Origin of the sequence: Streptomyces sp. NPDC032940 (genome assembly GCF_040636935.1) — a bacterium.
Classification (GTDB): domain Bacteria; phylum Actinomycetota; class Actinomycetes; order Streptomycetales; family Streptomycetaceae; genus Streptomyces.
Genome location: NZ_JBEZVJ010000026.1, coordinates 56,693 through 112,977, shown reverse-complemented (window position 1 = coordinate 112,977; position 56,285 = coordinate 56,693). Strand labels below are relative to the sequence as shown.

General features: G+C 72.4%; 53 protein-coding genes and 1 riboswitch (1 of these 54 cut by a window edge). Of the genes, 15 read left to right on the top strand and 38 right to left on the bottom strand.

Features of this window, described 5'->3' with window-relative positions; translation table 11 throughout:
* Positions 1-881 precede the first annotated feature (881 nt).
* Positions 882-2,111: an MBL fold metallo-hydrolase gene (locus AB0E77_RS26625; RefSeq protein ID WP_361574906.1), complete on the bottom strand. Its 1,230-nt coding sequence runs from the start codon at positions 2,109-2,111 to the stop codon at positions 882-884.
* 164 nt (positions 2,112-2,275) lie between these two features.
* Between AB0E77_RS26625 and AB0E77_RS26620 the strand changes: the two genes are divergently transcribed.
* Entirely contained in the window at positions 2,276-2,860 is a 585-nt protein-coding gene (locus tag AB0E77_RS26620; protein WP_361574903.1) for a carboxymuconolactone decarboxylase family protein, read from the top strand.
* Between the two features lie 59 nt (positions 2,861-2,919).
* A complete protein-coding gene (locus tag AB0E77_RS26615) occupies positions 2,920-3,540 on the top strand; it encodes a TetR/AcrR family transcriptional regulator (RefSeq protein WP_361574900.1) in 621 nt (206 codons plus the stop codon).
* An 8-nt stretch (positions 3,541-3,548) separates the two neighbouring features.
* On the opposite strand, the gene AB0E77_RS26610 is transcribed toward AB0E77_RS26615, so the two are convergent.
* Together AB0E77_RS26610 and AB0E77_RS26605 are read right to left on the bottom strand one after the other, a co-directional pair.
* A complete protein-coding gene (locus AB0E77_RS26610; protein ID WP_361574918.1) occupies positions 3,549-4,334 on the bottom strand; it encodes an SGNH/GDSL hydrolase family protein in 786 nt (261 codons plus the stop codon).
* Positions 4,335-4,551: 217 nt separating this feature from the next.
* Entirely contained in the window at positions 4,552-5,487 is a 936-nt protein-coding gene (locus AB0E77_RS26605) for a peptidoglycan DD-metalloendopeptidase family protein (protein WP_361574897.1), read from the bottom strand.
* Positions 5,488-5,491: 4 nt separating this feature from the next.
* A riboswitch (cyclic di-AMP (ydaO/yuaA leader) is annotated at positions 5,492-5,651 on the bottom strand.
* 436 nt (positions 5,652-6,087) lie between these two features.
* Here AB0E77_RS26605 and AB0E77_RS26600 point away from each other — a divergent pair.
* A complete protein-coding gene (locus AB0E77_RS26600) occupies positions 6,088-6,885 on the top strand; it encodes a tyrosine-protein phosphatase (protein WP_361574894.1) in 798 nt (265 codons plus the stop codon).
* A 25-nt stretch (positions 6,886-6,910) separates the two neighbouring features.
* On the opposite strand, the gene AB0E77_RS26595 is transcribed toward AB0E77_RS26600, so the two are convergent.
* From AB0E77_RS26595 to AB0E77_RS26500, 20 genes are all read right to left on the bottom strand, one after another.
* Positions 6,911-7,030, bottom strand: coding sequence for a DUF6126 family protein (locus AB0E77_RS26595; RefSeq protein ID WP_361574891.1), 120 nt, complete (start codon positions 7,028-7,030; stop codon positions 6,911-6,913).
* Positions 7,027-7,692: an XRE family transcriptional regulator gene (locus AB0E77_RS26590; RefSeq protein WP_361574888.1), complete on the bottom strand. Its 666-nt coding sequence runs from the start codon at positions 7,690-7,692 to the stop codon at positions 7,027-7,029. The genes AB0E77_RS26595 and AB0E77_RS26590 overlap by 4 nt, the downstream gene beginning before the upstream one ends.
* An 84-nt stretch (positions 7,693-7,776) precedes the next feature.
* Positions 7,777-9,162: an aspartate aminotransferase family protein gene (locus AB0E77_RS26585; RefSeq protein WP_361574885.1), complete on the bottom strand. Its 1,386-nt coding sequence runs from the start codon at positions 9,160-9,162 to the stop codon at positions 7,777-7,779.
* Positions 9,159-11,078, bottom strand: a complete 1,920-nt coding sequence (gene dxs, locus AB0E77_RS26580) for a 1-deoxy-D-xylulose-5-phosphate synthase (protein WP_361574882.1) — start codon at positions 11,076-11,078, stop codon at positions 9,159-9,161. The genes AB0E77_RS26585 and dxs overlap by 4 nt, the downstream gene beginning before the upstream one ends.
* A 27-nt stretch (positions 11,079-11,105) precedes the next feature.
* Positions 11,106-12,260, bottom strand: a complete 1,155-nt coding sequence (gene ispG / locus AB0E77_RS26575; RefSeq protein ID WP_361574879.1) for a flavodoxin-dependent (E)-4-hydroxy-3-methylbut-2-enyl-diphosphate synthase — start codon at positions 12,258-12,260, stop codon at positions 11,106-11,108.
* Between the two features lie 4 nt (positions 12,261-12,264).
* Positions 12,265-13,287 carry an adenosyl-hopene transferase HpnH gene (hpnH, locus tag AB0E77_RS26570; RefSeq protein WP_189231617.1) on the bottom strand — a complete coding sequence of 341 codons (1,023 nt, stop codon included), beginning with the start codon at positions 13,285-13,287 and terminating at the stop codon, positions 12,265-12,267.
* 6 nt (positions 13,288-13,293) lie between these two features.
* A complete protein-coding gene (locus tag AB0E77_RS26565) occupies positions 13,294-13,935 on the bottom strand; it encodes a 1-hydroxy-2-methyl-2-butenyl 4-diphosphate reductase (protein ID WP_361574876.1) in 642 nt (213 codons plus the stop codon).
* On the bottom strand, positions 13,935-15,977 hold the full coding sequence (gene shc / locus AB0E77_RS26560; protein ID WP_361574873.1) for a squalene--hopene cyclase: 2,043 nt from the start codon (positions 15,975-15,977) through the stop codon (positions 13,935-13,937). The genes AB0E77_RS26565 and shc overlap by 1 nt, the downstream gene beginning before the upstream one ends.
* A 118-nt stretch (positions 15,978-16,095) precedes the next feature.
* Positions 16,096-17,232: a polyprenyl synthetase family protein gene (locus tag AB0E77_RS26555; RefSeq protein WP_361574870.1), complete on the bottom strand. Its 1,137-nt coding sequence runs from the start codon at positions 17,230-17,232 to the stop codon at positions 16,096-16,098.
* Positions 17,229-18,662, bottom strand: coding sequence for a hydroxysqualene dehydroxylase HpnE (gene hpnE, locus AB0E77_RS26550; RefSeq protein ID WP_361574867.1), 1,434 nt, complete (start codon positions 18,660-18,662; stop codon positions 17,229-17,231). The genes AB0E77_RS26555 and hpnE overlap by 4 nt, the downstream gene beginning before the upstream one ends.
* Positions 18,659-18,826, bottom strand: a complete 168-nt coding sequence (locus AB0E77_RS26545) for a DUF6380 family protein (RefSeq protein WP_361574864.1) — start codon at positions 18,824-18,826, stop codon at positions 18,659-18,661. Before AB0E77_RS26545 ends, hpnE begins: the two co-directional genes overlap by 4 nt.
* Positions 18,823-19,773 (bottom strand): presqualene diphosphate synthase HpnD, encoded by a 951-nt coding sequence (hpnD, locus tag AB0E77_RS26540; protein WP_361574861.1) that lies wholly within the window; start codon positions 19,771-19,773, stop codon positions 18,823-18,825. Before hpnD ends, AB0E77_RS26545 begins: the two co-directional genes overlap by 4 nt.
* Positions 19,770-20,672, bottom strand: a complete 903-nt coding sequence (gene hpnC / locus AB0E77_RS26535; RefSeq protein ID WP_361574858.1) for a squalene synthase HpnC — start codon at positions 20,670-20,672, stop codon at positions 19,770-19,772. Before hpnC ends, hpnD begins: the two co-directional genes overlap by 4 nt.
* Positions 20,673-21,031: 359 nt before the next feature.
* A complete protein-coding gene (locus AB0E77_RS26530) occupies positions 21,032-21,811 on the bottom strand; it encodes an ABC transporter ATP-binding protein (RefSeq protein ID WP_361574855.1) in 780 nt (259 codons plus the stop codon).
* Positions 21,804-22,733: an ABC transporter permease gene (locus AB0E77_RS26525; protein WP_361574852.1), complete on the bottom strand. Its 930-nt coding sequence runs from the start codon at positions 22,731-22,733 to the stop codon at positions 21,804-21,806. Before AB0E77_RS26525 ends, AB0E77_RS26530 begins: the two co-directional genes overlap by 8 nt.
* A gap of 109 nt (positions 22,734-22,842) precedes the next feature.
* Positions 22,843-23,715, bottom strand: a complete 873-nt coding sequence (locus AB0E77_RS26520; RefSeq protein WP_361574849.1) for a glycosyltransferase — start codon at positions 23,713-23,715, stop codon at positions 22,843-22,845.
* A gap of 8 nt (positions 23,716-23,723) precedes the next feature.
* Positions 23,724-24,503, bottom strand: coding sequence for a CDP-alcohol phosphatidyltransferase family protein (locus AB0E77_RS26515; protein ID WP_361574846.1), 780 nt, complete (start codon positions 24,501-24,503; stop codon positions 23,724-23,726).
* Positions 24,481-25,545 (bottom strand): iron-containing alcohol dehydrogenase family protein, encoded by a 1,065-nt coding sequence (locus AB0E77_RS26510; protein ID WP_361574843.1) that lies wholly within the window; start codon positions 25,543-25,545, stop codon positions 24,481-24,483. The genes AB0E77_RS26515 and AB0E77_RS26510 overlap by 23 nt, the downstream gene beginning before the upstream one ends.
* Positions 25,533-26,285 carry a phosphocholine cytidylyltransferase family protein gene (locus tag AB0E77_RS26505; protein ID WP_361574840.1) on the bottom strand — a complete coding sequence of 251 codons (753 nt, stop codon included), beginning with the start codon at positions 26,283-26,285 and terminating at the stop codon, positions 25,533-25,535. Before AB0E77_RS26505 ends, AB0E77_RS26510 begins: the two co-directional genes overlap by 13 nt.
* Positions 26,282-28,108, bottom strand: a complete 1,827-nt coding sequence (locus AB0E77_RS26500; protein WP_361574837.1) for a DUF5941 domain-containing protein — start codon at positions 28,106-28,108, stop codon at positions 26,282-26,284. The genes AB0E77_RS26505 and AB0E77_RS26500 overlap by 4 nt, the downstream gene beginning before the upstream one ends.
* Before the next feature lie 451 nt (positions 28,109-28,559).
* Between AB0E77_RS26500 and AB0E77_RS26495 the strand changes: the two genes are divergently transcribed.
* The gene (locus tag AB0E77_RS26495) at positions 28,560-29,498 is read left to right on the top strand and encodes a cation diffusion facilitator family transporter (protein WP_361574835.1); all 939 of its coding nucleotides are present in this window, start codon (positions 28,560-28,562) and stop codon (positions 29,496-29,498) included.
* 178 nt (positions 29,499-29,676) lie between these two features.
* The gene (gene idi, locus AB0E77_RS26490; protein WP_361574832.1) at positions 29,677-30,270 is read left to right on the top strand and encodes an isopentenyl-diphosphate Delta-isomerase; all 594 of its coding nucleotides are present in this window, start codon (positions 29,677-29,679) and stop codon (positions 30,268-30,270) included.
* Positions 30,271-30,280: 10 nt separating this feature from the next.
* On the opposite strand, the gene AB0E77_RS26485 is transcribed toward idi, so the two are convergent.
* Positions 30,281-30,733: an ATP-binding protein gene (locus AB0E77_RS26485; protein WP_361574915.1), complete on the bottom strand. Its 453-nt coding sequence runs from the start codon at positions 30,731-30,733 to the stop codon at positions 30,281-30,283.
* A gap of 205 nt (positions 30,734-30,938) precedes the next feature.
* Between AB0E77_RS26485 and AB0E77_RS26480 the strand changes: the two genes are divergently transcribed.
* Positions 30,939-31,694: an enoyl-CoA hydratase/isomerase family protein gene (locus AB0E77_RS26480; RefSeq protein WP_361574829.1), complete on the top strand. Its 756-nt coding sequence runs from the start codon at positions 30,939-30,941 to the stop codon at positions 31,692-31,694.
* On the opposite strand, the gene AB0E77_RS26475 is transcribed toward AB0E77_RS26480, so the two are convergent.
* Together AB0E77_RS26475 and AB0E77_RS26470 are read right to left on the bottom strand one after the other, a co-directional pair.
* Positions 31,681-32,316, bottom strand: coding sequence for a DJ-1/PfpI family protein (locus AB0E77_RS26475; RefSeq protein ID WP_361574826.1), 636 nt, complete (start codon positions 32,314-32,316; stop codon positions 31,681-31,683). The genes AB0E77_RS26480 and AB0E77_RS26475 overlap by 14 nt on opposite strands.
* Positions 32,317-32,370: 54 nt before the next feature.
* Positions 32,371-33,330, bottom strand: coding sequence for a GlxA family transcriptional regulator (locus AB0E77_RS26470; RefSeq protein ID WP_361574823.1), 960 nt, complete (start codon positions 33,328-33,330; stop codon positions 32,371-32,373).
* A gap of 113 nt (positions 33,331-33,443) precedes the next feature.
* Between AB0E77_RS26470 and AB0E77_RS26465 the strand changes: the two genes are divergently transcribed.
* The 3 genes from AB0E77_RS26465 to AB0E77_RS26455 all read left to right on the top strand — a co-directional run bounded on the left by AB0E77_RS26465 (position 33,444) and on the right by AB0E77_RS26455 (position 37,019).
* Entirely contained in the window at positions 33,444-34,313 is an 870-nt protein-coding gene (locus AB0E77_RS26465) for a hypothetical protein (RefSeq protein ID WP_361574820.1), read from the top strand.
* Positions 34,314-34,408: 95 nt separating this feature from the next.
* Complete coding sequence (locus tag AB0E77_RS26460) at positions 34,409-34,534, top strand: LPFR motif small protein (RefSeq protein ID WP_361574817.1); 126 nt, start codon at positions 34,409-34,411, stop codon at positions 34,532-34,534.
* 118 nt (positions 34,535-34,652) lie between these two features.
* Positions 34,653-37,019, top strand: a complete 2,367-nt coding sequence (locus tag AB0E77_RS26455; RefSeq protein WP_361574814.1) for a Tex family protein — start codon at positions 34,653-34,655, stop codon at positions 37,017-37,019.
* Positions 37,020-37,101: 82 nt separating this feature from the next.
* On the opposite strand, the gene AB0E77_RS26450 is transcribed toward AB0E77_RS26455, so the two are convergent.
* The gene (locus AB0E77_RS26450; protein WP_361574811.1) at positions 37,102-38,748 is read right to left on the bottom strand and encodes an ABC-F family ATP-binding cassette domain-containing protein; all 1,647 of its coding nucleotides are present in this window, start codon (positions 38,746-38,748) and stop codon (positions 37,102-37,104) included.
* A gap of 36 nt (positions 38,749-38,784) precedes the next feature.
* Complete coding sequence (locus tag AB0E77_RS26445; protein WP_361574808.1) at positions 38,785-39,816, bottom strand: oxidoreductase; 1,032 nt, start codon at positions 39,814-39,816, stop codon at positions 38,785-38,787.
* Positions 39,817-39,893: 77 nt separating this feature from the next.
* On the opposite strand from AB0E77_RS26445, the gene AB0E77_RS26440 reads away from it, so the two are divergent.
* Positions 39,894-40,847 carry an FAD-dependent oxidoreductase gene (locus tag AB0E77_RS26440; RefSeq protein ID WP_361574805.1) on the top strand — a complete coding sequence of 318 codons (954 nt, stop codon included), beginning with the start codon at positions 39,894-39,896 and terminating at the stop codon, positions 40,845-40,847.
* 74 nt (positions 40,848-40,921) lie between these two features.
* Here the strand turns inward: AB0E77_RS26440 and AB0E77_RS26435 are convergent, their stop codons facing one another.
* Entirely contained in the window at positions 40,922-42,655 is a 1,734-nt protein-coding gene (locus tag AB0E77_RS26435) for a BCCT family transporter (protein ID WP_361574802.1), read from the bottom strand.
* A 242-nt stretch (positions 42,656-42,897) separates the two neighbouring features.
* Between AB0E77_RS26435 and AB0E77_RS26430 the strand changes: the two genes are divergently transcribed.
* Positions 42,898-44,391 (top strand): M1 family metallopeptidase, encoded by a 1,494-nt coding sequence (locus tag AB0E77_RS26430; protein WP_361574799.1) that lies wholly within the window; start codon positions 42,898-42,900, stop codon positions 44,389-44,391.
* Positions 44,392-44,415: 24 nt separating this feature from the next.
* Here the strand turns inward: AB0E77_RS26430 and AB0E77_RS26425 are convergent, their stop codons facing one another.
* The gene (locus AB0E77_RS26425; RefSeq protein WP_361574796.1) at positions 44,416-44,901 is read right to left on the bottom strand and encodes a macro domain-containing protein; all 486 of its coding nucleotides are present in this window, start codon (positions 44,899-44,901) and stop codon (positions 44,416-44,418) included.
* A gap of 42 nt (positions 44,902-44,943) precedes the next feature.
* Positions 44,944-46,410 carry an amino acid permease gene (locus AB0E77_RS26420; protein ID WP_361574793.1) on the bottom strand — a complete coding sequence of 489 codons (1,467 nt, stop codon included), beginning with the start codon at positions 46,408-46,410 and terminating at the stop codon, positions 44,944-44,946.
* Positions 46,411-46,641: 231 nt separating this feature from the next.
* Between AB0E77_RS26420 and AB0E77_RS26415 the strand changes: the two genes are divergently transcribed.
* Positions 46,642-47,364, top strand: coding sequence for a MerR family transcriptional regulator (locus AB0E77_RS26415; RefSeq protein ID WP_361574790.1), 723 nt, complete (start codon positions 46,642-46,644; stop codon positions 47,362-47,364).
* 39 nt (positions 47,365-47,403) lie between these two features.
* Here AB0E77_RS26415 and AB0E77_RS26410 read toward each other — a convergent pair whose 3' ends face one another.
* The 3 genes from AB0E77_RS26410 to AB0E77_RS26400 are packed head-to-tail and all read right to left on the bottom strand — an operon-like array spanning position 47,404 to position 52,035.
* On the bottom strand, positions 47,404-49,584 hold the full coding sequence (locus tag AB0E77_RS26410; RefSeq protein WP_361574787.1) for a 3-hydroxyacyl-CoA dehydrogenase NAD-binding domain-containing protein: 2,181 nt from the start codon (positions 49,582-49,584) through the stop codon (positions 47,404-47,406).
* Between the two features lie 43 nt (positions 49,585-49,627).
* Positions 49,628-50,842 (bottom strand): acetyl-CoA C-acetyltransferase, encoded by a 1,215-nt coding sequence (locus AB0E77_RS26405; RefSeq protein ID WP_361574784.1) that lies wholly within the window; start codon positions 50,840-50,842, stop codon positions 49,628-49,630.
* 11 nt (positions 50,843-50,853) lie between these two features.
* A complete protein-coding gene (locus AB0E77_RS26400) occupies positions 50,854-52,035 on the bottom strand; it encodes a CaiB/BaiF CoA-transferase family protein (RefSeq protein ID WP_361574781.1) in 1,182 nt (393 codons plus the stop codon).
* Between the two features lie 240 nt (positions 52,036-52,275).
* Between AB0E77_RS26400 and AB0E77_RS26395 the strand changes: the two genes are divergently transcribed.
* Entirely contained in the window at positions 52,276-53,454 is a 1,179-nt protein-coding gene (locus AB0E77_RS26395) for a saccharopine dehydrogenase NADP-binding domain-containing protein (RefSeq protein ID WP_361574778.1), read from the top strand.
* A 45-nt stretch (positions 53,455-53,499) separates the two neighbouring features.
* Here AB0E77_RS26395 and AB0E77_RS26390 read toward each other — a convergent pair whose 3' ends face one another.
* Complete coding sequence (locus AB0E77_RS26390; RefSeq protein WP_361574775.1) at positions 53,500-53,649, bottom strand: hypothetical protein; 150 nt, start codon at positions 53,647-53,649, stop codon at positions 53,500-53,502.
* Positions 53,650-53,713: 64 nt separating this feature from the next.
* The gene (locus AB0E77_RS26385) at positions 53,714-54,415 is read right to left on the bottom strand and encodes an endonuclease V (protein ID WP_361574772.1); all 702 of its coding nucleotides are present in this window, start codon (positions 54,413-54,415) and stop codon (positions 53,714-53,716) included.
* A 43-nt stretch (positions 54,416-54,458) separates the two neighbouring features.
* On the opposite strand from AB0E77_RS26385, the gene AB0E77_RS26380 reads away from it, so the two are divergent.
* Entirely contained in the window at positions 54,459-54,755 is a 297-nt protein-coding gene (locus AB0E77_RS26380) for a YciI family protein (protein ID WP_361574769.1), read from the top strand.
* A gap of 12 nt (positions 54,756-54,767) precedes the next feature.
* On the opposite strand, the gene AB0E77_RS26375 is transcribed toward AB0E77_RS26380, so the two are convergent.
* Complete coding sequence (locus AB0E77_RS26375; protein WP_361574766.1) at positions 54,768-55,097, bottom strand: plasmid stabilization protein; 330 nt, start codon at positions 55,095-55,097, stop codon at positions 54,768-54,770.
* Positions 55,098-55,333: 236 nt separating this feature from the next.
* Here AB0E77_RS26375 and AB0E77_RS26370 point away from each other — a divergent pair, with 236 nt between their 5' ends.
* Positions 55,334-55,750 carry an SsgA family sporulation/cell division regulator gene (locus AB0E77_RS26370; protein ID WP_361574763.1) on the top strand — a complete coding sequence of 139 codons (417 nt, stop codon included), beginning with the start codon at positions 55,334-55,336 and terminating at the stop codon, positions 55,748-55,750.
* Positions 55,751-55,800: 50 nt separating this feature from the next.
* Here the strand turns inward: AB0E77_RS26370 and AB0E77_RS26365 are convergent, their stop codons facing one another.
* Positions 55,801-56,285, bottom strand: the 3' portion of a protein-coding gene (locus AB0E77_RS26365) for a GPP34 family phosphoprotein (protein WP_361574760.1). Its footprint extends 190 nt past the window's final position; only the last 485 of its 675 coding nucleotides appear in the window; its start codon lies beyond the right edge, outside the window; its stop codon occupies positions 55,801-55,803.

Genomic DNA, 56,285 nt, shown 5'->3' with positions numbered 1-56,285 from the left:
ATGGCCGCCCCGGACCTGGATCGGGTCCCGGCCGCACTGCGCCGCGTCATCGAACCCTGCCTGGCCCGCGATCCCGCCCGGCGCCCGGACGCCGACACCCTCCTGGCCACCCTCGGCACACCACAACAGGCCACACCCCCCTGGCCCGAAGCCGTCCACGCCCTCACCCGACAGCAACGCACCGAACTGCACCGCTACACCGACGTCGACCCCACCACCGTCCTGCCCGGACCGCACGACCTCGACCCGACGAAGATCTTCACGACGGAGGCGACGAACGATTCCGGCCCGGGATCAGGACCAGCAGCGGGTGCACGTCCCTCGCGTACATGGCGTACGCGAGGAGCCGTGCTCGCCGTCGCGGCGATCGCGGTGGCCGGCGCCCTGTGGGGTGCGACCGCGCTGACCGGCCGGGGCGGCCCCGGTGACGCCGGAGCCACACACCGGGGGGCCGGCGCGTCAGCTGCCTCTTCGTCCGCGCCCCGCAACGCCTTCGCCGGCGCATCCCGAGGCGACTGCTTCCGCAACACCGGGACCATGCAGGAGATGGACTTCACGCCGGCCGGGTGCGGTGAGGGCGACGTCTTCGAGGTCCTGCGCGCCTTCGGCAACACCACCGACCGCAGCGTGTGCGACTACGTCGACCACGTGGAGTGGCGCTATGCCGCCCGCGATCCCGACGTGACGGTCTGCCTGGCGTACCGCCACAGCGACGGTGCCGCGTACAACGCGGACCGGGGCGACTGCGTCGACAGCGGCCCCGACGGGACGGCGTGGACCGTGGAGCAGTGCCGGCCCTCCGGGCTCGTGGTCGTCGGCCGTATCGAGGGGCGGAGCTCTTCCGCGGACTGCGAGCCGTTCCCCCACAACAAGAGGGACCACTACTTCACCGTGGAGGGGTCACCCGAGCTGAACGTCCGCTTGTGCCTGGCCATGATCGCGCCCGACGCCGCTTCCTGGGCCACGGCGTCGACGCCCCTCGAACGCCGCCACGGACGGGCGACCGGACCCGACACCGCCCGCCACCACGCCTGAGCCGGCAGCTCACCCGCCGGCTCGAAGGGCTCGCCCGGCCGTGGGAGGGCCAGCGCCTGGCCGGCCTCCTCGGCCGCGTCCTTGGTCCACTCCCCCGGCTCCGCCCAGGCGTGCGGCGCCAGGTTGAAGGTCCCCCAGTGGATCGGCAGCAGGGCGCCGCCGGGACGGCCGCCCTGGAGGTCGAGGTGGGCACGCAGGCCCTCCTCGGGGGTCATGTGGATGTCCGGCCAGAACTCGGCGTACGCCCCGATCTGGATCATCGTCGCGTCGAAGGGGCCGTGCGCGGCGCCGATGTCACGGAAGCCGTCGAAGTAGCCGGTGTCGCCGCTGTGGTAGACGCGGTGCTGCTCACCGGCGACGACCCAGGAGGCCCAGAGGGTGTGCTGGGTGTTGCGCAGCCCGCGTCCGCAGAAGTGGCGGGCCGGGGTGGCGGTCAGGGTGAGGCCTCCGACGCGCGTCGACTCGTGCCAGTCCAGCTCCCGCAGCCGGCCGGCGGACACTCCCCAGTGTTCGAGGTGGGCGCCGACCCCCAGGGGCACGGCGAACAGGGTGTCCGTGCCGGCCAGTGCCTTGATCGTGGGCATGTCCAGGTGGTCGTAGTGGTCGTGGGAGATGACGACGACGTCGACCGGGCCCAGGGCCGCCAGCGGCACCGGGACCGGGTGCAGCCGCCGGGGGCCGGCGAAGGGGAAGGGGGAGCAGCGCTCGCCCCAGACGGGGTCGAAGAGCACCCGCTGTCCGTCTATCTCGGCGAGCACGCTGGAGTGGCCCGTCCAGGTCAGCCGCAGCCCGGTGGCGGGCGGCCGGGCGAGGTCGGCGAGAGTGGTGGCGTGGACCGGGACCGTGCCGCGCGGGGCGCGGCCGCGCCGCGCCTCCCGGTCGAAGTAGATCTTGGCGAATTCGAGGGGAGACCCGGAGGGGCGGGTCCGGGCGGAGCCGCCGGGATTCTGGAAGACCCCGTCGCGGAAGTGCGGTGATCTGCGGATACGCGCCATGCGCTCACCGCTCGGGTCCGCGCCGAACGCGGCGGGCCGCGGCGCACGGGGCCCGGAGTGGGGGGAACGGGGAGCGGCCACGGTACCTCCTGGTGGAGTGGGTCAGGCTCTCATTGTCGTTCTGTCCGACGTCACCTCGAACGACGGATGTCACATCCGGGTTCCCGCCGTCCGTCGTACCCGTGAGGGCCCCCACCGGGGACCCGGAACGGAACGGCACACAGACGGACAGGAAGGTGGCCGCCATGGCCCGCGTATCCCTCACCCCGCCCCGGACTCTCTTCTTCCGCGCCATGGAGTGGTACTCCCGGCGCACCTACGGCAAGGTCCTCGATCCCGGCAGGGCGCTCGCCCACAATCCGCGGGTGCTCTGGGGCGATCTGCGGTTCGAGCAGTCCGTGGCCCGGTGGAACAAGCTGGACCCGGATCTGAAGGCGCTCGCGGTGATGGCCTCGGCGGCCTCGATCGGCTGCTCCTGGTGCATGGACTTCGGGTACTGGGAGAGCGCCCGGCGCGGCATGGACCGGCGCAAGCTCCACGACGTGCCGGTGTGGCGCGACAGCGATGTCTACACGCCGCTCGAGCGTGACGTCATGGAGTACGCCGAGGCGGTCACGGCGACCCCGCCGGCCGTCGGCGACGACCTCGCCGAGCGGCTGCGGACGCGGCTGGGCGAGCCGGCGTTCGTGGAGCTGACGGCCATGATCGCCGTGGAGAACCTGCGGTCCCGCGTCAACGCGGCGCTCGGCCTCACCAGCCAGGGGTTCAAGGACTCCTGCGATCTGCCCGCCGCGGGCCGCACGGGCGCGGCCACCGCATCGGCGGACTGAGCCGGCGGGCCGAAAGCGGCCGTCGTCGCACATGCGTGCGCCTGTATAGGGTGACGGGCGTGACGAGAGCCCGGTTGAGTGTGGCGGAGCGCCGTGAGGAGCTGCTGCGCGCCGCCATCGAGCAGATATCGGCGCGGGGCGTGGCCGCGTTGCGGATCGCCGACGTGGCCGCGGCGCTCGGTGTCAGCAGTGCGCTGGTGCTGTACCACTTCTCGACGAAGGAGAAGCTGGTCGCCGCCGCGTTCACCCACGCCGCCGAGGGCGATCTGGCCCGGCTGCGCAAGCTGCTCGGCCGCCGTACGTCGGCGCTGCGCCGGCTGCGTGCGGCGGTGCGGTGGTACGCCCCGACGGGCCAGGCCAAGGGGTGGCGGCTGTGGATCGAGGGCTGGGCGGCGTCGCTGCGCGAGCCCGCGCTGCGGGAGGTCACGCGTGAGCTGGACCGGCAGTGGAAGGCGGCCATCGCCGAGGTGATCGCGGAGGGTGCCGCCGCCGGGGAGTTCCCGTGCCCGGACCCCGACGGCGCCGCCCTGCGGCTGACGGCCCTGCTGGACGGGCTGGCCGTCCAGTTGACGTCGTACACGGGCGCGGTGTCCCGCGCCCGCGCGCTGCGCTGGGTGGACGAGGCTCTCGCCCGCGAACTGGGCTTGGACCGCGAGGCGTTGACCGCGCCGCGATCCTGAGGTGCCGCTCAGGCCACCGAGGCGATGCGCAGCTTGATGTCGTCCGGTGACAGCGTCCCCTTGGCGGTGACGTGGTCCCCGGAGGACTCGCCGCGCAGGCGCCGTCCGATCCAGGGCACCAGGTATTCGCGCGCCCACTGCACGTCGTCCCGCCGCACGTCGAGGGTGCCGCGCGGCGGCAGCGGCGGCCAGGGCTGGTCCGGGTCGGCCGGGATGCGCAGGCCGAGGACCTGGCCGGCGCGCAGGGCGACACGGGTGTGTCCCTCGGCCGACAGGTGCAGGCGGTCGGCGTCCCAGGCCCTGCGGTCCTGGACGCTGCGCAGCGACCACAGGTCGAGCACGGGGCAGCCGTAGCGGTCGGCGATGGCGCGGACATGGCCGTTGTAGGTGGCGATCTTGCCGCGCAGATGCTTGAGGACGGGCACCCCGCGGGTGTCGAAGCCGGTGGTCACCAGCACCGTCCCGGCGGCGGCGGTGAGCGCGGCCACCGCCCTCTCGAACCGTTCGGCCACCTCGTCGGGGTCGGTGCCGGGCCGGATGATGTCGTTGCCGCCGGCGCAGAACGAGACCAGGTCCGGCGCGAGTTCGACCGCCCTGGGGACCTGCTCCGCCACGATCTGGTCGAGCAGCCTGCCGCGTACGGCGAGGTTCGTGTACGTGAAGTCGCCCTCCGGGCGCCGGTCCGCGAGCAGTACGGCGAACCGGTCGGCCCAGCCGACGAACGCCCCGTCGGGGCCGGGGTCGCCGACGCCCTCGGTGAAGCTGTCCCCCACCGCCACGTACGACCCGATCACTGCTGTGCTGTCACTCTTCGAATCGTCTGCCACATCGGCCCATGATTCACCGTGGAATGTGACCTACGCGACCGTAGGAAGGGGTTGACGGTCGGTGAGAAAGGCCACGCCTAAAGTGTTCGCCAACTCAGGAATAAGCCGGTGCCGGTGGCGGGCGCGCCGAAGGCCGGACCCGGGGATCGGGGTCCGGCCTTCGGTGTGCGCGCTGTGCCGGCCGTCAGACGGAGACGCCGTGCGAGCGCAGGTAGGCGACCGGGTCCACGTCGGAGCCGTAGTCCGGCGTGGTGCGGATCTCGAAGTGCAGGTGCGGTCCGGTCACGTTGCCGGTGGCACCGGAGAGACCGATCTGCTGACCGGCGGTCACGGACTGGCCGGCGGAGACGGAGATCGAGGACAGGTGGGCGTACTGGGCGTAGTAGCCGTCGGCGAGCTTGATGACGACCTGGTTGCCGTACGCGCCGCCCCAGCCGGCGGAGACGACGGTGCCCGCGCCGACGGCCTTCAGGGAGGTGCCGGTCGGGACGACGAAGTCGGTGCCGGTGTGGTAGCCGCTGGACCACATGCTGCCGGACTGGTGGTACGGGGTGCCTACGCCGGCGCCGGCCACGGGGGCGGTGTAGCCGCTGGTGGTGCCCGTGGAGGCGCTCGTGCCGGAGGACTTGGACGCGGAGGTCTTCGCGGTGTCCGTGGACTTCTCGGCGGACTGGGCGGCGGGCTTCTCGGCCTTGGCCGGCTTCTCGGCCGGCTTCTCCGCGGAGGACGAGGGCTTGGCGGCACCGGTCGCGGCCTTGTGGCCGATCGACAGCTTGAGGCCCGGGTGGATCAGCGACGGGTCGGAGCCGACGGCCTCGCGGTTGTCCGCGTACAGCTTCTTCCAGCCGCCGTCGACGTGCTGCTCGTCGGCGATCTTGGACAGGTAGTCGCCGCTCTTGACGACGTAGGTGTGCGAGGCCGAGGCCTTGTCGGCCGGCTTGTGCGCGCCGGTCGCGGCGGCCTGGACGGACTGTCCGGCCACGGAGTGGGCGGGAGCGGCCTGGGCTGCGGCGGCGCCCATCAGCGGGAGCGCGAGTGCGGCGCCACCGGTTCCGGCGACGGCGATGGTGCGGGTGAGGCGCTGGGCCTTGGTACGGCGGTGCTTACCCTTCGCGGGCATGGCGAATTCCTCTCCGGCGCCTGCGAGGTGAGCTGTCGGGTGCGGGCTGGAGATGCCCGGCCGCGTCGTGGTGACGCGACTTGACCCCGAGCCGTTCCGGGAACCGGAACAGGCGTTGTACCTGTGGGTCCCCCGCTCCTGCCGTGTACGGGTGGTGGGTGGTTGCGGCTCCGGTCGGCGGCAGGATTAGGCGTCCGTCCGGATCGGTGGTGAACGTAAGCGACCGGAATGCGAACGGACAAGCGAGAGTTTTCCCGGAGAGGTGTTTCGCTTGATCCATTACGGGAAAAGGCCGTCACACTCCGTCGATTCCGTGAGCGCTCTTTTCACAAAGGGCCTTGACAGGCCCACGAATTACGTGAACATGACGAACAACGGACGGTCACGTCTATGACGCTGCTCACGGGAGACGCTCCAGCACCCCTTATTCACCGACGAGTTGGAGCGAAGTGAGCATTTCGGACGTAAGGCTCATTCGCGTCGCAATCGCCACCGCGGCCGCCCCGTGACCGACTCATCGCCGCAGGCAGGAGATGCCGTATCGTCGGCTGGGCGCCCGCCGGCGAGCAGCGCCGGCGGGGCGGAGTGGGAGGAGCCCCCGTGACGCAGCAGGTCCCGTCGACCGAACCCGAGCTGGCCGGTGTGCGCAACTTCCGTGACGTGGGCGGACTGCCGACCGTGGACGGGCGGCGCGTGCGCCACGGCGTGCTGTTCCGCAGCGGCCACCTCGCCCACGCCACCGGGGAGGACGCCGCGTTCCTCGCCTCGCTGAACCTGCACACGGTCTTCGACTTCCGCAACGCCGCCGACCAGCGCCTCGAGGGCCCGGACGTCGCACTGCCGGGCGTGCGCAATGTGAACCTGCCGCTGAGCGACCCGGCCGACGGCGCCGAGTTCTGGAAGATGGTCCGCGACGGCGACCTCGACCAGCTGCGCGCGATCCTGGCGGACGGCCAGGCCGCGAACCGGATGATCGTCTCCTACCGCACGATCATCAAGGAGCGCACGGCGGAGCATTCCCGGGTGCTGCGCGCGCTCGCCGAGGACAGCGTCCCCGCGCTGATGCACTGCGCGGCCGGCAAGGACCGCGCGGGGCTGTCGATCGCGATCACCCTGCTCGCCCTGGGCGTGCAGCGTGACGCCATCGTGGAGGACTACCTGAAGTCGAACGCGAAGCACCGCCGCTACAAGGTGCGCCGCAGCAGCTCCGCCGCCTCTGCCTACTCTCCCGAGGTCATGGAGCTGCTCAGCCCTCTCTTCGACGCGCGCGCCGAGTACCTGGCGGCGGCCTTCGAGACCATCGAGGAGACCTGGGGCGGTGTCGACGCCTATCTGGAGAAGGGGCTGGGCGTCACCCCTGAGGCCCGGGAGCGGCTGCGCGAGCGGCTGCTGGACTGAGCCGCCCGCTCACGGTGCCGGCCCGCTACTTGGCGCCCACCTCGAACAACAGGAAGAGGAAGCCCGCGACGACGTGCCCGAGGACGATGTAGATCAGAAGTCGCACCCACAGGGCGCGCGGGAGCTTGTCCTGCATGGTGCTCATGGCATCTCTCCTGCGGTGTGGCGGGTCGGTGTGGTGGCGGGCCCCAGGCACAGCGCCGGCGCGGGGCTCTGCAGCAGGGTATGGACGAAGAGCAGCTCGAGCCCGTCGGGGTCCTGGGCGGCGATCCGGTGCGGGGTCAGGGAGTCGAAGTGGGCGCTGTCGCCCGGGCCGAGCAGGTGCACGGCGTCCCCGAGGCGCAGCCGCAGCCGGCCCCGCAGGACGTGGAGCCACTCCTCGCCGGGGTGCACGCGCACGATGTCGCCCTGGGTGCCGTACGGCACGCGGACGCGCAGTGCCTGCATCCCGCGGCCGGAGCCGCCGGCCTGCCAGTACGTCCAGCCGCCCGCGGCCGTCGGCTCCATGGCGGCGGCCCGTACGACGGCGTCGCGGTCCACGGTCGTCTCACCGAGCAGCTCCGAGACGGTCGTACCATAAACGCGGGCGAGCGAGAGCAGCATCGGCAGCGAGGGCTGGCGCTGCCCGGTCTCCAGCCGGGAGAGATGGGCGGGCGACAGCCCGGCGGCGCGGGCCGCCGCCTCCAGGGTGAGAGCGGCGCGGCGCCGCAGGGCGCGGAGCTGCGGGGCGACCACGGAGGTCACGGCGTCGGCCGGCGCCTCCGCCGGTTCCACCGGTCCCTCCGGAGGGTCGTTCGAGGAGGTCATGCCTCCATTCAGCCCGAGTTTTGCCCGAAAGGCAATTTTCTTGCCTCACAGGCAAAACACGACCGGTTCCGGGCGCTCGGGGCCCTAGCGATTCGCCACCGCCTGCCTGACCAGTGTCTTCCCGAAGTCCCACATCAGGCCGCCGCCGTTGTGCGCGTCCTCCATGATCTCGGTGAAGGCGTCGACGAAGCGGTCCGCGTCCGACGTGTCGATGATCAGCGGCGGGATCAGCTTGATCACCTCGAGATGGTCGCCGGACACCTGGGTCAGGATCCGGTGCCGTTGCAGCAGCGGCACCACCACCATCTGTGCGAACAGTCCCTTGCGCGCGGCCTGGAGCATCGTCCAGCGGCTGCGCAGCTTCAGCGACCTCGGCCGGCCGAACTCGATGCCGATCATCAGTCCCCGGCCCCGCACGTCGGCGAGCAGCTCGTAGCGGTCCACCAGTGCGGTCAGGCGGGACTTGAGCCGCTCCCCCACCGCGGCGGCGTTCGCGACGATCTCCTCGTTCTCCATCACCGACAGCACCGCGAGCCCGGCGGCCATGGCCTGCGCGTTGGACCCGAAGCTCGCCGAGTGGACCTGGACGCGGTCCATCGAGGAGTACACCTTCTGGAAGATCCAGTCCTTGCCGAGCGTGGCACCCACCGGCACGTAGCCGCCGGACAGCGCCTTGGCGACGCACACGAGGTCGGGCTCGACGCCGTCCTCGTGCTGGTAGGCGTAGAACTTCCCGGTGCGGCCCAGACCCGTCTGCACCTCGTCGGCGATCAGCAGCGCCTTGTGCCGGTGCAGCAGTTCCTGCGCGGCGCGCAGGTAGCCGGGCGGGGCCTCGTGGACGCCCTTGCCCTGGATCGGCTCCACGATCAGCGCGGCCACGTCCCCCTGCTTCAGCTCCCGGGCCAGTGCGTCCAGGTCGCCGAGCGGCACGGCGGTGTCGGGCAGCAGCGGGGCGAAGCCGTCCCTGAAGCAGCTCTCGCCGTTCACGGAGAGGGAGCCGGTGGTCAGCCCGTGGAAGGCGTGCGAGCAGTACAGGATCCTGCGCCGGCCGGTCGCGTACCGGGCGAACTTCAGCGCGGTCTCCACGGCCTCCGTGCCGCTGTTGCCGAAGAAGACGCGGTCCAGGTGGGGGCTGTAGGAGAGCAGCCGCTCGGCCAGCAGTCCGGGCAGCGGCGGGCAGTCGAAGCGGGTCAGGTCGGCGAGCGAGGCGTCGAGGACGTCGTGCAGGGCCTTGCGGACGACGGGGTGGTGGCGGCCCAGGCCCATCACGGCGAACCCGGCGAGCATGTCCAGGTAGTCGTTGCCGTCCGCGTCCCAGAAGTGCGCGCCCTCGGCCCGCTCGTAGACCTTGTCGAAGCCGATGGTGCGCAGCATGCGCGGCAGCTGGTGGTTGAGGTGCTTCGCGTGCAGCTCGTACCGCTCGGCGCCACGCTCGGCCAGCAGCGCGCCGAGGTCGAACTCCTTGGTCATTCGGTCTTCTCCTTGCCCTGGCATGACGGTCCGGCCGTCCCGGCCGCCTCCTGGACGGCCAGGCTCGCGCTGATCCGGCCGGCGATCTCGACCGGGGTGAGGCCGATGTCGGCGAGCACCTCGGCGCGTTTGGCGTGCGCGAGGAACTGTTCCGGGATGCCGAACCGCCGTACGGGTACGTCGACTTCGGCATCGCCGAGGGCCAGCGCCACCGCGGAGCCGACCCCGGCGGCACGGCTGTTGTCCTCGACGACGGCCACCAGGCGGTGTCGGGCGGCCAGTGGCGGCAGCGCCGGGTCGACGGGCTTGACCCAGCGCGGGTCGACGACGGTGCAGCCGATGCCGCGGCCCTCCAGCAGTTCGGCGGCCCGGAGGCAGACGGGTGCCATCACGCCGACGGAGACGAGCAGCACCTCGGACCGGCCGGCGGCGTGCAGGACGTCCATTGCGCCGACCCGGTCCACGGCGGGCAGGTCCGGTCCTACGGATTCCTTCGGGAAGCGCAGCAGGGTGGGCGCGTCGTCGACGGCGACGGCCTCGCGCAGCTGGGCGCGCAGCTGGCCGGCGTCACGCGGTGCGGCGATGCGCAGGCCCGGCACGACCTGGAGGACGGACAGGTCCCACATGCCGTTGTGCGAGGGCCCGTCGACGCCGGTGACGCCCGCCCGGTCCAGGACGAAGGTGACTCCGCAGCGGTGCAGGGCCACGTCCATCAGGAGCTGGTCGAAGGCACGGTTGAGGAAGGTGGCGTACACGGCGACGACCGGGTGCAGTCCGCCGGTGGCGAGGCCGGCGGCGGAGACGGCCGCGTGCTGTTCGGCGATGCCGACGTCCCACACCCGGCCGGGGAACCGCTCGGCGAAGGGGGCGAGGCCGACCGGGTGCAGCATGGCCGCGGTGACGGCCACGACGTCGTCGCGCTCCTCACCGATCCGCAGCATCTCCTCGCCGAACACGGACGTCCAGGACGGTCCGCTCGAGGGGCTGAGCGGGGCGCAGGTCAGCGGGTCCATCACACCGACCGTGTGGAAGTGGTCCTCCTCGTCGCGCAGGGCGGGCTCGTAGCCGCGGCCCTTCTCGGTGAGGCAGTGCACCAGCACCGGCCCGTGGAAGCGTTTGGCGCGCCGCAGTGCCGACTCGACGGCGCCGATGTCGTGGCCGTCGATCGGGCCGAGGTACTTGAGTCCGAGGTCCTCGAAGAGTCCCTGCGGGGCGAAGGCGTCCTTGAAGCCCTTCTTGGCGCCGTGCAGGGCCTCGTAGACGAGGTTGCCGACCACGGGCGTGCGCTGGAGCACCTGCTTGCCCCAGGCCAGCACCCGCTCGTAGCCGTCGGTGGTGCGCAGCGTCGCCAGGTGGTCGGCGAGGCCGCCGATGGTCGGCGCGTACGAGCGTTCGTTGTCGTTGACGACGATGATCAGAGGCCGGTCCTTGGCGGCCGCGATGTTGTTGAGCGCCTCCCAGGCCATGCCGCCCGTGAGCGCGCCGTCGCCGACGACGGCGACGACGTGCCCCCGCTCCCCCTGCACCCGGCGGGCCTTGGCGAGGCCGTCGGCCCAGCCGAGGGCGGTGGAGGCGTGGCTGTTCTCGATGACGTCGTGCTCGGACTCCTCGCGGGAGGGATAACCGGAGAGCCCGCCCTTGCCGCGCAGCTTGGAGAAGTCCTGACGGCCGGTCAGGAGCTTGTGGACGTAGCTCTGGTGGCCGGTGTCCCACAGGATGCGGTCGGCCGGTGACTCGAAGACCCGGTGCAGGGCGACGGTGAGTTCCACCACGCCGAGGTTGGGGCCGAGGTGTCCGCCCGTACGGGCGACCGCGTGCACCAGGAAATCGCGTATCTCGTCGGACAGTTCGCCGAGTTGCGCCTCGGACAGCGCCTTCAGGTCGCGTGGTCCCCGGATGCTCTCCAGAATCGTCACGCTCGTGCCCCCTTCGGTCCGTGCTGTTCAGCTCACGGTGACGGCCGGCTCCCCCGACGCGCCGTCCTTCTCCATCTGCTCGGCGATCCGCATCGCCTCGTCGATCAGCGTCTCCACGATCTTCGACTCGGGTACGGTCCTGACGACCTCGCCCTTGACGAAGATCTGCCCCTTGCCGTTGCCGGAGGCGACGCCGAGGTCGGCCTCGCGGGCCTCGCCGGGACCGTTGACGACGCAGCCCATGACGGCGACGCGCAGCGGCACCTCCATGCCCTCGAGGCCGGCCGTGACCTCCTCGGCCAGCTTGTAGACGTCGACCTGTGCACGGCCGCAGGACGGACACGAGACGATCTCCAGCCGGCGCTCCCGCAGCCCGAGGGACTGCAGGATCTGGAGGCCGACCTTGACCTCCTCGGCCGGCGGGGCGCTCAGCGACACCCGGATGGTGTCGCCGATGCCCTGCGACAGCAGCGCCCCGAAGGCGACGGCCGACTTGACCGTGCCCTGGAAGGCGGGCCCGGCCTCCGTCACGCCGAGGTGGAGCGGGTAGTCGCACCGGGCGGCGAGCTGCCGGTAGGCCTCGACCATGACGACCGGGTCGTTGTGCTTGACCGAGATCTTGATGTCCCGGAAGCCGTGCTCCTCGAAGAGCGACGCCTCCCACAGCGCGCTCTCCACCAGGGCCTCCGGGGTGGCCCTGCCGTACTTCTGGAGCAGCCGCTTGTCGAGCGAGCCCGCGTTCACGCCGATGCGGACCGGCGTGCCGTGGTCGCGGGCCGCCCGGGCGATCTCGCGCACCTGGTCGTCGAACTTCTTGATGTTGCCCGGGTTGACCCGGACCGCCGCGCAGCCCGCCTCGATCGCGGCGAAGACGTACTTCGGCTGGAAGTGGATGTCGGCGATCACCGGGATCTGCGACTTCCTCGCGATCACGGCGAGCGCGTCCGCGTCGTCCTGCGTCGGGCACGCCACCCGCACGATCTCGCAGCCGGAGGCCGTCAGCTCGGCGATCTGCTGCAGCGTCGCGCCGACGTCGGACGTACGCGTCGTCGTCATCGACTGCACGGAGACCGGGGCCCCGCCCCCGACCGCCACCGGCCCGACCTGGATCCGCCGCGACGCGCGCCGCTCGGCGATCGGCCGGACCGGTACCTCGGGGACGCCCAGGGGGACTGCGGTCATGCCGTCAGTCCCGGTTCCCGGAGACCGTCTCCCGCATGGCCCGCAACGACTCCTTGAGGGAGCCCATGGTGGCCAGGACGGCGGTGGGCTCGTAGCCGCAGTGCGCCATGCAGTTGGCGCAGCGCGGGTCCTTGCCGCGGCCGTACTTGTCCCAGTCGGTCTCCTCGATCAGCTCCCGGTACGTGGGCACGTACCCGTCGCTCATCAGATAGCAGGGGCGCTGCCAGCCGAAGAGGGAGTAGTTCGGGATCGCCCAGGCGGTGCAGGGGAAGTCGACCTTGCCCTCGAGGAAGTCGAGGAACAGCGGGGAGTGGTTGAGCCGCCAGCGGGCCCGGTTGCCGCCCGAGAACGCCTTCTTGAACAGTTCCCGGGTCTGCTCCACGCCCAGGAAGTGCTCCTGGTCGGGCGCCTTCTCGTAGGCGTAGGCGGGCGAGATCATCATCTCGTCGACCTGGAGGTCGTCGTTGAGGAAGTTGAGGACCTCGACGATGGTCTGCGGGGTGTCGGTGTTGAAGAAGGTCGAGTTGGTGGTGACCCGGAAGCCGCGCCGCTTGGCCTCCTTGATGGCCTCCACGGCCTCGTCGAACACGCCCTCCTTGGCCACGGACTCGTCGTGCCGCTCCCGCAGCCCGTCGATGTGCACCGCGAACGCGAAGTACGGGGAGGGCGTGAACTTGTCCATCTTCTTGCGCATCAGCAGCGCGTTGGTGCACAGGAAGACGTACTTGCGCTTGGCCACCAACTGGCGCACGATCTCGTCGATCTGGGGGTGCATCAGCGGCTCGCCGCCGGCGATGGAGACCATCGGCGCACCGGACTCGAGCACCGCCCCGACGGCCTGCGCGACCGGCATGCGCTGCTTGAGCACTCCGGCCGGGTGCTGGATCTTGCCGCATCCCTCGCACTTCAGATTGCAGGCGAACAGCGGCTCCAGCTCCACGATGAGCGGGAACTTGTCCCGCCGGCGGAGCTTCTGTTCGGCCAAGTATGTAGCGACCTTGATGGACTGGCGCAGCGGCATGGCCATCTGGGCTCACCTCCTGGGGAGCAGCAAAGAACGGTGCCATTCGAAGAAAGCGGGAAGGACGGACCGGAGAACGCGGAAGGCCGATATTCCACCGCGCAGGGTGCCGATCCGGACGAGTTCGTGTTCGGGAGCGTCCACGACCACCCGGACGGCCGCAACGGGGCGCGGGCCCGTGCGGACGGCGCTCAGGAGCGTGGCGGCGGACTCCATGTCGACGGCGATCGCGCCGGTCGCGAGCAGGTCGGCGCGTTCCGGGCCGCGGACGACGTGGTCCGAGCCGGTGAGCGGCCCGGTGTGGACGGTGCGCCCGGGGACGGCGCGCAGCAGTTCCTTGACGAGCCGGTCGGTGCCGGTGCAGGCGACCGTGCCCCGCGGGTCCCGGGTCTCCTCGGCGACGACGAGGTCGCCGGGGTGCATGCCGGGGGCGAGGCCGGCGCAGAAGCCGGTGGCCAGCACGGCGGCGTCGTCGAGCGCCGGGCCGGCCAGGACCCGGGTGACGGAGCGTTCGGCCGCCTTGGGTCCCATGCCGGTCCGCAGGACCGTGACGGGCCCGGCGGCCCCGCCGCGGTCGCCGGCGCGCAGGGCGAGGTGCTCGATGCCGAGCGCGCAGGCGATCAGCAGCGGGGCCGGTCCGGGCTGTGCGCTCATCAGCTCCCCTTCGCCTCGGTCAGCGTCTCGGCGAGCTCCTGGACGGTGCGGGGCGCCTTGGCGAAGGGTTCCCCGTGGACGTACCGGCCGAGCGCGGTGAGCGGGAAGACCTGCCGGTAGAGGTGGTAGTTGATGGAGAAGTCCCAGGGGAAGCCGGTGCCGGTGAAGTAGGGCTCGTCCCAGGAGCCGTCCTCCCGCTGGGTGGCGGCGAGCCACTCGATGCCCCGCTCGACGGCCTTGGACTCCCTCTCCCCCGCCGCCAGCAGGGCCATCAGCGCCCAGGCCGTCTGGGAGGCGGTCGAGGCGCCCTTGCCGCTCCACTGTCTGGCGTGCCGGTAGGAGCGCAGGTCCTCGCCCCAGCCGCCGTCGTCGTTCTGGACGGACTCCAGCCAGCGCACCGCGCGGCGGACGGCGGGGTGCGAGGCGGGGATGCCCGCGGCGGTCAGGGCGGGGACGACGGATCCGGTGCCGTAGACGTAGTTGACGCCCCAGCGGCCGAACCAGGAGCCGTCCGCCTCCTGCTCGGCGAGCAGCCACTGGATGCCGCGCCGGGTGCGCGGGTCGTGGGAGAGTCCCTCGACGGCGAGCATCTCCACGACGTGCGCGGTGACGTCCGCGGAGGGCGGGTCGATCACCTCGCCGAAGTCGCAGAACGGCAGCCGGTTGGGGAAGGGGCTGGTGTTGTCGACGTCGAAGGCGCCCCAGGCGCCGTTCTTCGACTGCATGCCGAGGTTCCAGCGCACCCCGCGTCCGATGGCCTTCTCCACCCGCTCCGGGTCGTGGTGGCGGACGCGGCGCAGGGCGAGAACGACCTCGGCGGTGTCGTCGATGTCGGGGTAGTTGTCGTTGTGGAACTCGAAGGCCCAGCCGCCGGGCGGCAGTCCGGGCCGCTTCACCGACCAGTCGCCGGGCCGCACGATCTGCTCGCCGAGCATCCAGTCGGCGGCCTTCACCAGCTGCGGGTGGTCGGCGGGCACCCCGGCGTCGGCGAGCGCGATGGTGGCCAGGCAGGTGTCCCACACCGGGGACTGGCAGGCCTCGATCATCCGGGCCCCGTCCTCGCGCCACACGGCGAAGCGGTCCAGCGACTCGAGGCCGGCCCGCATGACGGGGTGTTCGAGGTCGTAGCCGAGGAGGTACAGGGCGATGACCGAGTACACGGCGGGGGGCTGGATGCCGCCCCAGCAGCCGTCGTTCTCCTGCCGCTCGACGATCCAGCGGGCCGCGCTGTTCATCGCCGCCCGGCGCAGCCGCTTCGGCGCCACCTTGCGGTAGGCGTGCAGTGCCTTGTCGAGCCGCTGGAAGGCGCCGTCCCAGCTCGCCGCCGGCGCGAGGGGGCGGGGCGGGTTCGGCCGGGCCGGGTCGGTGTGCAGTTCGTCGAGGGGGAACGGCGCCGGGCGCACCGGGCGCTTCGCCGAGACGATGGTCAGCGGCACGATGGTCTGCCGGGCCCAGCAGCCGAAGTCGTAGATGTTCAGCGGTACCCAGGTGGGGAACCAGATCAGCTCCGGCGGGAGTTCGGGCAGGTCCTCCCATTTCCACCAGCCGAACAGGGCCAGCCAGATCCGGGTGAAGACGCGGGAGGCGGCGATGCCTCCCTGGGCCCGGATCCATGCCGCTGCCCTCGTCATGTGCGGGGCGTCGGGGGCGTCGCCGGCCAGGCGCAGGGCGACGTAGGCCTCGATGGTGGCGGAGAGTTCCCCGGGGCCGCCGTAGAAGGTGGCCCAGGTGCCGTCCTCGCGTTGCTCGCCGCGGATGAAGAGGGCGGCGGCGCGGGTGGTCTCCTCGTCCCGGATGCCGAGGAACTGACGCAGGAGCAGGTCTTCGGCGTCCATCGTGACGTTGGTCTCGAGGTCGCCCTTCCACCAGCCCTCGGCGTCCTGCCGGGAGAGCAGGAAGTCGGTGGCGCGCCGGGTCGCGCGGGCGGCGGCTTCGGCTACCCCGGCCGCCGTGGCGGGGCTCGTGATGTCGGCTGTTTCGCTGGCCGCGGCTGCGCGGGACGGGAGGGCCGCCCCGGTGCTTCCGTCGGTCGTCGCTGTCATGGCTTCCCCTTCGTGCAGTGTGCAGGTGGTGCTTCTGCTGTGGGTCCGCCGTCGGCCGGTGCTGGGGTTCCCGCGACACCGGCCGGCGACTACGCGAGGGCTATTCGACCGATAGTGATCATCTCTTTCGTACGACGACGAAGTCCGCGAGCGCCGTGAAACGGTCCCGCACCCGGTCGGGCATGTCGACGGTGTCGAGGGCTTCGATGGCGATGGTGTGCTGGCGGCGCGCCTCGTCGGCGGTCCACTCGCGCCCGCCCGCCTCCTCGATGAGGGCGGCACGGGCCGCGAACTCCTCCTCGGAGAAGTTCGCGAAGTCGCTGCTCTTGGCGTCGGCGGCGAGGATCTCGCCGAGCCGTTCGGAGGCCGGGCCGCCCGCGGCCAGGGCGGCCACGACCGGGAGGGACTTCTTGCGCTGGCGCAGGTCGCTCCAGGTCTGCTTGCCGGTGGCGTCCGGATCGCCCCAGATGCCGAGGAGGTCGTCGACGGCCTGGAAGGCGAGACCCAGGTGGTAGCCGTAGGTCTCCAGCACGTCGGCGGTGCGCTCGTCGGCGCCGCCGAGGACCGCGCCGATGGAGCTGGCGGAGGCGAGCAGGGCGCCGGTCTTGTTGCCCTCCATCTCCAGGCACTCCTCGACGCTGACCCGGTCGCGGTGCTCGTAGGAGATGTCCTGGGCCTGACCGTCGATCAGGGCGCGGGACGCACGGGTCAGCCGGCGCGTGGCGCGGCCGGCGTCGACGGTGCCGAGTTCCAGCAGCACCTCGTTGGCCAGCGCGAACAGGGCGTCGCCGACCAGGATGGCCTGGGCGGGTCCGTGCAGCTTCCAGACGGTGTCGCGGTGGCGGCGCTGTTCGTCGCCGTCCATCAGGTCGTCGTGCAGGAGGGAGAAGTTGTGCACCAGTTCCACGGCGACCGCGCCGGGCACCCCGACCTCGGGGGCGGCGCCGGTGACCTCGGCGGAGAGCACGGCGAGCGCGGGACGGACGGCCTTGCCGCCGTCGCCGTCCGCGGGGTTGCCCTGGGCGTCGATCCAGCCGAAGTGGTAGGCGGCGACGGTGTCCATGGGGGGCGCCAGGCGGTCGACGGCCGCTCGCAGGACCGGTGTGGCCAGCGTCCGGCCGCGCTCCAGCAGCGCCGCCACGTCCACCCTGGTCCGTCGATCGGCCTTCGGGGCCGGGGGCGCAGTGGACACAGTCTCTCCTCCAGTTGCGGTACCGGGCGTGCGGGAGCCGGTCCCACGCGGATCCGTTCTCATGCCGCCTCCTCGAAGCCGGGAAGGCGGTCGCGGGACCGGCCCAGGGCGGCGAGCGCGGCTCCCGCCGCCCCGACACCGCTGCGGACGGCACTCTCCATCGTCGCGGGCCACCCGGTGGCGGTCCACGCTCCGGCCAGGTACAGGCCGGGGGCCTTGGTGCGGGCGCCGGGCCTGAGCCGGCCGACCCCGGGGGCGGGCGCGAAGGTCGCGGTGCGCTCCCGGGTCACGAAGAAGTCCCGTACCTCGGCGCCCCGGGCGCGGGGCAGCAGCCGCTCCAGTTCGGGCAGGTAGCGCTCGCGCAGGGCGGCCACGGGCGTGTCGATCTCGTCCTGCGCGGTCGACTGGGACAGCGCCAGGTACTGACCGTCCCTCAGGCCGGAGGCCTCGGTGCGGTCGAACACCCACTGCACCGGGGTGCCGAGGGCGGTGAGGAAGGGCGCGGCGAGCACCTTCCGGTCGTAGATCACATGGACGTTGAGGATCGGGGCGGTGCCGATCTCCAGCAGGCGTCCGGGGTCGTCGAGCGCGCCCGGGGGGAGGAGTTCGTGCGTCTCGCGCTGCGGTACGGCGAGGACGACGGCGTCCGCGTCGAGCGTCTCGCCGGGAACCTGGACGCTCCACCGCCCGTTCCCGTTCCGCAGGACGGAGGTGACGCGTGTACGGACCTCGGTGCGCACGCCCGCGGAGTCGAGCGCCTTGCGGGCCAGCCGGTCGTGCAGTTCGCCCAGCGGGACGCGGGCCCAGCCGATGTCGGCCGCGCCCGGGTCGGACAGCAGGCCGGTCTTGAAGACCATCGCGGCCAGTCCCAGGGAGGCGTCGCCCGCGGCGGCGTTGAGGGTGGCGACCCCGACCAGGTCCCACAGGGCCTCGACGGCCCGTGCGGACTGACCGTGCGCGGTCAACCAACTGCCGAAGTCCTGCTCGTCCAGCGCCGGATCGGCGAGGTCCAGCCCCTTGAGCGCCAGCGCGGCCCGCCCGACCCGGGCGCGCTCGGCGAGCGAGAGGTGGGGGTACGCGGCGAGGCTGCGTCCCAGGTGCAGGGGTACGGGCAGCGGGTCGCGCCGCAGCCGGCCGAGCCGTCGTCCCTCGGGCCGGGCCAGGTCGACGACGGGCACGTCGAGACGTTCCTGCACGGGGGCGAGCTCCGCGCCCCCGATGCGGTCGAGGAACCAGCGGTAGGCGGTGCAGCAGCGCAGGTACACGTGCTGGCCGTTGTCGACGGTCAGGTCCCCGCGCCGGAAGGAGAAGGCGAGGCCGCCGAGGCGGGGCCGTCCCTCCAGCAGGGTGACGCGGACCCCGGCGTCGGCGAGGGCGAGCGCGGCGGTGACGCCGGCGAGTCCGCCGCCGACCACGACGGCGTGCCGGCCCGCCGGGACGGCGGGGACGTCGGTGAGCTGCCCGTCGTCACGTGTGCCGTTGCCGTGGGTCATCGTGCACCTTTCCCTGCCCGGTCGCCGTGGTGTGTGAACGCTGTACGGCAGACCGTCTCAGTCAGGGACGCCGCCCGCCACCGGAGGGTTGCCCGCCGTTCCGCGCCGGGGGTGGTGCCGCGGGCCCGCCGGGCGGGGGCTCGGTGGACCGGTGTGCCGCTCACGGGCGCCTCCTGACGGCCCTCCGGGCCACGTGCCGGGTGTCCAGTCCGGACAGGCCCCGCACGGCGACGTACGCCTTCTCGCGACCGGGCAGCGATACCCGGCCGCGCAGCACCGCCTCGGGGTCGCGCTCGATGCGGTCCAGGAGGCGGCGGTAGATGCCGGCCATGGCGGCGACGCAGGCGCCGCTGCGCCGGTCGAGCAGGGGCAGCAGCCGGTAGCCCTCGGCGAAGAGGGCACGGGCCCGGCGCACCTCGTAGTGCACGAGACCGGCGAAGTCGGAGCCCGGCGGGGGGACGGGCCCGCCGAACCCGGCCGAGCAGCCGAACTTGGCGAGGTCGTCGGCGGGCAGATAGGTGCGGCCGTCCTCCGCGTCCTCGCGGACGTCCCGGAGGATGTTGGTGAGCTGGAGCGCGAGACCGAGCGTGTCGGCGTACTCGGGCGCGCGCTCGGCGCCGCGCGCCCCGGGCTCGGTGCCGAAGACGCCGAGCGAGAGGCGTCCGATGGCGCCGGCCACGCAACGGCAGTAGACCTTCAGGTCGTCCCAGGTCTCGTAGGTCTCGCCGCGCAGGTCCATCTGGACGCCGTCGATCAGTTCGTCCAGTCCGCCGAGCGGGATCGGGAACCGCTTCGCGGCGTGCGCGAGGGCGACGGCCACGGGGTCGGTGTCGTCCTCCTCGACGGCGCCCTCCTGGACGCGGCCGAGCAGCGCCCGGGTCTCCTCCAGCCGGGCGACCTTGACGTCGGCGGCGAGATCGCCGTCGCCGATGTCGTCGACGCGGCGCGAGAACGCGTAGAGCGCCGACATCGCCCGGCGCTTGGGCGTGGGCAGGAGCCGGATGCCGTAGGCGAAGTTCCGGGCCTGCTGTCCGGTGACCGTCTCGCAGTAGCCGTACGCGGCGAGTACCGGTGCGGACACGTGTGCTGACGTCTCCACGGTCCGGATCACCCCTTTCCTCGCAGGGTCGCGCCCACCTCGCGCAGCAACCGGACCTTACCGGGCTTGGGCGGGCCGGGAAGTACGTCGTGCCCGGCGGCGGCGATCGCGTCGAGGGCCGCGCGCCCCCCGGCCACGAATCCCGCGAGCAGCAGCCGCAGCCTCCCGTGGACACTGTCCACCAGGGGGGAGCCCTCGTTCAGCAGATCGCGGGCGCGTCCGGCCTCGAAGGCGATCAGGGCGCGCACCGACGCGCCCGCGGTGGGGGCGGCCAGGTCCGGCTCCTGGACGTGGAAGCGCTTCAGGTCCTCGGCGGGCAGATAGACGCGGTCCCGGGTGAGGTCCTCGGCGACGTCCTGGAGATGCTCGACGATCTGCAGGGCGGTGCAGATCCGGTCGGAGAGGCGGATCCGCTCGGGCGTCGAGGTGCCGGTGACGGCGAGGACGAGGCGGCCTACCGGGTTGGCGGACAGCTCGCAGTAGGCGAGGAGGTCGTCGTACGTCTCGTAGCGGCCGATCAGCTGGTCCTGGCGGTTGGCGGCGATCAGGCCGAGGAAGGGCTCGGGGGTGAGCGAGCGGCGGCGCACGGTGGGCTGCAGGCGCCGCAGCAGGGGGTGGCGGGGTGTGCCGTCGAAGACCTTGCGCAGGTCGGCCTCGAAGGCGTCCAGCATCAGCAGCCGGTCGCCGGCGCTGCCGTCCGGGACGCCGAGGAGGCGGGCGTCGGCGCCGCCGGGGGCCAGGTCGCCGTCGCCGATGTCGTCGACCAGGCGGGCGAAGCCGTAGACGGCCATGAGGTCGGTGCGCCAGTCACGGGGCAGGAAGAAGGGGGCCACCGGGAAGTTCTCGTCGGCGGCCTTGTCGAGCGTGCCGCGCTCCGGGTCGACGGCGTGCGCCGTGTCGGCGGGCGTCATCGCGGGCTGCCCGGGACGGGGACGGCGCACGCTTCGCGGAGCAGGGGAGTTTCCGTAGCCATTGCCGTCACATCTCCCGTTCTACACTGCCGACCCAATACACACTATTTCGGACACGCCGCCCGGCTGCCCGCGCGGCCGGCCCGCTCGAGGGTGACGGGCATTATCGCCCCATGTGCCGCGTTTCGGGACCGCTACAGCTTACGTTGTACGACTCACCGGGTTCCGCCGGGGTGTTCCGCCCTCCACCCCAACACTCCTTCAGCCTTCAAGATTCCTCATCGGGCCAGGAGTTGACGCCTTCTTTGCACACGCGGGGCCCCGCCGGAGCAGTTCCGGCGGGGCCCCGGGCGTGTCGGCTACTTGCCCGTGAACTTCTCGTACTCCCTGAGCACCTCGTCGGTCGGCCCGTCCATGCGCAGTTCGCCGCGTTCCAGCCACAGGACGCGATTGCAGGTGTCGCGGATGGACTTGTTGTTGTGGCTGACCAGGAAGACCGTGCCGGCCTCCTTCTTCAGCTCCCGGATGCGCTCCTCGGAGCGGGTCTGGAACTTGCGGTCGCCGGTGGCCAGCGCCTCGTCGATCATGAGGACGTCGTGGTCCTTGGCGGCGGCGATGGAGAAACGCAGGCGGGCCGCCATACCCGAGGAGTAGGTCCGCATCGGCAGGGTGATGAAGTCGCCCTTCTCGTTGATGCCGGAGAAGTCGACGATCTCCTGGTAGCGCGCCTTGATCTCCTCGCGGCTCATGCCCATGGCGAGACCGCCGAGGATGACGTTGCGCTCGCCGGTCAGGTCGTTCATCAGGGCCGCGTTGACACCGAGCAGGGAGGGCTGGCCGTCGGTGTAGACCTTGCCCTTCTCGGCGGGCAGCAGGCCGGCGATGGCCCGCAGCAGCGTCGACTTGCCGGAGCCGTTGGAGCCGATCAGTCCGATGGCCTCGCCCCGGTAGGCGACGAAGGAGACGCCCCGCACGGCGTGCACCTTGCGCACGCCCCGCTCCTCACCGCGCTTCAGGATGCGGCTGAGGGCGGCGGTGGCGCTGCCCTTGCCGGTCTTGGCGCCGTTGACGCGGTAGACGATGTGGACGTCGTCCGCGATGACCGTCGGCACCCGCTCGCCCTGCTGCTGCTCAGCCACGGCCGTACCTCTCCTCCGCCTTCCAGAAGTACACGAAGCCGCCCACCACGGCGAGGACGGCCCAGCCGGCCGCCACCGCCCACACGTGCGGCGGGAGGTTGCCGGAGCCGTAGCCGTCGATCAGCGCGAAGCGCATGAGGTCCATGTAGACGGCGACCGGGTTCCACTGGAGGACGTCGGAGATCCAGCCCGGCTTGTCCTCCAGCATGACCGGGATGGAGAACATGACGCCCGAGGCGTACATCCACGTCCGCATGATGAAGGGCATGAGCTGCGCCAGGTCCGGCGTCTTCGCACCCATGCGCGCCACGATCAGCGCGAGACCGGCGTTGAAGAGGAACTGCAGGGCGAGCACCGGAATGATCAGCACCCAGGACAGGGTCGGGTAGCTGCCGAAGGCCGCGACCACCAGGAAGAGCACGATCATCGAGAAGAGCAGCTGCTGGAGCTGCTGGAGCGCGAAGGAGACCGGCAGCGAGGCACGCGGGAAGTGCAGGGCGCGCACCAGGCCCAGGTTGCCGGAGATCGCCCGCACGCCCGCCATCGCCGAGGACTGCGTGAAGGTGAAGACGAAGATGCCCGTGACCAGGAACGGGATGTAGACGTTCTTCTCCATGCCCTTACCCGCGTTCAGGATCAGGCCGAAGATCAGGTAGTAGACCAGGGCGTTCAGCAGCGGTGTGGCCACCTGCCACAGCTGGCCGAGCTTGGCCTGGCTGTACTGGGCGGTCAGCTTCGCCTGGGAGAAGGCGAGGATGAAGTGCCGCCGCCCCCACAGCTGACGGACGTACTCGACGAGGGACGGCCGGGCGCCGCTGACGGCCAGCCCGTACTTGGCGGCGAGCCCTGCCGCCGTGAGGCCCTCGTCGGGCGACACGGGCGTGGTCATCGCGACCGTGCCGTCGTGCGTTGTCTCACTCACTAGTGGAAACTTTCGTCTTCGTCGATGCGTGGCCTGTTGCGTGGCCTGTCACGGGCCGGGAACGAGCCGCCGGCCGCGGACGGCCGGGGTGCCCTGGGACACGAGCTTGTCAGATCACCGGAGGCCGGCCCAGCCGGGTCAGCCGCCACACCGTACGCCACTTCATGGGCCGGCGAGGACCGCACGGGGTGGACCAGCCCTCGCGGAACCCGCCGAACCAGGCCTTCAGCGCCGGGCGCGAGGGGCGGCGCAGCAGCGTGAGCAGCAGCCACACCCCGAGGTAGACCGGCACGAGGAGCGCGGGGAGGTTGCGGCGGGCGAGCCAGACCCGGTTGCGGGCGACCATGCGGTGGTAGACCGCGTGCCGCGAGGGCGCCGTCGTCGGGTGGTACAGCACCATGTCGGACCGGTAGTCGATCATCCAGCCGGCGTCGAGGGCCCGCCACGCCAGGTCGGTCTCCTCGTGGGCGTAGAAGAACTCGTCCGGCAGGTTGCCGACCTCCGCGAGGACGCGGGTGCGCACGGCGTTGGCGCCGCCGAGGAACGTGGTGACGCGGGAGGAGCGCATCGGGTCGGAGGCGCGCAGCCGCGGCACGTGCCGGCGCTGGGTCTCGCCGGTGTCCGGGTCGGCGATGCGGAAGCTGATGATGCCGAGCTCCGGGTCGTCCGCGAACGCCTTGCGGCACAGCTCGGCGGTGTCGGTGCGGGCGAGCAGGCCGTCGTCGTCGAGGAAGAGGAGTACGTCGACGTCGGTGCCGCCGGGGCCGAAGGCCTCGATGCCGACGTTGCGGCCGCCGGGGATGCCCAGGTTCTCCGGCAGCTCGACGGTGCGGACGCCGGCGGGCACCTCCGGGACGGGCGAGCCGTTGCCGACCACGACCACCTCGACCGGGTCGCCGTCCTGCTCGGCGACGGAGTCGAGGAGGGCGCGCAGCTCCTCGGGGCGGTTGCCCATGGTGATGACGACGGCGCCGATCTTCATGGGCGTACTCACTTCAGCCTGCTGGAGGCGAGGATCGACACCAGGTGCAGCACGGTCTGCAGGAGCGCGATGCCGGCGAGGACGGCGGTGCCGAGGCGGGTGAAGAAGAGGTCTCCGCGGGCCTGGTCCACGATCGCGAGGACGAGGATCAGCAGGGACGCCTCGATGCCGAGGATCAGCCGGTGGAACTTGAGCGCCCCGGCGGCCCGGCGGGCGAGCGCCATGCCGGAGGAGCGGATCTCGGAGGCGGACTCCTTGACGGGCGGCATCCCGGCCTGGTGCCGGGCGACGCCGACCAGGTCGGTCTCGGCCTTGATCAGGATGGCGCCCAGGGCGGCGAGGGTGCCGAGGAAGGCCCACAGCCAGTCGATCCGCCCGGTGCCGAAGAGGTCGGCGGCGCGCAGGCCGAGGCCGACCAGGACCGCGGCGTCGGTGAGGTAGGCGCCGACGCGGTCCAGGTAGACCCCGCCGAGCGAGTACTGCTTCTTCCAGCGCGCGATCTCGCCGTCGACGCAGTCCAGCAGCAGGTACAGCTGCACCGCCACGACGCCGAGCACGGCGCCCCAGATCCCCGGCACGAGCAGCGCCGGGGCCGCCAGCACGCCGCAGACGGTCATCAGGTACGTGAGCTGGTTGGGCGTGATCCTGGTGTTCACCAGGTAGCGGTCGATCCGCAGCGAGACCTCACGCATGTAGAGGCGTCCCGCCCAGTGCTCACCGCTGCGCCGGTCCTTGACCCCCGCGGGATGGACGACCGGGCGGAGTTCAGCTACCGATGGCCTTGACATAGTCGGCGTACGCGTCCCTGATCTGGTCGGTGGAGAGGTCGAGGTGTTCGAGGATGGTGTAGCGGCCGGGCCGGGTGCGCGGGGCGTAGTCGACGGCCTGTACGAATTCGTCCAGGTCGAAGCCGATCTCGCCGGGCAGGACGGGCAGACCGTGGTGGCGCAGTACCTCCGCCATCCGCCCGGCCGTCTCCGTGTCGCCGCGCAGGAACGTGGCGAACGCGCCACCGAGGCCGCACTGCTCGCCGTGGAGCGCGCTGCGCTTGGGGAACTGCAGGTCGAAGGCGTGGCTGATCTCGTGGCAGGCGCCCGACGCGGGGCGGCTGTCGCCGGCCACCGACATCGAGATGCCGCAGAGCACGAGCGCCTCGGCGAGCGTCGTCAGGAACGCGTCGTCGCCGGTGCCGCCGGGGTGGCGCAGGACGGCCTCGGCCGCCTGCCGGGCCATCGCGGCGGCCAGGCCGTCGACCTTCTCGCCGGTCTCGCGGTGCGAGAGCTCCCAGTCGGCCACGGCGGAGATCTTGCAGATCACGTCGCCGATACCGGCCCGCACGTAGCGCACCGGGGCCTCGCGGATCACGTCGAGGTCGATGACGATGCCGATCGGGTTGGGCACGCCGTAGGAGCCGCGGCCCGCGTCGTTGTCCAGCGTGGCGACCGGTGAGCACAGCCCGTCGTTGGCCAGGTTGGTGGCGACGGCGACCAGCGGCAGGCCCACCCGGGCCGCCGCGTACTTGGCGCAGTCGATGACCTTGCCGCCGCCGATTCCGACCACCGCGTCGTAACGGCCGGCCTTCTTGATGGAGTCGGCGAGCCGGACGGCCCCGTCGATGGTGCCGTCCGCCTCAGCGAACCAGTCGGCGCCCGGGAAGGCCGCGCCGAACCGCTCGCGCAGCACCTGGCCGGAGCCGTTGCTGATGGCGAAGGCCAGCCGCCCCGAGGGCGAGATCCGCTCGTCGGAGAGGATCGCCCCCAGGTCGTCCAGGGCGCCGCGGCGGATGTCCACGACGACCGGCGACGGGATGAGCCTCGTCAGTACTGGCACGCGATCTCCCGTCCCTTGGCGAGGTCGTCGTGGTTGTCGATCTCGACCCACTTGACGTCGCCGATGGGCTCCACGTCGATCCGGAAACCGCGGTTGACCAGTTCCTGGTAGCCGTCCTCGTAGTAGAGCTGCGGGTCGCGCTCGAAGGTGGTCTTCAGCGCGTCGGCCAGCTCCACGGCGGCCTCGCCCTCGATGAGGGTGACGCCGATGTACTCGCCGGTCGCCTCGGCCGGGTCCATCAGCTTGGTGATGCGCTGCACGCCCTTGTCGGGGTCGACGACGACCTTCATCTCCTCGTCGGCGAGGGACTTCACGGTGTCCAGCGCGAGGATGATCTTCTTGCCGTCGCCGCGGGCGGCGAGCAGGGTCTTCTCGACGGAGACCGGGTGCACGGTGTCGCCGTTGGCGAGGATCACGCCGTCCTTGAGGGCGTCACGGCCGCACCACAGGGAGTAGGCGTTGTTCCACTCCTCGGCCTTGTCGTTGTCGATGAGGGTGAGCTTGACGCCGTACTTCTGCTCCAGCGCCTCCTTGCGCGCGTACACGGCCTCCTTGCGGTACCCGACGATCACGCCGACCTCGGTGAGACCGACCTCGGCGAAGTTGCCGAGGGTCAGGTCGAGCACCGTGATGTCCTCCTCCGCACCCTCGGGGCCGACCGGGACCAGTGCCTTGGGCAGGGTGTCGGTGTAGGGGCGCAGACGGCGTCCGGCGCCGGCCGCCAGCACGAGGCCGATCATGCGGGTTCTCCTTCGTCGTGTACGGCGGGTGCGCCGACCTTGTGGGCGGCGACCCAGAAACGGATGCTCTCGACGAGCACCACGAGGGCTACGGCCACGGCGAGGACCGTGAGCGCGACCTTGAAAGCGGAGGCGGTGAGCAGCACGGCCAGCACCGTGACCAGCAGCGTGCGGCCCTCGTGCCCCCCGATCGCCCGCACCAGCCAGTGCGGGGGCGCACCCGCGTTGCCGCGGATGCGGTAGACCGTGTCGTAGTGATGGTAGGCGACCGCGGCCACCAGCCCGAAAGCCGCCGGAAGCGCCCCGTTCACGTCCGCTTTCGCCGCCAGGACCAGGACGGTGCCGTACTCGGCGGCGCGCAGGAAGGGCGGGACCAGCCAGTCGAGGGCGCCCTTGAGGGGGCGGGCGACGGCGAGGCCGGAGGTGAGCACGTAGAGGACCGCGGCGACGGCCGGCCAGGGTCCGCCGAAGCCGGTGAAGGCGCAGGCGGCGACCACGGCGACGCCGCCGAGCAGGGCGACGGCGGGGGCGGCGAGGCCGGGCAGCCGGCGGGCGGGGCCCCGCAGGCCCTTCGCGACGGCGTCGGCGAGCGGGCCGGAGTCGGCTAGGTCGGCGAGCGCCTTCGCCGCCCGGTCGGTGCGGGTGGCCCGGCGGGTCAGCGAGCGCAGGAGGCGGCCTGCGGTGGTGTAGGTCGCGGCGAACGCGCAGCCGATCAGCAACGCGTAGAAGGTGATCCGGGGGGTGGTGACCGCGGTGAGGACGGCGATCATGGCCCAGCGTTCGCCGATGGGCAGGACGATCATGCGGCGCACCCAGACCGTCCAGCCGACGCTGTCGAGCCGGTCGGACAGGGCCGCGGTGGGGCTGGTGTTGGCGGTGGCGGCCGTGCTGTCGACGTTCGCCTCGTTGAACGAGAAGTCCACGACGTGCCGGCAGGTCTGGAGGACCATCGCGCCGAGGGCGAGGGCCCATACGTCGTCGCCGCCGCGGGCGGCGCCGAGGGCGAGGCCCGCGTAGTAGGCGTACTCCTTGGCTCGGTCGAAGGTGGCGTCCAGCCAGGCGCCGAGCGTGGAGTACTGGAGCGAGTAGCGGGCGAGCTGCCCGTCGGTGCAGTCGAGGACGAAGGAGGCGATCAGCAGGCCGCCGGCGGCGACGAAGCCGCCGCGGGTGCCGGTGGCCGCGCAGGACGCCGCTATGAGCGCGGTGATCAGTGAGGCGGTGGTGACCTGGTTGGGGGTCAGTCCGCGGCGCGCGCACCAGCGGGCGAGGTAGCGCGAGTACGGGCTGATGCAGAAGGTGGTGAAGAAGCCGTCGCGGGCCTTGACCGCCGACTTCAGACGCACGGCCTCGTCGTCGACGGACGCCACGGCCTGCCGTGCCTCGTTGCGGGCCTGCGGGTCGGCGGGGACGACGGCGACCAGGCTGCCGAGCTCCGGCCGGTGCACGTCGGCGCCGTCGTCGTCGAGCGCGGTGGCGACCCGGTCGGCGAGGCTGTCCACGGCCACCGCGGTGCCGCCGCCCGCGGAGCTCTCCCGGGCCATGGCGCGGGAGAGGGCCTGGCGGGCGCCCGGCTGGGCGGTCACGGCGCCGGGGATCGCGGCGAGCGGGAAGCGGGGGTCGGTGAGGGCGAGGCGCAGGGCGTGCGGATGGCCCACGAAGCGGGCGTCGACCACGGCGACGCGCTCCCCGCCGGGCACCTGGGCGAGCAGCGTCTCGGCCTCCGCGGTGCCGGAGGCGAGCCGCACGTCGAAGCCGAGGGACCGCAGCTCGCTCTCGACGGACGAACCGGGAACCGGCTGGCCGGTGAGGATGGCGGTCGACAACCGAACTCACTCCCTGGTGCCGACGCCAGCGCGCCGGGCCTGTGCATGGTGGAGCGCCCGTGCCTGGGGCACCCGGGCGGCATGTCGGCAGAGGTTATCGGATGCCCGGAACACCGTGTTCACCGCCCGTTTCACGGTCGGTCGACGCCTCTTGCACCCGCCTTAGCCGCGATCATCATCGGGGATCCGGGGCCCGCCCGACAAACCGCGCTCCCCAAACGGACATCAAGGGCATCGCGCAGGGTCGGAGGGTGTGCGCGGAGGGTCAGGACGGTGCGCCGGCGAGCGGCCCGCGGCGCCGCCCGCGGCCCGGCGCCGGGCCCTCGCACCGCTCTGACCTGCGTAACGTTTCCGCAGGTCAGGGCACATGACAACGGTGTTCAGTGCCGCGTTGCCCCATACCCCCCGCCCGTAGTTGACTGAGACTCCGCGGACAAGGGAGGCGGCCTTCATGGGGGCTGGGCACGATCACGGGCACACGCACGGCGCGCACGCCGGCGGTACGGCGACGGCCGCGTACCGCGGCCGGCTGCGGGTCGCGCTGGCGATCACGCTCACCGTCATGGTCGTCGAGATCGTCGGCGGTGTGCTCGCCGACTCGCTCGCGCTGATCGCCGACGCGGCACACATGGCGACGGACGCCCTCGGACTGGGCATGGCGCTGCTGGCGATCCACTTCTCCAACCGGCCGCCGAGCGACCGGCGCACCTTCGGCTACGCCCGCGCCGAGATCCTCGCGGCCCTGGCGAACTGCCTGCTGCTGCTCGGGGTCGGCGGGTACGTCCTCTTCGAGGCGATCGATCGGTTCCTCACACCGGCCGGTACCGCGGGCGGGCTGACCGTCGTCTTCGGCGCGGTCGGCCTGGTGGCGAACATGGTGTCGCTGACGCTGCTGATGCGGGGCCAGAAGGAGAGCCTGAACGTGCGGGGCGCCTTCCTGGAGGTGGCGGCCGACGCACTGGGTTCGCTGGCGGTGATCGTCTCGGCACTGATCATCCTGGGCACGGGCTGGCAGCCCGCCGACCCCCTCGCCTCCCTGCTCATCGGCCTGATGATCGTGCCGCGTACCTGGCGGCTGCTGCGCGAGACGCTGGACGTGCTGCTGGAGGCGGCGCCGAAGGGCGTGGACATCGCCGAGGTGCGCGCCCACATACTGGCGCTGGACGGTGTCGAGGACGTCCACGACCTGCACGCGTGGACCATCACCTCGGGCATGCCGGTGCTGTCGGCGCACGTCGTGGTGAGCGGCGAGGCGCTGAACGCGATCGGCCACGAGAAGATGCTGCACGAGTTGCAGGGCTGCCTGGGCGACCACTTCGACGTGGAGCACTGCACCTTCCAGCTGGAGCCCAGCGGGCACGCGGAGCACGAGGCGCGGCTGTGCCACTGAGGCGCGGTTCCCGCAGGGCGGAGCCGGGCACGATCTTCCTTCGGGCCCCCTCGGCTCCGGACCGGTGACGGCCGCCGTCCGCGCCGCCGCGCGGGACATGCGGGTGTGCCGGGAAGTGCCGGGAGTCCCGGACGTGTGGGGCACACTTGGGGCGCCAGGACCGACGAGAAGGATGGGTATGCCGATCACTCCTGCCACCGCGACGCACAGTTCGTCGAACGGCACCGCAGACGCGATTTTGCTGGAACTGGTCGACGAGAACGGCGTGACGGTCGGTACCGCGGAGAAGCTCGCCGCGCACCAGCCGCCGGGACAGCTGCACCGCGCCTTCTCCGTGTTCCTCTTCGACGAGCGCGGCCGGCTGCTGCTCCAGCAGCGGGCCCTGGGCAAGTACCACTCCCCCGGCGTGTGGTCGAACACCTGCTGCGGCCACCCCTACCCCGGTGAGGCGCCGTTCGCCGCGGCGGCCCGGCGGACGTTCGAGGAGCTCGGGGTCTCGCCGTCGCTGCTCGCCGAGGCGGGCACGGTCCGCTACAACCACCCGGACCCGACGTCGGGGCTGGTCGAGCAGGAGTACAACCACCTGTTCGTCGGTCTGGTGCAGGCCGCGCCGCGGCCCGACCCGGAGGAGATCGCCGACACGGCCTTCGTGACCCCCGGGGAGCTGGCCGAGCGGCACGCGAAGGACACCTTCTCGGCGTGGTTCATGACGGTGCTGGACGCGGTCCGGCCGGCCGTCCGCGAGCTGACGGGGCCGTCCGCCGGCTGGTGAACGGGGTCCGCTAGCGCGGGGCGTGCTTGAGCGGCAGGGCGGCCCAGATCACCTTGCCGCCGCCGGCCGTGTGGGCCACGTCGCACGCCCCGCCCGCCTCCCTGGTGATCTCCCGGACCAGGAGCAGTCCGCGTCCTCCGGTGCGCCCGTGGTCGGTCTCCAGGGCGGTCGGGCGGTAGGGGTGGTTGTCCTCCACGGACACCCGGACCCACTCGGGCCCGACGGCGACCTCCACGGCGAGCGTCGGCGACAGCACCGCCGCGTGCCGGACGGCGTTCGTTACCAGCTCCGAGACGATCAGCAACAGCCCCTGGACCACGTCGTCGGAGACCGGCACGCCCTGCCGCACCAGCAGGTCCCGGACGGCGTGCCGGGCCTGCGGCACCGAGGCGTCGACGGCGGGCGCGGTGAACCGCCAGACGCCTTCGTACGGCAGCGGCTGCGCGGGCCCGGTCTCGTCCATCGTCCGGTCGCCACCCTCGGGCTCGATTGTCACCACACCCCAGAGTGTTGGCAACGCGTCCCTCCGCGCCGGAGAACTGAACACAAGTCAGCAGATATCGAGCGGTTCTGATCGTTGCCGTACGCCCCGCACGCCTGCGGGATCGTTCCTGCCCCGCTTGCCCCCGCTCCGCGAACTCTTCGGACCGGTGGATAGCATCCGGCGCATGGAGCCGCATCTGCAGCACCGGGTCGCCGACTCGGTCGCCACCGTCGTCGTCCACCACCCGGCCAAGCGCAACGCCATGACGGCCGCGATGTGGCGACAGCTGCCGGAGCTGCTCGGCGCCCTGGCGGACGACCCCGCGGTGCGGGCGCTGGTGCTCACCGGTGAGGGCGGGACCTTCTGCGCCGGCGCCGACATCTCGACGCTGCGGGACTCCGCCGAGGAGGCGCAGACGCTCGCCGTGCGCGCCGAGGAGGCCCTCGCGGCCTTCCCCAAGCCGACGCTGGCGGCGATCCGCGGTCACTGCGTGGGCGGCGGCGCCCAGCTGGCGGCGGCCTGCGATCTGCGGTTCGCCGAGGAGGACGCGCTGTTCGGGGTCACCCCCGCCAAGCTCGGCGTGGTGTACCCGGCGTCGGCGACCCGGCGGCTGGTGTCGCTGGTGGGGCCGGCCACCGCGAAGTACCTGCTCTTCTCCGGCGAGCTGATCGACGCCGGGCGGGCGCTGCGCACGGAGCTGGTCGACGAGGTGCTGCCGGCCGGTGAACTCGACAAGCGGGTCGCCGAGTTCACCCGGGTCCTGGTCTCGCGTTCGCAGCTGACGCAGGCGGCGGCGAAGGAGTTCGCCGACGGCCGCACCGACCGGGACGGGTACTGGAGGGAACAGGCGCGCGGCAGCGGCGACACCGCGGAGGGCGTCGCCGCGTTCCTGGAGCGCAGGCAGCCGCGCTTCGGCTGGAGCGTGCCTACGTCAGGCTGAAGCGGCTGCGGGTGCGGAACTCCTCGACGAGGTGCGCGGGGGCCTTGTGCGGGGACCCGGCGTCGTAGGGCGGCTGCGGGTCGTACTCGGTGAGCAACTGCACCGCCTGCGCGTGCTCGTCGCCGGCGATCCGTCCGACCAGGGCGAGGCCCATGTCGATGCCGGAGGAGACGCCGGCCGCGGTGACGTACTTGCCGTCGGTGACCACCCGCTCCCCGGTCGGCTCGGCGCCGTACCCCTTCAGGAGGTCGAGGGCCAGCCAGTGGCAGGTGGCGCGGCGGCCGGTGAGCAGGCCCGCCGCGGCGAGCAGCAGGGAGCCGGAGCAGACCGAGGTGGTCCAGGTGCTGGTGGCGTCGGCGGCCCGCAGCCACTCCAGCAGGGTCCCGTTGTCCATCTGTTCCGCCTGGCCGGGGCCGCCCGGCACGAGGACGACGTCCGGGGCCGGCACGTCGGCGAGCGTGCGGTCGGCGGTGAGCGCGAGGCTTCCCGTGTCGTTGCGGACGGGACCGGTCCGTTCGGCGACGAACACCGTCTCGGCGTCCGGGATGCGGCTGAGGACCTCGTAGGGGCCCACGGCGTCGAGGGCGGTGAAACGGTCGTAGAGGACGATGGCGATCTGCACGGGTTCGGTGTCCTTTCGTGTGTACGCGGCTCGCGCGCGGTGCGGGGCGTGCCGTCAGTGGGCGGACGCGGGACGGAAGCGGCGGCGGTATTCGGCCGGTGAGGTGCCGAGTGCCTTGACGAAGGCCCGGCGCATGGCCTCCGGGGTGCCGTAGCCGCTGGCCCGGGAGATCTCCTCGACTCCGTCGGTGCTGTCCTCCAGCAGCCGGCGGGCGTGTTCGAGGCGCACCCGGTCGACGTAGCGGCCGGGTGTCGTGCCGGTCTCGGCCTGGAAGGCGCGGGCGAAGTGGCGCGGCGAGAGGGCGGCGCGGGCGGCCAGGGCGTCGACGCTCAGATCGGCGCCGGGGTGCTCGGTGATCCACTGCTGCACCTCGCGGAGCGGCTCGCGGCGCGCGGTCTGCGCGGCGAGCTGGGCGCTGAACTGGGCCTGGTTCCCGGGCCGGCGCAGGAAGACCACCAGATGGCGCGCGACGGTGAGGGCCGCCTCCCGGCCCAGGTCCTCCTCCACCAGGGCGAGCGCGAGGTCGATGCCGGAGGTGACACCGGCGGACGTGGCGACGTGTCCGTCGCGGACGTAGATCGGGTCGGGGTCGACGTCGACGGCCGGATGGTCGCGGGCGAGCCGGTCGCAGTACGCCCAGTGCGTGGTGGCGCGGCGGCCGTCCAGCAGGCCTGCCGCGGCGAGCAGGACGGCTCCGGTGCAGACGGAGACGAGACGCGGGGCGCCGGGCCCGTGCTCGCGCAGCCATCCGACCAGGCGCGGGTCCGGGTCCCGGGTGCCCTGACCGCCGGGGACCAGCAGGGTGTGCGGGGCGGGCGCGCCGGTGAGGGCCCGGTCCGGTACGACGGTCAGACCGCTGGACGTGCGCACGGGAGCGCCGTCCAGCGAGGCGGTGCGGATGCGGTAGGTGCCCGCTGTGTGCTTCTCGGCCCCCGCGAAGACCTCCACGGGACCGGTGACATCGAGGCTCTGGACGTCGTCGAAGAGGACGACGAGAACGGTGCGCTGGGCCATGCCGTCGATTCTTCGGCCGCCTGACGGTGGCCGCAATGACGCGTCTCCCACCTTTCCTGCCATGCCTCCCGCACCCCTGGAGGACGTACTGAGCGGTTGGTAACGTGCCGGGCATGACAACCGCCACGCTGGACGCCCGCGCCGGCCGCCGCTGCCACAACGCGCTGAACCCGCTGCACTCGACCCACTACTTCTCGCCCGACCTGGGCCGGGAGCTGGCCGCCCTCGGGGTCAGCGACCCCCGGGCCGTCAACTTCGCGGTGCGTGCCGCAGCGCTCGGCCCGGTCGGCGCCGGCACGGTGACGGCGGCGTTCTACAACTACAAGCACGACCTGGTCGCGCAGCACGTGCCCGCCGTGTGGGAGACCGTCACGCCCGCCCAGGTCCTGGCCGCCCGCACCCGCGCCGTCGACGCGACGCTGCGCCGCCTGCTGGGCGAGGAGGCCGTGGCGTCCGCGGAGATGGCGGAGGCGGCCGAGCTGGCGCTGCGGGCCGCCGAGGGCTGCTCGCGCAGCGCCCGCCCGCTGTACTCGGCCCACGCCGACCTGCCGGTGCCCGGCGATCCGCACCTCGCGCTGTGGCACGCGGCCACGCTGCTGCGCGAGCACCGGGGCGACGGCCACCTCGCCGCGCTGCTGGCGGCGGGTCTCGACGGACTGGAGGCGGTGGTGACGCACACCGCGACCGGCCGGGGCCTGGCGCCGAAGTGGGTCTTCACCACCCGCGGCTGGACCCAGGAGGAGTGGGACGCGGCGGCGGACCGGCTGCGGGAGCGCGGGGTGCTCGACGACGCCGGTGAGCTGACCGAGCGGGGCGTCGCCCTGCGCGACGGCATCGAGCGGGAGACGGACCGGATGGACGAGGGCCCGTACGCGCACCTGGGCGCGGAGGGCGTGGCCCGTCTGACGGAGCTGGGAACCGCCTTCACCCGCAAGGCCCTCGGCGCCGGCGCCTTCCCGGCGGACCTCTTCGGCAAGCGCTGAGCCCCCCGCCCCGCGACCGCGGGGCATACGGGGCCGGTCCCGAGGTACCCGTACCTCTCCCGGCCGCAGCGGCCGGGAGAGGAAAGGGGTTTTCCGTGTTCCGTGCCATCGCAGACGTCCTGCGCCAGATCGCCGGCGCCGTCGCCACCGTCGTCACGCTTCCCTTCCGGGCGCTGGCCCGGCTCTTCGGCGGCGCCTCGTCCTCGGCGCGCAGGGCCTGACGCGGCGTCCCCCGTACCGTCCGGCCGCGACGGGCCGGGGTGGCGCCCTGATCCCCCGATTGTCGGCGTCACCTGCCACAATTGCCGCGCAACCTCTGTGAGAAGGCGGTACGGGATCGTGACGACACCCGGGTCCAGCGCGTCCATCGACGTGAGGTCCATCGAAGGCAGGATCGCCGAGGAACTCGGCGTACGGGAGCGGCAGGTGAAGGCCGCCGTGGAGCTGCTCGACGGCGGCTCCACGGTGCCCTTCATCGCCCGCTACCGCAAGGAAGCGACCGAGATGCTCGACGACGCGCAGCTGCGCACGCTCGAGGAACGGCTGCGTTATCTGCGGGAGCTGGAGGAGCGGCGTACGGCGATCCTCGACTCGGTGCGCGAGCAGGGCAAGCTCACCGAGGAGCTCGAGGCCCGGATCCGCGAGGCGGAGACCAAGGCCCGCCTGGAGGACATCTACCTGCCGTTCAAGCCCAAGCGGCGCACGAAGGCGCAGATCGCCCGCGAGGCCGGTCTGGAGCCGCTGGCCGAGGGCCTGCTCGGCGACCCGTCGGTGGACCCGCTCGCGGCGGCCGCCGCGTTCGTCGACGCGGACAGGGGCGTGGCCGATCCGCAGGCCGCCCTGGACGGGGCCCGGGCGATCCTCACCGAGAAGTTCTCGGAGGACGCCGACCTGATCGGCGAGCTGCGCGAGCGCATGTGGGTGCGCGGGCGGCTCGCCGCCAAGGTGAAGGCGGGCAAGGAGGAGACGGGCGCCAAGTTCGCCGACTACTTCGACTTCGCCGAGCCGTTCACCGAGCTGCCCTCGCACCGGATCCTCGCGATGCTGCGCGGCGAGAAGGAGGACGTCCTCGACCTCGTCCTGGAGCCCGAGGAGCCCGCCGAGGGGCCGTCGTCGTACGAGGGGATCGTCGCGAGCCGGTTCGGGATCGCCGACCGCGGCCGGCCCGGCGACAAGTGGCTCGCGGACACGGTCCGCTGGGCCTGGCGCACCCGCATCCTGGTCCACCTCGGAATCGACCTCAGGCTGCGGCTGCGCACGGCCGCCGAGGACGAGGCGGTGAACGTGTTCGCCGCCAACCTGCGCGACCTGCTGCTGGCCGCCCCCGCCGGCACGCGGGCCACGCTCGGCCTCGACCCCGGCTTCCGTACCGGCGTGAAGGTCGCCGTGATCGACGCGACCGGCAAGGTCGTGGCCACGGACGTGATCCACCCGCACGTCCCGGCAAACCGGTGGGACGAGGCGATCGCCAAGCTGGCCGGGCTGGCGAAGGAGCACGCGGTCGAGCTGGTCGCGATCGGCAACGGCACGGCGTCCCGCGAGACCGACAAGCTCGCGGGTGAACTCATCGCCAGGCACCCGGAGCTGAAGCTCACCAAGGTGATGGTCTCCGAGGCGGGCGCCTCGGTGTACTCGGCGTCGGCCTTCGCCTCGCAGGAACTGCCCGACATGGACGTCTCGTTGCGCGGTGCCGTGTCGATCGCGCGGCGGCTCCAGGACCCGCTGGCCGAACTGGTGAAGATCGACCCGAAGTCGATCGGCGTCGGCCAGTACCAGCACGACCTGTCCGAGGTGAAGCTGTCGCGCTCGCTGGACGCGGTGGTCGAGGACTGTGTGAACGGCGTGGGCGTGGACGTCAACACGGCCTCCGCGCCGCTGCTCGCCCGCGTCTCCGGCATCACCTCCGGGCTCGCCGAGAACATCGTGGCGCACCGGGACGCGAACGGGCCGTTCCGGTCGCGGACCGAGCTGAAGAAGGTGTCGCGGCTGGGCCCGAAGGCGTACGAGCAGTGCGCGGGCTTCCTGCGGATCCGGGGCGGCGACGATCCCCTGGACGCGTCCAGCGTGCACCCCGAGGCGTACCCGGTGGTGCGGCGGATGGTGAAGACCGCCGGGCAGGACGTGGCGGGGCTGATCGGCAACACGGGTGTCCTGCGGTCGCTGAAGCCGGCGGAGTTCGTGGACGAGAAGTTCGGTCTGCCGACCGTCTCCGACATTCTGCGGGAGCTGGAGAAGCCGGGGCGCGACCCGCGGCCGGCCTTCAGGACGGCCACCTTCAGGGAGGGCGTGGAGAAGATCTCCGACCTGGCGTCCGGGATGGTCCTGGAGGGAGTCGTCACGAACGTGGCCGCGTTCGGGGCGTTCGTGGACGTCGGTGTGCATCAGGACGGGCTGGTGCACGTGTCGGCGATGTCGAAGACCTTCGTGAAGGATCCGCGGGACGTGGTGAAGCCCGGGGACATCGTGAAGGTGAAGGTGCTGGACGTCGATATTCCGCGGAAGCGGATCTCGTTGACGTTGCGGCTGGACGATGAGGCGGCGCCGCAGGGGGAGCAGCCGCGTGGCCAGCAGCGGGGGACGCGGCAGGGAGGCCGGCCTCCGAAGCAGCGGCAGCAGGGTGCCGGGGGGAAGGGGCGGGGCTCGGCGGCGCCTGCTCCGGCCAACGGGGCGATGGCGGACGCGTTGCGGCGGGCCGGGTTGGCGTAGGCGCGGGGTGCGGTTGCGGGCGGGTGGGTCGCGTGGCCCGGCGCTGCCGGGTGCCGCTGCGCCCACCCCTGCCGCCCCGCGGCTACGGGCGGCTCTCCGTGAGCTTGCCGTCTGTTACCTCCAGGCGGCGGGTCACGTGGACCGCGTTCAGCATGCGGCGGTCGTGGGTGATCAGCAGGAGGGTGCCTTCGTAGGCGTCCAGGGCTGACTCCAGTTGCTCGATGGCCGGCAGGTCCAGGTGGTTGGTCGGCTCGTCCAGGACCAGGAGGTTGACGCCCCTTCCCTGGAGGAGGGCGAGGGCCGCTCTCGTGCGTTCGCCCGGGGAGAGGGTCGACGCCGGGCGCATGACGTGGTCCGCCTTGAGGCCGAACTTGGCCAGGAGGGTGCGGATGTCGGCCGGTTCGGTGTCCGGCGTCGCCGTGCGGAAGGCGTCGAGCAGGGACTCGGGGCCGTGGAACAGCGCGCGGGCCTGGTCGACCTCGCCGAGCAGGACGTCCGAGCCGAGCGCCGCGTGCCCGGCGTCGAGCGGGACGCGGCCCAGGAGTGCGGCGAGGAGGGTGGACTTGCCCGCGCCGTTGGCGCCGGTGATCGCCACGCGGTCCGCCCAGTCGATCTGGAGGGAGACCGGGCCGAGCGTGAAGCCGCCGCGCCGGACCTCGGCGTCGCGCAGGGTGGCGACGACCGCGCCGGAGCGCGGCGCCGACGCGATCTCCATGCGCAGGTCCCACTCCTTGCGCGGCTCCTCGACGACCTCGAGGCGTTCGAGCATGCGCTGGGTCTGGCGGGCCTTGGCGGCCTGCTTCTCGCTGGCCTCGCTGCGGAACTTGCGGCCGATCTTGTCGTTGTCATTGCCCGCCTTGCGCCGGGCGTTCTTGACGCCCTTGTCCATCCAGGTGCGCTGCATCTGGGCCCGGTCCTGGAGGGCGGAGCGCTTGTCGGCGTACTCCTCGTACTCGTCGCGGGCGTGCCGGCGGGCCACCTCGCGTTCCTCCAGGTAGGCCTCGTAGCCGCCGCCGTAGAGGTTGATCTGCCGCTGGGCGAGGTCGAGTTCGAGGACCTTGGTGACCGTGCGGGTGAGGAACTCGCGGTCGTGGCTGACGACGACGGTGCCGGCGCGCAGGCCGGACACGAAGCGTTCGAGGCGCTCCAGGCCGTCCAGGTCGAGGTCGTTGGTCGGCTCGTCGAGCAGGAAGACGTCGTAGCGGGACAGCAGGAGGGAGGCGAGGCCGGCGCGGGCCGCCTGGCCGCCGGACAGGGAGGTCATCGGCTGGTCCAGGTCCACCGTGAGGCCGAGCGCGTCGGCCGTCTCCTCGGCGCGGTCGTCGAGGTCGGCGCCGCCGAGGGCGAGCCAGCGCTCCAGGCCGGTGGCGTAGGCGTCGTCGGCGCCCGGGGCGCCCTCGACCAGGGCCTCGGTGGCCTCGTCCATGGCGCGCTGGGCCTCGGTGACGCCGGTGCGGCGGGCGAGGAAGGCGCGGACGGTCTCGCCGGGCCGGCGCTCCGGCTCCTGCGGGAGGTGGCCGACGGTGGCGCTCGGCGGGGACAGGCGCAGCTCGCCCTGTTCCGGGGCGGTGAGGCCGGCGAGCATCCGCAGGAGGGTGGACTTGCCGGCGCCGTTGGCCCCGACGAGGCCGATCACGTCGCCGGGGGCGACGACGAGGTCGAGCCCGGTGAACAGGGAGCGGTCGCCGTGGCCGGCGGCGAGGTTCTTGGCGACGAGGGTGGCAGTCATCAGACCGCCGATCCTAACCGCGCCCCGGCCGCCCGCTCAGCCGGGTTTCCCGCGCCGCACCGCCGTCACCAGCACGCTTCCCGGTGCCCGCGCCACCAGGTAGGACTCCCCCTTCACCGTGCCGGGGTCCAGGGCGACGCGGTGGCCGCCCGCCCCGAGCACGTCGTCGAAGACCTCGTGGGTGTGCGTGCGGTGGAACCGGTCGAGCCGGTACGCGGTGAGCCGTACCCGGCAGGGTGAGGTCACCTCGAGCTCCGCCGCGCCGCCGGCCGCCGTCAGGCGGGTCAGCCGGTGCCGCCCGGCCGGGCCGCCGTCCAGGGCGTGTTCGATCTGGGCGACGAGGAGCGGGACGATCGGGGCGAGGCCGTCGACGTGGGCGGCCTCGACGCCGGCCCGGGTGAAGGCGTCGCGCACTGCGGCCCGTTCCTCCTCGCCGGCCGCGCGCCCGAAGACGACGGCGCCGTAGCCGCGCAGTTCCTCGGCGGGCACGCCGGCGGCGTCGTGGGCGATGTCGGCGCCGATGCCGATGGTGCGCAGCGCGGCGGCGAGCCGGGCGAGCAGGGCGACGCGGGCGCCGATCAGCAGCACCCGGCGGCGGGTGTGCGCGCCGCCGTCGAGAAGGGCGGCCAGCGCCGTGCGGTACTCGGTGCCGGAGAAGCGGAAGGGGCCGATGCCGTGGTAGCCGTTGAACTCGAGGTCGGCGTGCTCGCCGGTCTGCCAGGCGAAGTCCCGCCAGACGAAGTCGTCGCCGTCGCGCTGGATCACGGCGGTCACCGCGCCGCAGGCCAGGTCCTCGCAGTCGGGGCAGCCGTAGATGACGTACCGGCCGCCGGGCAGCGGCGCGTCGGTCTCCAGGAGCAGGCTGCGGACCTGCGCGGTGAAGATCGCCGGCGGCACGTCGGAGGCGAGCGGGGAGACGGCGTCCAGGTCGGAGAGGCGGAACAGCAGGGACCGTCCGTCCACGATGAAGTCCACGAAGTTGCGGTGGACCTGGTAGTCGCCACCGGCGAGGACTCCACCGGCCCGCATCGCCGGTGCCAGGCCGAAGGTCGCGTATTCGGCAGCCATGCGGTGAGTATTCCCTCGGTGCCGCCGATCTGAGCACGTGCTGACGGATTCGGGCGGGGAGGGCCTATCGTCCCGGTGTGGAAACCGAACTGGGTGACGAGGTCGTCGTGGTCGGCGGCGGGGTGATCGGGCTGACGACGGCCGTCGTGCTCGCCGAGGCCGGCAGGCGGGTGCGGGTGTGGACGCGGGAGCCCGTCGAGCGCACCACCTCGGCGGTCGCGGGCGCGCTGTGGTGGCCGTACCGCATCGAGCCGGTGGCGCTGGCACGGGAGTGGGCGCTGCGCTCGCTGGACGTGTACGAGGATCTGGCGCGGCGGCCCGAACGGACGGGCGTACGCGTGGTCGAAGGGGTGCTGGGCGAGACGGGCCTGGACGAGGTCGACGGCTGGGCGAGCGCGCGGCTGCCGGGCCTGCGGCCGGCGCGGGCCGGGGAGTACGGCGGGGCGGGGCTGTGGGCCCGGCTGCCGCTGATCGACATGGTGGCTCATCTGCCCTGGCTGCGGGAGCGGTTGGCGGCGGCGGGCGGTGTGGTGGAGACGCGCACGGTGGCCGGCCTGGCGGAGGCCGGGGCGCCGGTCGTGGTCAACTGCACGGGGCTGGGCGCCCGGGAGCTGGTGCCGGACGCGTCCGTGCGGCCGGTGCGCGGGCAGCTGGTCGTGGTGGAGAATCCGGGCATCGACACCTGGCTGGTCTCCACCGACCCCGTCTCCGGGGAGATGGCGTACTTCTTCCCGCACCCCGGCCGGCTCGTCCTGGGCGGCACGGCCGAGGAGGACGCGTGGTCGGCGGAGCCGGACCCGGCGGTCGCGGAGGCGATCGTACGGCGGTGTGCCGCGCTGCGGCCCGAGATCGCCGGGGCGCGGGTGCTGGAGCACCGGGTGGGGCTGCGGCCGGCCCGGGACGCGGTGCGGCTGGAGCGCGAGGTGCTGCCGGACGGGCGGCTGCTGGTGCACAACTACGGCCACGGCGGCGCGGGCGTGACGGTGGCCTGGGGCTGCGCCCTGGAGGCGGCCCGCCTCGCGACCGGCTGACCGGGGGTTGCCTGCGAAGGCACGGGACGCCGGGGCGCGGCCCGGTCCTCGGCGGGGCCGCGCACCGGCGTCGTTCACTGGTCGTGCTTGCCGATCGGGTCGCCCTCCACGTCCGTGCCGGGCCCCGGGCCGATCCGGATCTCGAAGTCGCCCTCGTACTGCTTGTGGCCCTCGATGACGGCCAGCTCGACGGCTTCGGAGGCCATCTCGCCGCGCACGATGAGGGAGTCGCGGCGCAGGTCGCGCATGAGGGCGACGCACATGAAGATCATCACGATGACGAAGGGCGCCGCCGCGAGGATCGTGAGGTTCTGCAGACCGGTGAGCGCGTCCGCCTCGCCGCTGCCGATCAGCAGCATGATGGCCGCGACGGCGCCCGTCACCACGCCCCACACGACCACCACCCAGCGGCTGGGTTCGAGCGCGCCCTTCTGCGAGAGGGTGCCCATCACGATGGAGGCCGCGTCGGCGCCCGAGACGAAGAAGATGCCGACGAGGATCATCACCAGCAGGCTGGTGGCGGTGGCGATGGGGTACTCCTGCAGCACGCCGAAGAGCTGACCCTCAGGGGTCGAGTCGTCGCCCAGCCGGTGCTGCTCCTGCAGCCGCATCGCCGAGCCGCCGAAGATCGCGAACCAGATCAGGCTGACCGTGCTGGGCACGAGGATGACACCGCCGATGAACTGACGGATCGTCCGGCCCCGGCTGATGCGGGCGATGAACATGCCGACGAAGGGCGTCCAGGAGATCCACCACGCCCAGTAGAAGACGGTCCAGCTGCCCAGCCAGTCCGCGACCCCCTTGCCTCCGCTGATCTCGGTGCGGCCGGCCATCTGGGGCAGGTCGCCGAGGTAGGCGAAGACGGAGGTCGGCAGCAGGTCGAGGATGAGGATGGTCGGGCCCGCGACGAACACGAAGACCGCGAGCAGCAGGGCAAGCACCATGTTGGTGTTGGACAGCCATTGGATGCCCTTCTCGACGCCGGAGACGGCCGAGGCCACGAACGCCACCGTGAGCACCGCGATGATGCCGACGAGCAGTCCGGTGCTGACCTTGTCCATCCAGTCGAGCTTCTCCATGCCGGAGCCGATCTGCAGCGCGCCGAGGCCGAGGGAGGCCGCGGAGCCGAAGATCGTCGCGATGATGGCCAGGATGTCGATGACCCTGCCGCCGGCGCCGTTGGCGTGCCTCTCACCGATGAGCGGGGTGAACACCGCGCTTATCGTCTGCCTGCGGCGCCTGCGGAAGGTGCTGTAGGCGATGCCGAGACCGACCACGGCGTAGATCGCCCACGGGTGGAGCGTCCAGTGGAACAGGGTGGTGGCCATGGCCGTGGCCATGCGGTCCCCGGAGTCGGCCGGGCTGGTGCCGGGCGGGGGCGTGGTGTAGTGCGCCAGCGGCTCGCTCACGCCGTAGAACATCAGGCCGATGCCCATGCCGGCGCTGAACATCATGGCGACCCAGGACACGGTCCGGAACTCGGGTTCCTCGCCCTCGGCTCCCAGGTGGATGCGGCCGTAGCGGCTGGCCGCCAGCCAGAGGGCGAAGACCACGAAGCCGGAGGCGGCCAGCGTGAACGCCCAGCCGCCGTTGTGCAGCAGTCCGCCGAGCATGCTGCTGGAGACGTCCTCCAGCGAGTCGGTGGCGGCGGCGCCCCAGATGACGAAGGCGAGGGTCAGGGCGGCGGTGACCCCGAAGACGACCCGGTCGGTTCTGGGGTGCCTGTCGCGCCCTGGGAGGCCGGCGTCCGAACCCGGAAGCTCGCCTCTTGCGTGGTGTTCCCCGTCATTCGGTCGGTCCTGCGTCACAGGCGGCACCTTTCCCTTCGGTGAGGACGAAAATAGTCCTCTGTTACGCCGATACCACGTGCGACGCGGAACTCACCTGTTCGGCAGCGGGTTCCACCGGCCTCCGTCCGGAGCACGGGTGCGGGGACTCTCATGTCGGCCGGATGACGATCATGTGACTGGAGTGGCCGTGGACATGACTGGGTGCACAGGGGCTGAATAGGCTCCGAACAGACCTCGTACCCCTACGACTTGGAGCTTTCGTGCACCGCAGATTCATCGTGCCGGGCGCACTGGGCGCCGCCACCCTCATGCTGGCGATCCCGGCGTCGGCGGCGGCCCACTCCCCCGGCGCTCCGGGCATCGGCGACCCCTACTACCCGGCCTACGGCAACGGCGGCTACGACGTCTCCCACTACGACCTGCGCCTGAAGTACCAGCCGGCGACGGACCGGCTGGAGGGGACGGCGACGATCCTGGCCCGCACCACGCAGCACCTGTCGCGGTTCGACCTGGACTTCCTGCTGGACGTGGGCGAGGTGCGGGTGAACGGCGCGAAGGCCTCGTTCACGACGTCGGGCGAGCACGAACTGGAGATCACTCCGAAGAGCCCGCTGCGCAAGGGCGCCCCGGTCACCGTCGTCGTCCGTTACAGCGGGGTGCCGTCCTCGAAGCAGGCGTACGGCTTCACCAGCTGGCACCGCACCCCCGACGGCGGCGTCGGCGCGAACGAGCCCGAGGCGGCCTGGTGGTGGTTCCCGAGCAACGACCACCCGCTCGACAAGGCCACGTACGACGTGTCCGTGCAGGTGCCTGACGGCACCCAGGCCATCTCCAACGGCACGCTCCAGTCCACCAGCTCACGGCTCGGCTGGACCCGGTACAACTGGCGGTCCGACAAGCCGCAGGCCACGTATCTCGCCACGCTGGCGGTCGGGAGGTTCGACCTCACCACCGGCACGACCGAGGGCGGCATCCCGGTCGTCAACGCCTACAGCAAGGACCTCGGCGCCAACGACGGCGCGGCGCGGGCCAGCGTGGAGCGGACCGGGGAGATCGCCGACTGGCTGAGCGAGTATTTCGGGCCGTATCCGTACAACGCGCTCGGCGGGTACGTGCCGAACACGAACACCGGGTACGCGCTGGAGACGCAGACCCGGCCGTTCTACAGCCCGCGGCAGTTCGCGAACGGGTCGAACGTGTCCGTCGTCGTGCACGAGCTGGCCCACCAGTGGTACGGCGACCTGGTGTCCGTGCACGGCTGGAAGGACATCTGGATCAACGAGGGCTTCGCGCGGTACGCCCAGTGGCTCTGGTCGGAGCACGAGGGCGAGGGCACGGCGCAGGAGCTCGCCGACTACACGTACGCCTCCCATCCGGCCGACGACCCGTTCTGGACGGTGCGGCCCGGTGATCCCGGGCCGGAGAACCAGTTCGACATCGCGGTCTACGACCGGGGCGCGCTGGCCGTGCAGGCACTGCGCAACGAGATCGGCGACCAGGCGTTCTTCGAGGTCCTGAAGGGCTGGCCGCAGCGGTACGCCTACGGCAACGCGTCGGTCGAGGACTTCCGCCGGTACGCCGAGGAGGTGTCCGGCAGGCCGCTGGCGGCGCTGTTCGACACCTGGCTGTTCCAGCCGTCGAAGCCGGCCGCGCCGGCGGCCCGCGCGGCGTCCCTCGCGAAGGCGTCGGCGACGCCCGCGCAGCCGCGGTCGTGGAAGAAGATCGCGGCGACGAACGACGTGCACGAGCACTGACGGGCCCCGGGGACGGTGTCCGCCTCAGGCGCCGTCCCCGTGGTCGTACACGGTGACGGATATGCCCTGCCGCGCCAGCCGCTCCGTGACGAGCGGCTCGACGCGGGACCATGTGCCGCCGGCCAGTCCGCAGCCGATGCGGGGCATGTGCACGGACGCGCCCAGCTCGGCCGCGTGACCGGCGACGCGGCCGAGGGCGGTGCCGATCGCCTCGTAGCGCACGGGGGCGCCCTTGCTGCCCCTCCTGGTGCCGTGCTGGCCGATCATGTTGGCCACCCACACGTACGGCTCGACGCGGACGAGCTGGACGGCGCCCAGCCCGAAGTCGTTCGACGCGCGGTCGCGGTGCCAGGCGCGGTACGCCGCCTCCGGCTCCGGCCAGCGGCGGGAGACGGCCAGGACGAAGCCCTTGCCCCAGCCGCCGCGGTCGTTGCAGACATGCGCTATCACCTTGACGCCCTTGGCCGGCGGGGCGGTGGCGTCACCTCGGACGTATGCGATCTCCGGCATGACACCACCGTAGGGGCCGCCACTGACAGCGGCCCCGGGCGGCTAGGCGCCGAGGCGGCCGAGTTCCCGGTCGGCCTCGAGGGCCACGCGGCGGCGGACGCCGAACCAGCCTGCGACCAGCATCAGGGCGATCACCGGGATCAGCAGGAGGGTCCAGCGGCCGATCTCGGGGTCGTTGCCCATCATGCAGAGCACGGCCACCAGGAAGGCGATCGTGACGATCTCCGTGACCGGGCTGCCGGGCAGGCGGAAGTGCGGGCGGGTGACCAGGCCGGCCCGGGCGCGGCGGACGAAGACCAGGTGGCAGATCATGATGATCACCCAGGTGCTGATGATGCCGAGGGAGGCGACGTTCAGCACGATCTCGAAGGCCTTGCTCGGCATCAGGTAGTTCAGGCCCACGCCGAGCACGCAGATGCCGCAGGTCAGCAGGATGCCGCCGTAGGGCACCTGGCTGCGGCTCATGACGCGGGTGAACTTGGGCGCGGAGCCCGCCATGGCCATGGAGCGCAGGATGCGGCCGGTGGAGTACAGACCGGAGTTCAGGGAGGACATCGCGGCGGTGAGGACGACGAGGTTCATCACGTCGCCGGCCGCCGGGACGCCGACCCTGGACAGGACGGTGACGAAGGGGCTCTCGTCGCCGGAGTAGAGCGAGCCGGGCAGCAGCAGGGCCAGCAGGACGACCGAGCCGACGTAGAAGAGGGCGACGCGCCACATGATCGAGTTCACCGCGCGCGGGACGACCTTCTCGGGCTCGGCGGTCTCACCGGCGGCGACGCCGACCAGCTCCAGCGCCGCGTACGCGAAGATCACGCCCTGCATCACGAGCACCACGGGCATCACGCCGTGCGGGAGGATGCCGCCGTGGTCGGTGATCATGCTGACGCCTGGGGTGTAGCCGCCCACGTCGTGCTGGGTGGCCAGCAGGAAGATGCCGATCAGCATGAAGCCGACCAGGGTGGCGACCTTGACGATCGCGAACCAGAACTCCATCTCGCCGAAGATCTTCACCGAGATGAGGTTCACGGCCAGGACCACCGCGAGGGCGGCCAGGGCGAGCACCCATTGCGGGATGCTCGTGAACAGGCTCCAGTAGTGCGTGTACAGCGCGATCGCGGTGATGTCGGCGATGCCGGTGGTCGACCAGTTCAGGAAGTACATCCAGCCGGCGACGTAGGCGCCCTTCTCGCCGAGGAACTCGCGCGCGTACGACACAAAGGACCCGGACGAGGGCCGGTAGAGCACGAGCTCGCCCAGCGCCCGGACCACGAAGAAGGCGAAGACGCCGCAGACGAGATAGGCGATGGCGAGCGCCGGGCCCGCGTCGCGCAGCCGTCCGCCGGCGCCGAGGAAGAGGCCGGTGCCGATCGCGCCGCCGATGGCGATCATGTTGACGTGCCGGGCCTTGAGGTCCTTGCTGTAACCGGCGTCGCCCGCGTCCGCGGGTGTTCCGGCCGCCTGGGGACGGGCGGCGGCCTGTGCCGTGTCGACGGCGTCCTTGCTCACGGGTGGTTCCACTCTCTGGTGCGCCCGGGCGGGATACGCCCAGGTCGTCCGTACAGTGACAGGCCCGCACCACCCTTCGCGGCACAGACCAGTGCAGCACCTTCCCACGACTCTGCGTTCGCATGCGGTGGCTCATGTCACACAGCGTGACTTCTCACAGGACCCGTCGGACGCCTTCACCTGGGGCCCATGAGGTGTCACACCATTGGTGAGACAGCGATACTGCTGCACATGACGACGAGCGACACCGGGGAGCCGACCCTCACGATCGACGAGCTGGCCGCGCGGACCGGCGTCACGGTGCGCACGGTCCGTTTCTACGGCACCAGGGGTCTGCTGCCGCCGCCGGCGATCGGCCCGCGCCGGGTCGGGCAGTACGGCCGGGAGCACCTGGCCCGGCTGGCGCTGATCGAGGAGCTTCAGCACCAGGGCATGACGCTGGCCGCGATCGAGCGGTATCTGAAGCAGCTGCCGCCGGACCTCACCGCCCACGACCTCGCGCTGCACCGCGCGGTGGTGGCCTCCTGGGCGCCGGAGACCGTGGAGCGGGTCACGCGCGAGGAACTGGACCGGCGGGCCGGGCGGCCGCTGGCCGACGAGGAGGTGGACCGGCTGGCGGAGATGGACATCGTCGCGCGGGACGGCGACGCGGACGGCCGGGACGCCTACCGCGTCGACGCGGGGCTGCTCCGCCTCGGCGTCGAGCTGCTCGACGTGCCCCTGTCCTCGGAGACGGTCCTCGCCGCGCGCACGGCTCTGCTCGAGCACTCCCGGGCCGCCGCGCACGATCTGTCGCGGCTGCTGCGCGACGCCGTCGCCGAGCGCGACGCACGGGACGTGCGGTCCCTGTCCGCCCATATGCACCCCATCGTGGTGCAGGCGCTGCTGACCACCTTCCAGCGGTCGCTGCGGGACGAGCTGCGGGAGTGGCTGGACGCCGACGGCGAGCGCTGAGAGGCTCCTCAGCCGCTCGCCGCCGGTCGGGGGGCGCCGTCAGCGGCCGTCGGTGAAGACCTCCCCCTTCTCCGCCTTCTCCACGAGCAGCGCGGGGGGCGTGAACCGGTCGCCGTAGCGCTCGGCGAGCTCGCGGGCGCGGGCGACGAAGCCCGGCAGGCCGCCCTCGTAGCCGTTGATGTACTGGAGGATGCCGCCGGTCCAGCCGGGGAAGCCGATGCCGAAGATCGAGCCGATGTTGGCGTCGGCGACGGAGGTCAGCACGCCCTCCTCCAGGAGGCGGACGGTGTCCAGCGCCTCGGAGAACAGCATCCGCTCCTGCATGTCGCGGAACGGGATCTCGTACCCCGGCTTGGTGAAGTGCTCGCGCAGGCCCGGCCACAGCCCGGCGCGCTTGCCGTCCTCGCCGTACTCGTAGAACCCGGCGCCACCGCTGCGGCCGGGGCGGCCGAACTCGTCGACCATGCGGTCGATGACGGCCTCGGCGGGGTGCGCGGTCCAGGTGCCGCCGGACTCCTCCACGGCCCGCTTCGTCTCGTTGCGGATCTTCCGCGGGAGGGTCAGGGTCAGCTCGTCCATCAGGGAGAGCACCTTGGCCGGGTATCCCGCCTGCGCCGCCGCCTGCTCGACGGACGCGGGCTCGACGCCCTCCCCGACCATCGCCACACCCTCGTTGATGAAGTGGCCGATGACCCGCGAGGTGAAGAAGCCCCGCGAGTCGTTGACGACGATCGGCGTCTTCTTGATCTGCCGCACCAGATCGAAGGCCCGCGCCAGCGCCTCGTCCCCGGTCCGCTCCCCCTTGATGATCTCGACCAGCGGCATCTTGTCCACCGGCGAGAAGAAGTGCAGCCCGATGAAGTCGCCCTGCCGCTCGACACCCTCCGCCAGCGCCGTGATCGGCAGCGTCGAGGTGTTGGAGCACAGCAGTGCGTCCGGGGCGACGACCTGCTCGATCTCCTGGAACACCTTGTGCTTGAGCGAGGTGTCCTCGAACACCGCCTCGATCACCGCGTCGCACCCGGCCAGATCCGCCGCCTCCGCGGTCGGTGTGATCCGCGCCAGCAGCGCGTCCGCCTTCTCCTGCGTCGTCCGGCCCTTCGCGACGGCCTTCGCGCACAGTTTCTCCGAGTACGCCCTGCCCTTGAGCGCCGCCTCCAGCGAGACGTCCTTGAGCACGACGTCGATGCCCGCGCGGGCGCACGAGTAGGCGATGCCGGCGCCCATCATCCCGGCACCGAGGACGGCGACCTTGGTGACCCTGCGCGGCTCGATGCCCTGGGGGCGGTTGGCGCCGGAGTTGACGGCCTGGAGGTCGAAGAAGAACGCCTGGATCATGTTCTTCGCGGTCTGGCCCGCGGCCAGCTCGACGAAGTAGCGGGCCTCGATGACCTGCGCGGTCTCGAAGTCCACCTGGGCGCCCTCGACGGCGGCGGCCATGATGTTGCGCGGCGCGGGGTAGGGGGCGCCGCTCGTCTGCTTGCGCAGGTTGGCCGGGAAGGCGGGCAGGTTGGCCGCGAACTTGGGGTTCGCGGGGGTGCCGCCGGGGATGCGGTAGCCGGGCTTGTCCCAGGGCTGGGCGGACTCCGGGTTGGCGTCGATGAAGGCGCGGGCCTTGGCCAGCATCTCCTCGCGGTTGTCGGCGACCTCGTCGACCAGGCCGTTCTCCCGGGCACGGCGCGGGCTGTACTGGGTGCCCTGGAGGAGGACCTTGAGCAGCGCGTCGGTGATGCCGAGCATCCGGACGGTGCGGACGACGCCGCCGCCTCCGGGGAGCAGGCCGAGGGTGACCTCCGGGCAGCCGATCTTGGAGCCGGGCGCGTCGAGGGCGACGCGGTGGTGGCAGGCGAGGGCGATCTCGTAACCGCCGCCGAGGGCGGCGCCGTTCAGCGCGGCGACGACGGGCTTGCCGAGGGTCTCGATGCGGCGCAGGTCGCGCTTGATCGCCATGCCGCCGTCGAAGAGGTCCTGCGCGGTCTCCGGGGTGACGCGGATCAGATCGCGCAGGTCGCCGCCGGCGAAGAAGGTCTTCTTGGCGGAGGTGACGATGACCCCGCGGATCGAGTCCTTCTCGGCCTCCAGACGGTCGGTGACGGCCGCGAGGGACGCCCGGAACGCCTGGTTCATGGTGTTGGCGGACTGGTCGGGGTCGTCGATGACGAGGGTGACGACGCCGGTGTCGTCCTGCTCCCAGCGGATGGTGGTGGACTCGGTGGTCATGAGGGTGTGCTCCTGGTGATCCGTCGTATCCGTCGGGAGGGGGTCAGATGCGCTCGACGATGGTGGCGATGCCCATGCCGCCGCCCACGCAGAGGGTGGCGAGGCCGTACCGCTTGTCCTGCCGCTCGAGTTCGTCGACGAGCGTGCCGAGGATGATGGCGCCGGTCGCGCCGAGCGGGTGGCCCAGCGCGATCGCGCCGCCGTTGACGTTGACCTTGTCCAGGGACAGCCCCATGTCCTTCACGAAGCGCAGCACGACCGCCGCGAACGCCTCGTTGATCTCGACGAGGTCGATGTCGTCGATCGTCAGCCCCGCCTTGGCCAGCGCCTTGCGGGTGGCCGGCGCCGGGCCGGTGAGCATGATCGTGGGCTCGGAGCCGGACACGGCGGCGGAGACGATCCGGGCGCGCGGCGTGAGGCCGTGGCGCTCGCCGGCCTCCTTGGAGCCGATGGCGACCAGGGAGGCGCCGTCCACGATGCCGGAGGAGTTGCCCGCGTGGTGGACGTGGTCGATCTTCTCCACCCAGTGGTACTTCTGCAGCGCCACCGCGTCGAAGCCGCCCAGCTCGCCGATGTCGGCGAAGGAGGGCTTGAGCTTGCCCAGCGAGTCCGCGGTCGTGCCGGGCCGCAGGTGCTCGTCGCGGTCGAGGACGGTGAGGCCGGCGCGGTCCTTCACCGGCACGACGGACCGCTCGAAGCGGCCTTCCTTCCACGCCGTGGCCGCCCGCTCCTGGGAGAGGGCCGCGTACTCGTCGACGTCACGGCGGGAGAAGCCCTCGATGGTGGCGATGAGGTCGGCGCCGATGCCCTGCGGGACGAAGTTGGTGGCGAGGTTGGTCATCGGGTCGTTGAACCAGGCGCCGCCGTCCGAGGCCATCGGGACGCGGGACATGGACTCGACGCCGCCGGCCAGCACCAGGTCCTCCCAGCCGGAACGGACCTTCATGGCCGCCATGTTGACGGCCTCCAGGCCCGAGGCACAGAAGCGGTTCTCCTGCACGCCCGCCACCGTGTCCGGGAGCCCGGCGGCGATCGCGGCGATGCGCGCGATGTCGGAGCCCTGGTCACCGACCGGGCCGACGACGCCGAGGACGATGTCGTCGACGGCGGCCGGGTCGAGGCCGGGGAACCGGGCGCGGATCTCGTGGATGAGGCCGACGACCAGGTCGACGGGCTTCGTGCCGTGCAGGGCGCCGTTCGCCTTGCCGCGTCCGCGCGGGGTGCGGATCGCGTCGTACACGTACGCTTCGGTGGTCACTGGCAGGCCTTTCACTGAGGGTTCTTCGCGGGGCTGTTCGACTGAGGGTTCTTCGCGGGGCCGTTCGGGCGGGGGGTGCGGGGCAGGTCCCAGTCGCGGGCGACGGACTCCGCGTCGGCGCCGGGCCGGGCGGGTCCGGTGCGGACGGCGGTGGGTGTCGCCGAGAAGCGGGGCGCGGGAGCCGGCTGGGTGATGCCGTCGTGGTCGGTGAAGGTGCCGCGGGCGGCGAGATGCGGGTGGTGCGGGGCCTCGCGCAGCGAGAGCACGGGGGACACGCAGGCGTCGGAGTCGGTGAAGAGGGCCGTCCACTCGTCGCGGGTACGGGCCTTGAAGCGGACGGCGATCGCCTCGCGCAGCTCGCCCCAGCGGGCCATGTCCTCACGGGGCGGCACCTCGCCCTCGATGCCGAGCCGCTCCAGGAACTCGGCGTAGAACTGCGGTTCCAGGGCGCCGACCGCCATCCAGCCGCCGTCGGCCGTCTCGTAGGTGCCGTAGAAGGGGGCGCCGCCGTCGAGGAGGTTGCTGCCGCGCCGGTCCTGCCAGGCGCCGGCGGCGAGCATGCCGTGGATCATCGCCGAGAGGTGGGCGGCGCCGTCCACGATGGCGGCGTCGACGACCTGCCCGGTGCCGGTGGCGCGGGCGTGGTGCAGGGCGGCGAGGACGCCGACGACCAGGTAGAGGGAGCCGCCCGCGTAGTCTCCGAGGAGGTTGGCGGGGACGGCGGGCGGTCCGTCGGGGGCGCCGGTCATGCCGAGGGTGCCGGTGAGCGCGATGTACCCGATGTCGTGCCCGGCACGCTGGGCGAGCGGTCCCTCCTGGCCCCAGCCGGTCATGCGGCCGTAGACCAGCCCCGGGTTGCGGGCGTGGCAGTCCGCCGGGCCGACGCCGAGGCGCTCGGCGACGCCGGGGCGGTAGCCCTCGATCAGGACGTCGGCGCGTTCGGCGAGGTCGAGGACGCGGGCCGGGCCGTCGGACGCCTTGAGGTCGACGATCACCGAGCGCTTGTTGCGGTGGGTGACGTCGAGGGCGGGGTCGATCCCGAGGCCGGGGCCGCCGGGCCGGTCGACGCGGACGACGTCGGCGCCGAGGTCGGCGAGGAGCATGGCGGCGAAGGGCCCCGGTCCGATGCCCGCCAGTTCGACCACGCGCACACCGCTGAGCGGGCCGTCACCCGGCGTCTTCGCCTTCGTCATCGAGCCCCCAGCTCTGTGACACAACTGATGTAACACCAGTGATGCTAAGAACGTGTTCCACTCGGCACAAGACCTGACGAGCAAGCGCTTAGCCAATTATCGGGCAGGCTCGTCGTCGGGCCCGGCACTCCTCACGCTAGCCTCAGCCACCGGCGACGGCGCGTGCTGTGGGCCCAGGGGTTGCGGACGAGAGTGCCGAGGGGCGCCGACGAGGCCGCCGGACGGTGGCGAAGGAGTGTCATGAGCAGGCTGAACACAACGGACCGGCCGTACGACGTCGTGCTCTTCGGGGCGACGGGCTTCGTCGGCGAGCTGACCGCCCGGTACCTCGCCGCGCACGCGCCCGAGGGACTGCGCTGGGCCATCGCCGGCCGCGACGAGATGAAGCTGCGCCGGCTGGCCGCGCGGCTGCCCGAGGGCACCGGGGCCGGCGTGCTGCGGGCTGACGTGTCCGACCCCGCCTCCCTGCGGGCGCTCGCCGAGCAGGCACGCGTGGTCGCCTCGACGGTGGGCCCGTACGTCCGGTACGGCGAGGGACTCGTCGCCGCATGCGCGGACACCGGCGCCGACTATCTGGACCTGACCGGCGAGCCCGAGTTCGTGGACCTCATGTACGTACGGCACGACGCACGCGCCCGGGAGACCGGCGCGCGGCTGGTGCACGCCTGCGGCTTCGACTCAGTACCGCACGACCTCGGGGTGTACTTCACGGTGCGGCAACTGCCACAGGACGTCCCGCTGACGGTGGACGGCTTCGTGACCGCCGACGCCGCCTTCTCTGGCGGCACCTTCGCCTCCGCGCTCGGCCAGTTCGCGCGCGGCCGGCAGATGCAGGACGCGGCGCGGGAACGGCGCCGGCACGAGCCGCGGCTGGTGGGCCGACGGGCGGTGACGCCGACGGGCGCGCCGCGCTACGCCGGTGAGGTGGGGGCCTGGGCGCTCCCGCTGCCGACCGTAGATCCGCAGATCGTGCGGCGCTCCGCCAGGGCGCTCGACCGGTACGGTCCCGACTTCCGCTACCGGCACTACGCGGCCGTCCGCCGTCTGCCGGTCGCGGTGGGCGGGGTGGCTGCGCTGGGCGCGCTGGTGGCGGCGGCGCAGGTGCCGCCGGTGCGGCGCCGGCTGTCGGACCTGCTCAAGCCGGGTGACGGGCCGAGCCCGCAGAAGCGGGCGAAGAGCTGGTTCCGGGTCCGCTTCGTCGGCGAGGGCGGCGGCCGCCGGGTGTTCACCGAGGTCGCGGGCGGTGACCCGGGGTACGACGAGACGGCGAAGATGTTCGCCGAGGCGGCGCTGTCGCTCGCGCTCGACGACCTGCCGCAGACCGCCGGCCAGGTCACGACGGCGGTGGCGATGGGCGACGCCCTCACGGAGCGTCTGCAGCGGGCGGGCATCACCTTCCGGGTGGCCGCGACGCGCTGACCCCGCCCGGGCCGGCATCCGGCCGCCGGTGCCCGTCCCGGCGGCCTACCCCGACCATCCGGCGATCGTGTAGATCATCCCGCCGATCCAGGCCATCCCGGCCGTCACGGCGAGCGTCAGCCCGGCGGTCACCGCGCGCTCGGTGGGCCGTACCGGGCGGGCGGAGTACTCGGGGGTGCGCTGCTGCGTCGTCATGTGCTCAGCCTGCCGCCACCCACTGACAACGCACATCCGTACGGGTACTCAGACGGGTCGGGCCTCACTCCGCGCCGACGGCGTCCCGCAGGGCCGCGCGGCACAGGGCGTCCGCCCTGCGGGTCGTCTCCGGGAGGCGGTAGGCGGGGGTCAGGGCCAGCGTGTGCGCACAGGCGTTGTCCAGGCTCATGCGATGGCCGACGGAGACGAAGACCGGTTTGACCGCGGCGCGGGTCCGCAGCGCGCGTCCGACCTCCTCCGTGCCGGCGAGCAGCGGGGACGCGCTGCCGCGCGGCGCGTCCGGGTCGGCGTGCGTGAAGGTGAACGGGTTCTTCGCGACGCCGATCGTGGGCAGCCCGGTGAGCACGCCGAGGTGGCTGGCGAGGCCGAAGCGGCGTGGATGGGCCAGGCCGTAGCCGTCGCAGAGCACCAGGCCGGGCGGGCAGGGCAGCGCACGGAGGGCGGCGAGGACGGTGGGGATCTCGCGGAAGGCGAGCAGGCCCGGCACGTAGGGGAACGAGATCCGCCCGACGGCCGTGGACTCGGCGACCACGGCCAGGGTGGCCGCGTCGAGGACGACGGCCGCCGCCGCGACGACGTCCCGTTCGTCGTCGTAGGCGACGTCCACGCCGGTCACCCGGCCGCTGCCGGGAGGCGGGCCCGGCTCGTCGAGCACCACGCGGGCCCGCAGTTCGTCCTGGACGGCGCGGGCGCGCTCCTCGGTCGCGGGCCAGTCGGCGGGGGTGCGGGCGGTCACGGTCGTCATGGTGGCCGCCAGCCTACGGGAGCGCCGGAGTAGGCTCGCGATCATGTTCGTACTGGAACTGTCCTACACCGCCCCGCTCGAAGCCGTCGACGCCGTGCTCCCGGAGCACGTGACGTGGCTCGAGGGCCTCTACGAGCAGGGCGTGTTCCTCGCGTCCGGGCGCCAGGAACCCCGCGCCGGCGGAGTGATCATCGCCGTCGCGGAGGACCGGGCGCGGATGGAGGAGATCGCCGCGGGCGACCCCTTCGTCGCGGCGGGGGTGTGCGCGTACCGCATCACCGAGTTCGTCGCCACGAAGACGGCCCCGGCGCTGGAGCGGTACCGGGAGCGGCCTCGTTAGGTCCGGCGCGGCTCACTTGCCGAGCGCGCGCTTCAGCTCGCCCTTGTTCATGTGCGAACGGCCGCTGATGTCACGGCGCTTGGCCTCCTCGTACAGCTGGTCGTAGGTGGGGCCCTGGGGGCCCTGCCGGTTCCCGGAGCGCTGTCCGCCGCGCTCGCTCGACGACTTGTCCTGCGTGGACACCCGGCCGGCGGTCTTCGACTCGCCGGACCGGGCACGCTCCTTGTTCACCGTGCGGGCCGCGATCTCCTTGGCCCGGCCGGTGCTCTCGCCACGGTCCTCGGCGCTCTCCTTGATGTGTTCGTACTGCCGCTCCCGCTTGGAGCTCGAACCACGTGGCATGTCCGCTCACTTCCTCTCACGCTCAGCGAACGGTTACCCACGTTACGGACAAACACCCCGCCCCGCGCCCGGGACTCCCGGCACCTCACGGGGAGTCATGTCACTCGCGTGCATGAACGCGGTGACAGAGGTCACTCGCACCTCGTGTGCACGGAGCGGCTGATTCCGTCGTCTCTTCCAGTGCCCGGCCCGCACCACCCCGGAAGCCCGCCCAGCCGTCACGAGGGAGCAAGGCGTTGTCCACCGTCATCGAGCAGCCCGTCGAGGCGCGTCTCGTCGCCGCCGCGCCGCGCATGCCGAGCATTCCCGCCACGCTGCGCTACGACCGCAGTGACCCGTTCGCCGTCCGCATGACCTTCCCGGCCCCGGCCACCCTGGAGGGCGTGGAGGTCTGCTGGACCTTCTCGCGCGAGCTGCTCATCACCGGGATGCAGGAGCCCGACGGTCACGGTGACGTCCGGGTGCGGCCTTACGGGTACGACCGGACCGTGCTGGAGTTCCACGCCCCCGAGGGCACCGCCGTAGTCCACGTCCGCTCCGGCGAACTGCGCCGGTTCCTCCGGGCCACCGGCGAGCTGGTGCCGGTGGGCCTGGAGCATCTCCAGCTGGACCTGGACCACGACCTGGCGGAGCTGATGCGCGGCACCTGCTGAGCGGGTCCAGGCCGGGGACGTGGTCCCCGGGCGGCGTCGCCGAGTGGCCGTCAGCCGCCCGTCGAGGCCACCGCGCGCGCCGTCTCCGCGCTCACCGCCGCCCGCACCTCCCGCAGGACCGTCCCCAGCCCGGGTGCCGCCGCCGCGCCGCGCTCGGTCAGCTCCTCGGTCCGCCGCTCCCGGCGCGACCGCTCCCGCACGGGCCCGAGGCCGCGCAGCTCGGCCGCGGCCGCCAGGGCGGCGACGGTCGCGTCCCGCTCGGAGACCTCCCCGGCCGGCCGCTCGCCGTCCAGGACGGCCCGCACCTGGGCACGCAGCGCCCGTGCCGCGGCGGGCCGGGCCAGGACGTGGTCGACGGAGGGGAACACGCCGAGCACCCGCTTCTTCTCGGCCCGCAGATACCCGCCGGCCACCAGCTGCTCCCGGACCGCGTCGAAGGTGACCCGCGCGTACGACCGCACCCACGCCCGCCAGCGGCGCGGCAGTGACTCGCGGACGAGCTCCAGCAGCCCGTCGAGGACGGCGTCACCGGTGC

Bases quoted from the DNA above. Each gene is read 5' to 3' on its own strand.
- AB0E77_RS26620 (WP_361574903.1), top strand. From the start codon at position 2,276: ATGGCCCGCGTATCCCTCACCCCGCCCCGGACTCTCTTCTTCCGCGCC.
- AB0E77_RS26605 (WP_361574897.1), bottom strand. From the start codon at position 5,487: ATGCCCGCGAAGGGTAAGCACCGCCGTACCAAGGCCCAGCGCCTCACC.
- AB0E77_RS26595 (WP_361574891.1), bottom strand. From the start codon at position 7,030: ATGAGCACCATGCAGGACAAGCTCCCGCGCGCCCTGTGGGTGCGACTT.
- AB0E77_RS26590 (WP_361574888.1), bottom strand. From the start codon at position 7,692: ATGACCTCCTCGAACGACCCTCCGGAGGGACCGGTGGAACCGGCGGAG.
- AB0E77_RS26585 (WP_361574885.1), bottom strand. From the start codon at position 9,162: ATGACCAAGGAGTTCGACCTCGGCGCGCTGCTGGCCGAGCGTGGCGCC.
- ispG (WP_361574879.1), bottom strand. From the start codon at position 12,260: ATGACCGCAGTCCCCCTGGGCGTCCCCGAGGTACCGGTCCGGCCGATC.
- hpnH (WP_189231617.1), bottom strand. From the start codon at position 13,287: ATGGCCATGCCGCTGCGCCAGTCCATCAAGGTCGCTACATACTTGGCC.
- AB0E77_RS26565 (WP_361574876.1), bottom strand. From the start codon at position 13,935: ATGAGCGCACAGCCCGGACCGGCCCCGCTGCTGATCGCCTGCGCGCTC.
- shc (WP_361574873.1), bottom strand. From the start codon at position 15,977: ATGACAGCGACGACCGACGGAAGCACCGGGGCGGCCCTCCCGTCCCGC.
- AB0E77_RS26555 (WP_361574870.1), bottom strand. From the start codon at position 17,232: ATGAGAACGGATCCGCGTGGGACCGGCTCCCGCACGCCCGGTACCGCA.
- hpnE (WP_361574867.1), bottom strand. From the start codon at position 18,662: ATGACCCACGGCAACGGCACACGTGACGACGGGCAGCTCACCGACGTC.
- hpnC (WP_361574858.1), bottom strand. From the start codon at position 20,672: ATGACGCCCGCCGACACGGCGCACGCCGTCGACCCGGAGCGCGGCACG.
- AB0E77_RS26520 (WP_361574849.1), bottom strand. From the start codon at position 23,715: ATGAAGATCGGCGCCGTCGTCATCACCATGGGCAACCGCCCCGAGGAG.
- AB0E77_RS26515 (WP_361574846.1), bottom strand. From the start codon at position 24,503: ATGTCAAGGCCATCGGTAGCTGAACTCCGCCCGGTCGTCCATCCCGCG.
- AB0E77_RS26505 (WP_361574840.1), bottom strand. From the start codon at position 26,285: ATGATCGGCCTCGTGCTGGCGGCCGGCGCCGGACGCCGTCTGCGCCCC.
- AB0E77_RS26495 (WP_361574835.1), top strand. From the start codon at position 28,560: ATGGGGGCTGGGCACGATCACGGGCACACGCACGGCGCGCACGCCGGC.
- idi (WP_361574832.1), top strand. From the start codon at position 29,677: ATGCCGATCACTCCTGCCACCGCGACGCACAGTTCGTCGAACGGCACC.
- AB0E77_RS26485 (WP_361574915.1), bottom strand. From the start codon at position 30,733: ATGGACGAGACCGGGCCCGCGCAGCCGCTGCCGTACGAAGGCGTCTGG.
- AB0E77_RS26480 (WP_361574829.1), top strand. From the start codon at position 30,939: ATGGAGCCGCATCTGCAGCACCGGGTCGCCGACTCGGTCGCCACCGTC.
- AB0E77_RS26470 (WP_361574823.1), bottom strand. From the start codon at position 33,330: ATGGCCCAGCGCACCGTTCTCGTCGTCCTCTTCGACGACGTCCAGAGC.
- AB0E77_RS26465 (WP_361574820.1), top strand. From the start codon at position 33,444: ATGACAACCGCCACGCTGGACGCCCGCGCCGGCCGCCGCTGCCACAAC.
- AB0E77_RS26450 (WP_361574811.1), bottom strand. From the start codon at position 38,748: ATGACTGCCACCCTCGTCGCCAAGAACCTCGCCGCCGGCCACGGCGAC.
- AB0E77_RS26445 (WP_361574808.1), bottom strand. From the start codon at position 39,816: ATGGCTGCCGAATACGCGACCTTCGGCCTGGCACCGGCGATGCGGGCC.
- AB0E77_RS26425 (WP_361574796.1), bottom strand. From the start codon at position 44,901: ATGCCGGAGATCGCATACGTCCGAGGTGACGCCACCGCCCCGCCGGCC.
- AB0E77_RS26415 (WP_361574790.1), top strand. From the start codon at position 46,642: ATGACGACGAGCGACACCGGGGAGCCGACCCTCACGATCGACGAGCTG.
- AB0E77_RS26410 (WP_361574787.1), bottom strand. From the start codon at position 49,584: ATGACCACCGAGTCCACCACCATCCGCTGGGAGCAGGACGACACCGGC.
- AB0E77_RS26400 (WP_361574781.1), bottom strand. From the start codon at position 52,035: ATGACGAAGGCGAAGACGCCGGGTGACGGCCCGCTCAGCGGTGTGCGC.
- AB0E77_RS26395 (WP_361574778.1), top strand. From the start codon at position 52,276: ATGAGCAGGCTGAACACAACGGACCGGCCGTACGACGTCGTGCTCTTC.
- AB0E77_RS26390 (WP_361574775.1), bottom strand. From the start codon at position 53,649: ATGACGACGCAGCAGCGCACCCCCGAGTACTCCGCCCGCCCGGTACGG.
- AB0E77_RS26385 (WP_361574772.1), bottom strand. From the start codon at position 54,415: ATGACGACCGTGACCGCCCGCACCCCCGCCGACTGGCCCGCGACCGAG.
- AB0E77_RS26380 (WP_361574769.1), top strand. From the start codon at position 54,459: ATGTTCGTACTGGAACTGTCCTACACCGCCCCGCTCGAAGCCGTCGAC.
- AB0E77_RS26375 (WP_361574766.1), bottom strand. From the start codon at position 55,097: ATGCCACGTGGTTCGAGCTCCAAGCGGGAGCGGCAGTACGAACACATC.